Annotated in this window: 36 protein-coding genes; 29 read left to right on the top strand and 7 right to left on the bottom strand. The window is 72.7% G+C overall.

Annotation, left to right across the window (positions count from 1 at the left end):
• The 3 genes from ABEB07_RS13765 to ABEB07_RS13755 all read left to right on the top strand — a co-directional run.
• Positions 1-1,200, top strand: a 1,200-nt coding sequence (locus ABEB07_RS13765) for a site-2 protease family protein (protein ID WP_345668576.1), incomplete at its 5' end; no start/stop codon positions are given.
• Between the two features lie 68 nt (positions 1,201-1,268).
• Positions 1,269-2,171: a tRNA (adenine-N1)-methyltransferase gene (locus ABEB07_RS13760; RefSeq protein WP_009187743.1), complete on the top strand. Its 903-nt coding sequence runs from the start codon at positions 1,269-1,271 to the stop codon at positions 2,169-2,171.
• A gap of 208 nt (positions 2,172-2,379) precedes the next feature.
• Positions 2,380-2,961: a hypothetical protein gene (locus ABEB07_RS13755; protein ID WP_345668575.1), complete on the top strand. Its 582-nt coding sequence runs from the start codon at positions 2,380-2,382 to the stop codon at positions 2,959-2,961.
• 75 nt (positions 2,962-3,036) lie between these two features.
• On the opposite strand, the gene ABEB07_RS13750 is transcribed toward ABEB07_RS13755, so the two are convergent.
• The gene (locus ABEB07_RS13750) at positions 3,037-3,342 is read right to left on the bottom strand and encodes a ferredoxin (protein ID WP_164587782.1); all 306 of its coding nucleotides are present in this window, start codon (positions 3,340-3,342) and stop codon (positions 3,037-3,039) included.
• Between the two features lie 243 nt (positions 3,343-3,585).
• Here ABEB07_RS13750 and arc point away from each other — a divergent pair, with 243 nt between their 5' ends.
• From arc to prcA, 5 genes are all read left to right on the top strand, one after another.
• Positions 3,586-5,352, top strand: a complete 1,767-nt coding sequence (gene arc, locus ABEB07_RS13745; RefSeq protein WP_164587772.1) for a proteasome ATPase — start codon at positions 3,586-3,588, stop codon at positions 5,350-5,352.
• 233 nt (positions 5,353-5,585) lie between these two features.
• Complete coding sequence (gene dop, locus ABEB07_RS13740) at positions 5,586-7,097, top strand: depupylase/deamidase Dop (protein ID WP_345668574.1); 1,512 nt, start codon at positions 5,586-5,588, stop codon at positions 7,095-7,097.
• Between the two features lie 186 nt (positions 7,098-7,283).
• A complete protein-coding gene (locus ABEB07_RS13735) occupies positions 7,284-7,502 on the top strand; it encodes a ubiquitin-like protein Pup (RefSeq protein WP_164587773.1) in 219 nt (72 codons plus the stop codon).
• 153 nt (positions 7,503-7,655) lie between these two features.
• A complete protein-coding gene (gene prcB / locus ABEB07_RS13730) occupies positions 7,656-8,501 on the top strand; it encodes a proteasome subunit beta (RefSeq protein WP_176148332.1) in 846 nt (281 codons plus the stop codon).
• Positions 8,502-8,562: 61 nt separating this feature from the next.
• Entirely contained in the window at positions 8,563-9,315 is a 753-nt protein-coding gene (gene prcA / locus ABEB07_RS13725) for a proteasome subunit alpha (protein WP_176148331.1), read from the top strand.
• A gap of 71 nt (positions 9,316-9,386) precedes the next feature.
• Here the strand turns inward: prcA and ABEB07_RS13720 are convergent, their stop codons facing one another.
• Positions 9,387-10,403: a LacI family DNA-binding transcriptional regulator gene (locus ABEB07_RS13720; protein ID WP_345668573.1), complete on the bottom strand. Its 1,017-nt coding sequence runs from the start codon at positions 10,401-10,403 to the stop codon at positions 9,387-9,389.
• Between the two features lie 182 nt (positions 10,404-10,585).
• Here ABEB07_RS13720 and ABEB07_RS13715 point away from each other — a divergent pair, with 182 nt between their 5' ends.
• The 16 genes from ABEB07_RS13715 to ABEB07_RS13640 all read left to right on the top strand — a co-directional run bounded on the left by ABEB07_RS13715 (position 10,586) and on the right by ABEB07_RS13640 (position 27,342).
• Entirely contained in the window at positions 10,586-11,854 is a 1,269-nt protein-coding gene (locus ABEB07_RS13715) for an MFS transporter (RefSeq protein ID WP_176148329.1), read from the top strand.
• 9 nt (positions 11,855-11,863) lie between these two features.
• The gene (gene pafA / locus ABEB07_RS13710; RefSeq protein WP_164587778.1) at positions 11,864-13,225 is read left to right on the top strand and encodes a Pup--protein ligase; all 1,362 of its coding nucleotides are present in this window, start codon (positions 11,864-11,866) and stop codon (positions 13,223-13,225) included.
• Between the two features lie 294 nt (positions 13,226-13,519).
• Entirely contained in the window at positions 13,520-14,539 is a 1,020-nt protein-coding gene (locus ABEB07_RS13705) for an FKBP-type peptidyl-prolyl cis-trans isomerase (protein ID WP_345668572.1), read from the top strand.
• A 97-nt stretch (positions 14,540-14,636) separates the two neighbouring features.
• Positions 14,637-15,008, top strand: coding sequence for an FKBP-type peptidyl-prolyl cis-trans isomerase (locus ABEB07_RS13700; RefSeq protein WP_176148327.1), 372 nt, complete (start codon positions 14,637-14,639; stop codon positions 15,006-15,008).
• A gap of 136 nt (positions 15,009-15,144) precedes the next feature.
• A complete protein-coding gene (locus tag ABEB07_RS13695) occupies positions 15,145-16,122 on the top strand; it encodes a helix-turn-helix transcriptional regulator (RefSeq protein WP_345668571.1) in 978 nt (325 codons plus the stop codon).
• Between the two features lie 18 nt (positions 16,123-16,140).
• Entirely contained in the window at positions 16,141-17,223 is a 1,083-nt protein-coding gene (locus tag ABEB07_RS13690; protein WP_345668569.1) for a helix-turn-helix transcriptional regulator, read from the top strand.
• Positions 17,220-17,513 (top strand): hypothetical protein, encoded by a 294-nt coding sequence (locus tag ABEB07_RS13685; protein WP_345668568.1) that lies wholly within the window; start codon positions 17,220-17,222, stop codon positions 17,511-17,513. Before ABEB07_RS13690 ends, ABEB07_RS13685 begins: the two co-directional genes overlap by 4 nt.
• Positions 17,514-17,522: 9 nt before the next feature.
• Positions 17,523-17,717, top strand: coding sequence for a hypothetical protein (locus ABEB07_RS13680; protein ID WP_176148325.1), 195 nt, complete (start codon positions 17,523-17,525; stop codon positions 17,715-17,717).
• Between the two features lie 305 nt (positions 17,718-18,022).
• Positions 18,023-18,307 carry a Sec-independent protein translocase subunit TatA gene (gene tatA, locus ABEB07_RS13675; RefSeq protein WP_164583660.1) on the top strand — a complete coding sequence of 95 codons (285 nt, stop codon included), beginning with the start codon at positions 18,023-18,025 and terminating at the stop codon, positions 18,305-18,307.
• Positions 18,308-18,354: 47 nt separating this feature from the next.
• Positions 18,355-19,320 carry a twin-arginine translocase subunit TatC gene (gene tatC, locus ABEB07_RS13670; RefSeq protein ID WP_345668567.1) on the top strand — a complete coding sequence of 322 codons (966 nt, stop codon included), beginning with the start codon at positions 18,355-18,357 and terminating at the stop codon, positions 19,318-19,320.
• Between the two features lie 128 nt (positions 19,321-19,448).
• Positions 19,449-22,301, top strand: coding sequence for a DEAD/DEAH box helicase (locus ABEB07_RS13665; RefSeq protein WP_345668566.1), 2,853 nt, complete (start codon positions 19,449-19,451; stop codon positions 22,299-22,301).
• Between the two features lie 372 nt (positions 22,302-22,673).
• Positions 22,674-24,293: a sensor histidine kinase gene (locus tag ABEB07_RS13660; RefSeq protein ID WP_345668565.1), complete on the top strand. Its 1,620-nt coding sequence runs from the start codon at positions 22,674-22,676 to the stop codon at positions 24,291-24,293.
• Positions 24,290-24,697, top strand: a complete 408-nt coding sequence (locus tag ABEB07_RS13655; RefSeq protein WP_009187722.1) for a roadblock/LC7 domain-containing protein — start codon at positions 24,290-24,292, stop codon at positions 24,695-24,697. Before ABEB07_RS13660 ends, ABEB07_RS13655 begins: the two co-directional genes overlap by 4 nt.
• The gene (locus ABEB07_RS13650) at positions 24,694-25,104 is read left to right on the top strand and encodes a DUF742 domain-containing protein (protein WP_176148321.1); all 411 of its coding nucleotides are present in this window, start codon (positions 24,694-24,696) and stop codon (positions 25,102-25,104) included. The genes ABEB07_RS13655 and ABEB07_RS13650 overlap by 4 nt, the downstream gene beginning before the upstream one ends.
• Complete coding sequence (locus tag ABEB07_RS13645) at positions 25,085-25,705, top strand: GTP-binding protein (protein WP_345668564.1); 621 nt, start codon at positions 25,085-25,087, stop codon at positions 25,703-25,705. Before ABEB07_RS13650 ends, ABEB07_RS13645 begins: the two co-directional genes overlap by 20 nt.
• Positions 25,706-25,764: 59 nt before the next feature.
• The gene (locus ABEB07_RS13640) at positions 25,765-27,342 is read left to right on the top strand and encodes a cytochrome P450 (RefSeq protein WP_345668563.1); all 1,578 of its coding nucleotides are present in this window, start codon (positions 25,765-25,767) and stop codon (positions 27,340-27,342) included.
• A 36-nt stretch (positions 27,343-27,378) separates the two neighbouring features.
• On the opposite strand, the gene ABEB07_RS13635 is transcribed toward ABEB07_RS13640, so the two are convergent.
• From ABEB07_RS13635 to ABEB07_RS13625, 3 genes are all read right to left on the bottom strand, one after another.
• Complete coding sequence (locus tag ABEB07_RS13635) at positions 27,379-28,332, bottom strand: RluA family pseudouridine synthase (RefSeq protein WP_345668562.1); 954 nt, start codon at positions 28,330-28,332, stop codon at positions 27,379-27,381.
• A 123-nt stretch (positions 28,333-28,455) separates the two neighbouring features.
• Entirely contained in the window at positions 28,456-29,301 is an 846-nt protein-coding gene (locus ABEB07_RS13630; RefSeq protein WP_176148317.1) for a siderophore-interacting protein, read from the bottom strand.
• Positions 29,302-29,406: 105 nt separating this feature from the next.
• Positions 29,407-30,327 carry a 5'-3' exonuclease gene (locus ABEB07_RS13625; RefSeq protein WP_425589002.1) on the bottom strand — a complete coding sequence of 307 codons (921 nt, stop codon included), beginning with the start codon at positions 30,325-30,327 and terminating at the stop codon, positions 29,407-29,409.
• 175 nt (positions 30,328-30,502) lie between these two features.
• Between ABEB07_RS13625 and ABEB07_RS13620 the strand changes: the two genes are divergently transcribed.
• The 4 genes from ABEB07_RS13620 to ABEB07_RS13605 all read left to right on the top strand — a co-directional run bounded on the left by ABEB07_RS13620 (position 30,503) and on the right by ABEB07_RS13605 (position 35,921).
• Entirely contained in the window at positions 30,503-31,594 is a 1,092-nt protein-coding gene (locus tag ABEB07_RS13620; protein ID WP_345668561.1) for a quaternary amine ABC transporter ATP-binding protein, read from the top strand.
• Positions 31,587-34,202 carry an ABC transporter permease/substrate binding protein gene (locus ABEB07_RS13615; protein WP_345668560.1) on the top strand — a complete coding sequence of 872 codons (2,616 nt, stop codon included), beginning with the start codon at positions 31,587-31,589 and terminating at the stop codon, positions 34,200-34,202. The genes ABEB07_RS13620 and ABEB07_RS13615 overlap by 8 nt, the downstream gene beginning before the upstream one ends.
• A gap of 433 nt (positions 34,203-34,635) precedes the next feature.
• Positions 34,636-35,202: a helix-turn-helix domain-containing protein gene (locus tag ABEB07_RS13610; protein WP_164583566.1), complete on the top strand. Its 567-nt coding sequence runs from the start codon at positions 34,636-34,638 to the stop codon at positions 35,200-35,202.
• Complete coding sequence (locus tag ABEB07_RS13605) at positions 35,202-35,921, top strand: helical backbone metal receptor (protein WP_345668559.1); 720 nt, start codon at positions 35,202-35,204, stop codon at positions 35,919-35,921. The genes ABEB07_RS13610 and ABEB07_RS13605 overlap by 1 nt, the downstream gene beginning before the upstream one ends.
• On the opposite strand, the gene ABEB07_RS13600 is transcribed toward ABEB07_RS13605, so the two are convergent.
• Positions 35,833-37,035: a TDT family transporter gene (locus tag ABEB07_RS13600; protein ID WP_345668558.1), complete on the bottom strand. Its 1,203-nt coding sequence runs from the start codon at positions 37,033-37,035 to the stop codon at positions 35,833-35,835. The genes ABEB07_RS13605 and ABEB07_RS13600 overlap by 89 nt on opposite strands.
• A gap of 108 nt (positions 37,036-37,143) precedes the next feature.
• Here ABEB07_RS13600 and ABEB07_RS13595 point away from each other — a divergent pair, with 108 nt between their 5' ends.
• Positions 37,144-38,097: a LysR family transcriptional regulator gene (locus tag ABEB07_RS13595; protein WP_176148312.1), complete on the top strand. Its 954-nt coding sequence runs from the start codon at positions 37,144-37,146 to the stop codon at positions 38,095-38,097.
• 104 nt (positions 38,098-38,201) lie between these two features.
• On the opposite strand, the gene ABEB07_RS13590 is transcribed toward ABEB07_RS13595, so the two are convergent.
• Positions 38,202-39,404 carry an amino acid deaminase/aldolase gene (locus ABEB07_RS13590; RefSeq protein WP_345668557.1) on the bottom strand — a complete coding sequence of 401 codons (1,203 nt, stop codon included), beginning with the start codon at positions 39,402-39,404 and terminating at the stop codon, positions 38,202-38,204.
• Between the last annotated feature and the right edge of the window lie 1,384 nt (positions 39,405-40,788).

Genomic DNA, 40,788 nt, shown 5'->3' with positions numbered 1-40,788 from the left:
CGCCCCGGCCCCGGCCGCCGCCCCCGCCCGCCCCGCCGCCCGCAGGGACCCGGCGGCGGCATCCTCATGGGCCGCCCCTTCGGCGTGCCCGTCTACGTCGCGCCCAGCTGGTTCCTCGTCGCCGCCCTGATCACCTGGGTGTTCGGCGGCCAGCTCGACCGGGTGCTGCCCCAGCTGGGCGCCGCCCGCTACCTGGTCTCCCTGTTCTTCGCGGTCGCCTTCTACGGCTCCGTCCTCGTCCACGAACTCGCCCACACCATCGCCGCCCTCCGCTTCAAGCTCCCCGTCCGCCGCATCCAGCTCCAGTTCTTCGGCGGCGTCTCGGAGATCGAGAAGGAGGCCGAGACCCCCGGCCGCGAGTTCGTCCTCGCCTTCGTCGGACCGCTGCTCTCCCTGGTCCTCGGCGGCGTCTTCTACCTCGCGCTGCAACCGGTCGAGCGCGGCACCGTCCCCGGCGTCCTGCTGGCCGCCCTGATGATCTCCAACCTCATCGTCGCCGTCTTCAACCTGCTGCCCGGCCTGCCCCTGGACGGCGGCCGGATGCTGCGCGCCGTCGTCTGGAAGATCACCGGCCGGCCGATGAGCGGCACCGTCGCCGCCGCCTGGGTCGGCCGCGCCCTGGCCGTGTCCGTCCTCATCGGGCTGCCCCTGGTCAGCCAGTCCGGCGCCCTCGGGGCGACCGCCGAGGACAGCGTCGGCATGGACACGGTCACCGACGCCCTGCTCGCCGCCATCATCGCCGCGATCATCTGGACCGGCGCCGGCAACAGCCTGCGCATGGCCCGGCTGCGCGAACACCTCCCCGAGCTGCGCGCCCGCACCCTCACCCGCCGCGCGGTGCCGGTCGAGACCGGCACCTCCCTGGCCGAGGGGCTGCGCCGCGCCAACGCCGCCGGCGCCCGCGCCCTGGTCGTCGTCGACGGCCACGGCGAACCCCTCGCCCTCGTCCGCGAGTCCGCGATCGTGGGCGTGCCCGAGCACCGCCGCCCCTGGGTGTCGGCCGGCGAACTCGCCCAGGACCTCACCGAGGGCATGCGCGTCTCGGCGGAGCTGGCCGGCGAGCAGCTGCTGGACGTGCTGCGCGCCACCCCGGCGACCGAGTACCTGGTCGTTGAGGAGACCGGCGAGATCTACGGGGTGCTCTCCGCCGCCGACGTCGAGCGCGCCTTCGTCAAGGCCATGGCCCGTCCGTCGGCCTGATCCGGACGGGAGGCCCCGGGGATCCGGCCGTGGTCGGCGGCCCTCCCGGGGGCCGGTAGGCTGGTCACATGTCCGAACCGACCGGTGCCGCCCGCCGTCGCGGGCCCTTCAAGGTCGGGGACCAGGTACAGCTGACCGACCCCAAGGGCCGCCACTACACGTTCACGCTCGAGGCCGGGAAGAACTTCCACACCCACAAGGGTTCCTTCCCGCACGACGAACTGATCGGCGCTCCCGAGGGAAGCGTTGTCCGCACCACCGGCAACGTCGCCTACCTCGCGCTGCGTCCCCTGCTCCCCGACTACGTCCTGTCCATGCCCCGCGGGGCAGCCGTCGTCTATCCCAAGGACGCGGGGCAGATCCTCGCCTTCGCCGACATCTTCCCCGGCGCCCGCGTCGTGGAGGCCGGCGTCGGCTCCGGCTCGCTCAGCAGCTTCCTGCTGCGCGCCATCGGCGACCAGGGCATGCTGCACAGCTACGAGCGCCGCGCCGACTTCGCCGAGATCGCCCAGGCCAACGTCGAGCGCTACTTCGGCGGCCCGCACCCCGCCTGGCAGCTCACCGTGGGCGACCTCCAGGACAACCTGTCCGACACCGAGGTCGACCGGGTCATCCTCGACATGCTCGCCCCCTGGGAGTGCCTGGAGGCCGTCTCCAAGGCGCTCGTCCCCGGCGGCATCCTGTGCTGCTACGTCGCCACCACCACCCAGCTCGCCCGGACCGTGGAGTCCATCCGCGAGATCGGCTGCTTCAACGAGCCGACCGCCTGGGAGACGATGATCCGCAACTGGCACATCGAGGGCCTGGCCGTCCGCCCCGACCACCGAATGATCGGGCACACCGGCTTCCTGCTCACCGCCCGTCGCCTCGCCGACGGCGTCGAGCCGCCCATGCGCCGCCGCCGCCCCGCCAAGGGCGCCTACGGCGAGGACTACGAGGGCCCCAACGCCGACGGCGGCGCCGGCCGCTGAGGCCACCCGCCGCGACCAACGAACGGGCGCCGTGGCGCAGTTCCCGGCACAGACCGGAACTGCGCCACGGCGCCCTCGCGTTGACCCGGCGCCCGGGCGCCGCGGTCGAAAACGGATCCGGGTACCCACCCCACCGTTCCCCCGCACTGTGACGTGTGGCACGATGCTGGCCACCCCACCGGCACAGCCCTCACGGGAGACACTCCTAGTGCAGCACTCCGCCGTCCCGGAACTGGCGCACACGCACGCCCGGCCCATCCACTGGGTCGCCACCGCGACCGCCGTAGCCGGCGTGATCGCCCTCTCCTCGGCCCTCCAGCCCGGCTCCGCCACCGCCGCCCAGTCCGCGTCCGGCGGGGCGAGAAGCGCCCCCGCGGCCGCCGTCGCCCCGCCGGACACCACCGGTGTGGCGTTCCCGGTCGAGTGCGGCCCCGTCAAGGCGGTGGTGGCGAAGAAGGCGACCGGGGACCTGGACGGCGACGGCCGGCCCGAGACCGTGGCCGTCGTGCACTGCGACGCCTCCATGGGTACCCCGCCCGACGGCGTGTACGTGCTCACCCAGGCCCGCGGCGCGACGGCGCCGCGGGTGGTGGCCACACTCGTCGAGCCCAAGGACCGGTACACCGTCACCGACTTCGCGGTGCGCGCGGGACAGGTCACCGCGACCCTGCTCGGCTACTCCTCGCCCGACGTGCCCAATTGCTGCCCCGACCTCAAGGAGGGGGCGAAGTGGCAGTGGAAGAACGGCGCGTTCGTCCGTTCCGCGCCCGACCAGGCCCGCAGTATCTGAGCCCGCGGCGTCCGGGCCCGGCGCCCGCCGGGCGTGTGAGATATCAGACAGCGGTGACGGATGACACCGGTGCGATCACTCCGCGTCAGGTCCGTACACCTCGACGCTGTCCGAAACGCGCCGCACGTGGATGCACTCGCCGGGGCATTCCCGCGCCGAGTCCACCACGTCCGTGAGGAGCGGCAGCGGCACGGGCGTTGTCGCGCCCTTGGCCTGGAGCAGCTCGTCGTCCGTGCCCTTCACGTAGGCCAGGCCGTCGATGTCCAGCTCGAACACCTCGGGCGCGTACTGCGCGCAGATGCCGTCACCGGTGCACAGGTCCTGGTCGATCCAGACCTCCAGTGCCTCGCCGCCGTCCGCCGTCTGCTGCTGCACGCTCACATCTCCTGACCTGTCACGTCGAACCGCGCGGGAATCCGGCCAGCTCTGACGGGTGTTGAACGACTCGACCCTACCTCTGACGGCTTTCCAATCGCGTTCGGTGGGTATTCCCCTGGCGTGAGGGAGAGCGCAAGGGTGAAGATCGGACACACCCCGACAGTCTTTGTGATCTAGGGGTTTCAATCGACACCCACCCAGGTAGGGTCTGGAAGCGTCCAGCTCCCCTTGGAGGAGGTGAGGACCGTGGCAGCCCACGACGACGACATGAACCGCGGCATCCGCCCGGGACGAGGGTCCGACGACCCGGCCGGGCAGATCGCCTACCTTGAGCAGGAGATCGCCGTCCTGCGACGCAAGCTCGCCGACTCTCCGCGGCACACGAGGATTCTCGAAGAGCGGATCGTCGAACTGCAGACCAATCTGGCCGGCGTGTCCGCGCAGAACGAGCGGCTGGCGAACACGCTCCGCGAGGCCCGCGACCAGATCGTGGCCCTCAAGGAGGAGGTCGACCGGCTCGCGCAGCCGCCGGCCGGCTTCGGTGTCTTCCTCCAGGCCAACGAGGACGGCACCGCCGACATCTTCACCGGCGGCCGGAAGCTGAGGGTGAACGTCAGCCCCGGCGTCGAGCTCGACGAGCTGCGGCGCGGCCAGGAACTGATGCTCAACGAAGCGCTCAACGTGGTCGAGGCCATGGAGTACGAGAGCGTCGGCGACATCGTCACCCTCAAGGAGATCCTGGAGGACGGCGAGCGCGCCCTGGTGGTCGGGCACACCGACGAGGAACGGGTGGTGCGGCTCGCCGAGCCGCTGCTGGACGTCACCATCCGCGCCGGCGACGCCCTGCTCCTGGAGCCCAGGTCCGGCTACGTCTACGAGGTCGTGCCCAAGAGCGAGGTCGAGGAACTCGTCCTCGAAGAGGTGCCCGACATCGGCTACGAGCAGATCGGCGGCCTCGGCAACCAGATCGAGATGATCCGGGACGCCGTCGAGCTGCCGTACCTGTACCCGGACCTGTTCAAGGAGCACGAACTGCGCCCGCCCAAGGGCGTCCTGCTCTACGGGCCGCCCGGATGCGGCAAGACGCTCATCGCCAAGGCCGTCGCGAACTCGCTGGCCAAGAAGGTCGCCGAGGTGACCGGCCAGGCCGCCGGCAAGAGCTTCTTCCTCAACATCAAGGGCCCCGAGCTGCTGAACAAGTACGTCGGTGAGACGGAGCGGCAGATCCGCCTCGTCTTCCAGCGGGCCCGGGAGAAGGCCAGCGAGGGCACCCCCGTCATCGTCTTCTTCGACGAGATGGAGTCCCTCTTCCGCACCCGCGGCTCGGGTGTCAGCTCGGACGTGGAGAACACCATCGTCCCGCAGCTGCTCGCCGAGATCGACGGTGTGGAGGGCCTGGAGAACGTGGTCGTGATCGGCGCCTCCAACCGCGAGGACATGATCGACCCCGCCATCCTGCGGCCCGGCCGGCTCGACGTGAAGATCAAGATCGAGCGTCCGGACGCCGAGGCGGCCAAGGACATCTTCGCGAAGTACCTCACCGAGCGCCTTCCGCTGCACGCGGACGACCTCTCGGAACACGGCGGCGAGAAGGACGCCACGGTCCAGGCCATGATCCAGACCGCGGTCGAGCAGATGTACGCCGAATCCGAGGAGAACCGCTTCCTGGAGGTCACCTACGCCAACGGCGACAAGGAAGTCCTCTTCTTCAAGGACTTCAATTCCGGCGCCATGATCGAGAACATCGTGGGCCGGGCCAAGAAAATGGCGATCAAGGACTTCCTGGAGAAGAACCAGAAGGGCCTGCGCGTCTCCCACCTCCTCCAGGCATGCGTGGACGAGTTCAAGGAGAACGAGGACCTGCCGAACACCACCAACCCGGACGACTGGGCCCGGATCTCCGGAAAGAAGGGCGAGCGGATCGTCTACATCCGCACCCTCATCACCGGAAAGCAGGGCGCGGACACCGGACGCTCCATCGACACGGTGGCGAACACCGGTCAGTACCTGTAAAAGCGGGGTGGCTGCGGGTTCCCTCGGCGGGTACCCGCAGCCGACCTGTTTTCCGGGCCACGCATGGAGCAGGCAATGACGCGAATGATCTCCCCACCAGCGCAAAGGCGTTCTAGGCTCGTTCGTACCGCCGGGTCGCGCAGTGCGGGGACGGGCACCGCACCGGCACCCGAGCATCAGCGGTACTTGAGCGCCGTCCTCGACCGAGGGCGCCGCCGGGCAAGGAGGGCCGCATGACCGTACGGCGCGTGATGGGCATCGAGACGGAGTACGGGATCTCCGTCCCCGGTCACCCGAACGCCAATGCCATGCTCACCTCGTCCCAGATCGTCAACGCCTACGCCGCGGCGATGCACCGGGCCCGGCGGGCCCGCTGGGACTTCGAGGAGGAGAACCCGCTGCGGGACGCCCGCGGCTTCGACCTCGCCCGCGAGGCCGCCGACTCCAGCCAGCTCACCGACGAGGACATCGGCCTCGCCAACGTCATCCTGACCAACGGCGCCCGGCTCTACGTCGACCACGCCCACCCGGAGTACAGCGCCCCCGAGGTCACCAACCCGCGCGACGCCGTCCTGTGGGACAAGGCGGGCGAGCGGATCATGGCCGAGGCCGCCGAGCGGGCCGCCCAGCTGCCCGGCGCACAGCCCATCCACCTGTACAAGAACAACACCGACAACAAGGGCGCCTCCTACGGCACGCACGAGAACTACCTGATGAAGCGGGAGACCGCCTTCTCGGACATCGTGCGCCACCTGACGCCCTTCTTCGTCTCGCGCCAGGTCGTCACCGGCGCCGGCCGGGTCGGCATCGGCCAGGACGGCCACGAGCACGGCTTCCAGCTCAGCCAGCGCGCGGACTACTTCGAGGTCGAGGTGGGTCTGGAGACCACCCTCAAGCGCCCGATCATCAACACCCGCGACGAGCCGCACGCGGACGCCGAGAAGTACCGCCGGCTGCACGTGATCATCGGCGACGCCAACCTGTCGGAGATCTCCACCTACCTCAAGCTGGGCACGACCGCGCTGGTCCTGTCCATGATCGAGGACGGCTTCATCGCCGTCGACCTGGCCGTGGACCAGCCCGTGCGCACCTTGCACCAGGTCTCGCACGACCCGTCGCTCAAGCGCCTGATCACGCTGCGCAGCGGCCGGACGCTGACCGCGGTGCAGCTTCAGATGGAGTACTTCGAGCTGTCCCGCAAGTACGTCGAGGAGCGCTTCGGAGCCGACGCGGACGAGCAGACCAAGGACGTCCTGACCCGCTGGGAGGACACCCTCAACCGGCTGGAGAACGACCCGATGAGCCTGTCCGGCGAGCTGGACTGGGTCGCCAAGCGGGAGCTGATGGAGGGCTACCGGCGCCGTGACGGCCTGGACTGGGACGCCGCGAAGCTCCACCTGCTCGACCTCCAGTACGCCGACGTGCGGGCCGAGAAGGGCCTGTACAACCGGCTGGCGGCTCGCGGCCGCATGAAGCGCCTGCTGGACGAGAGCGAGGTCGACCGGGCCCGCCGGAAGCCGCCGGAGGACACCCGGGCGTACTTCCGCGGCCGGTGCCTGGAGCAGTACGCCGACGACGTGGCGGCGGCCTCCTGGGACTCGGTCATCTTCGACCTGCCGGGCCGCGACTCCCTCCAGCGCGTCCCAACCCTGGAACCGCTTCGCGGAACGCGTAATCACGTCAAGGAGCTGCTGGACCGCTGCCGTACGGCGGAAGACCTGGTCAGGGTCCTGTCCGGCAACTGAGTGGGTACCCGGACCGGGCCGGCCGGCCGGGGTGGAAACCCCGGCGCCCGGGAATCACAGAGATGGCCCCCGTACGTTGCGGAAACTGCGGGGCCGATGTCGGACCCGGCTTGTAGGGTCTGATCATCACCGATCGGCCGTAATGCCGACCATGTCGGGCGAACCGAACTGAGCGGGGTGAGGGTAATGGCGACCAAGGACACCGGCGGCGGGCAGCAGAAGGCCACGCGCTCGACCGAGGAGGTCGAGGAGCAGGCGCAGGACGCCCAGGCGAGCGAGGACCTCAAGGAACGCCACGAGAAGCTGAGCGACGACGTCGACGACGTCCTGGACGAGATCGACGACGTGCTCGAGTCCAACGCGGAGGACTTCGTCCGCAGCTTCGTTCAGAAGGGCGGCGAGTAGCACCCGGCACACGTCCCGGCGCCGGCCCCCGACGAGAGGGCCGGCGCCGGGACGGATGACCGGCCCCGGTACGGGTATGGTCCGTGCACGGATTTGATGATCGGCTCGGCCGTTCCCGGCGGGGCCGCAGCCATTTTGTGTGGAAGGAATCGCGTGGAACCCAACCCTCGTAGCACCGGGCGTCTGCCGGCTGCCTTCCTGACGCCCGGGTCCTCGTCGTTCATGGACTTCCTCGCCGAGCACCAGCCGGAGATGCTGCCCGGCAAGCGGCGGCTGCCGCACACCCAGGGGGTCGTCGAGGCGCCGCACGGCACCACGATCGTGGCCGTGACCTTCCCGGGCGGCGTCGTGCTGGCCGGCGACCGGCGGGCGACCATGGGGAACGTCATCGCGCAGCGGGACATCGAGAAGGTGTTCCCGGCCGACGAGTACTCGGCGGTCGGCATCGCCGGCACGGCCGGGCTCGCCGTGGAGATGGTGAAGCTGTTCCAGCTGGAGCTGGAGCACTTCGAGAAGGTCGAGGGCACCCAGCTGTCGCTGGAGGGCAAGGCGAACCGGCTGTCGACCATGATCCGCTCCAACCTGGGCATGGCCATGCAGGGCCTGGCCGTGGTCCCGCTCTTCGCGGGCTACGACGTGGACCGCGACAAGGGCCGCGTCTTCTCCTACGACGTCACCGGCGGCCGCAGCGAGGAGCACGGCTACGCGGCGACCGGCTCCGGCTCGATCTTCGCGCGCGGCGCCATGAAGAAGCTGTACCGCGAGGACCTGTCCGAGGCCGAGGCGACCACCCTGGTGGTCCAGGCCCTGTACGACGCGGCAGACGACGACTCGGCGACCGGCGGTCCCGATGTCGCCCGCCGGATCTATCCGATCGTCACCGTGATCACCGACGACGGCTTCCGCAGGCTGACCGAGGACGAGTCCTCCGAGATCGCCCGCGCGGTGCTGCAACGGCGCCTGGAGCAGCCCGACGGCCCGCGGGCCGCGCTGCTGTAGGCGGCGGCGGATTCTTGTCCAGGGTGACCCCGTGACCACAACAGAAAGGGACGGATAACCGGTGTCGACGCCGTTCTATGTCTCACCCCAGCAGGCCATGGCCGACCGGGCCGAGTACGCCCGCAAGGGCATCGCCCGCGGCCGCAGCCTGGTCGTGCTGCAGTACGCCGACGGCATCGTGTTCGTCGGCGAGAATCCGTCCCGCGCGCTGCACAAGTTCAGCGAGATCTACGACCGGATCGGCTTCGCGGCGGCCGGCAAGTACAACGAGTACGAGAACCTGCGCATCGGCGGTGTGCGCTACGCCGACCTGCGCGGTTACACCTACGACCGGGACGACGTCACCGCCCGGGGCCTGGCGAACGTCTACGCCCAGACGCTGGGCACGATCTTCTCCAGCGCGGCCGAGAAGCCGTACGAGGTGGAGCTGGTGGTCGCCGAGGTGGGGGAGACCCCGGAGGGCGACCAGATCTACCGGCTGCCGCACGACGGCTCGATCGTGGACGAGCACGGCTCGGTCGCGGTCGGCGGCAACGCCGAGCAGATCAGCGGCTACCTCGACCAGCGCCACCAGGACGGGATGACGCTGGCCGAGGCGCTGAAGCTGGCGGTGCAGGCCCTGTCCCGCGACACCAACGGCAGCGAGCGGGAGATCCCCGCCGAGCGCCTGGAGGTGGCGGTGCTGGACCGTACGCGGCCGCAGCAGCGCAAGTTCAAGCGCATCGTGGGGCGCCAGCTGGCCCGGCTGCTGGAGGGCGGCACGGCGGACACCTCCCAGGACTCCGACGACAACGGCGACGCCGAGGAGAACTAGCGACCTCGCGTCCCGCCTCCGCGCCACCCCAGGAAGCCCCGGCCCGCGCCACGGCCGGGGCTCCCGGCGTCTCAGGAGGCGCGAGGCGGGGCCGTGGAGCCCCGGACCACCAGTTCCACCGGGACGTCGTCGCCGTCCGGCGTACGGCCCTCCAGGACCGCCAGCAGGGCCCGTATGCCGCGCTCGCCGAACAGCTCGGCGTCCAGCCGGACGGTGGTCAGCTCGGGGTCGACGGCGGTGGCCAGGCCCAGATCGTCGAAGCCGGTGACGGAGACGTCCTCCGGGACCCGCAGACCGAGCCGGCGCAGCGCCTTGTACGCGCCGACGGCCAGCTTGTCGTCGTCGCAGACCACGGCGGTGGGGCGGGGCCCCGGGGCGCTCAGGGCGGCCTGGGTGGCGTCCCGGGCGTCCTCGACCGCGATGGCGGCGCGGGCGGTGCGCACCGAGGCGCCCGGCACCGCGCCCACCCGCGCGGCCAGCTCCCGCGCCCGCACCTCGAAGGTCCACGACGGCACGTCCGCGGCCAGGTGCAGGAAGCCGCGGTGGCCGAGGCCGAGCAGATGGGCGGCGACCTGCCGCACGCCGTCGGCGATGTCCAGGTTCACCGTCGCCGCGCCCAGGCTGCCCTCGGGGTCGCTGTCCAGCATGACCAGCGGGAGCCGGTCGCCGCGGATCGCGGTGAGGGCGTCGGCGGCCATGGAGGAGGCGATCACGCCGTCCAGGGCGGCCTGGGCCGAGGCGAAGGGGTTGCGGGCCGGGCCGATGCCCTCGGGGGAGGGGTAGAGGACCACGCCGAAGCCGTGCTCGGCGGCGACGCGGGCGGCGCCGGTGTAGACGCCGGCGAAGAACTCGGTGGTCAGCGCCGGGACGACGAGGAGGACGGTCCGGGTGTGGCCGAGCCGCAGATTGCGGGCGGCCAGATTGGGCCGGTAGCCGAGCTCGTCGGCGGCCCGGCGGACCCGTTCGGCGGTGGCCTGCGACACCCGGCCGCGCCACTTGTCGCCGAGCACCAGTGAGACGGCGGCCTGGGACACCCCGGCGGCCTGCGCCACGTCACGGCTGGTGGGCCGCGTACTTCCTCGTGCCACCGGGAGAGCGCTCCTTGTCGTTCCTGTGTTCGGGCCCGGCCGGATGCGGACGGGCCCCGTCGCGCGCCGCCGGACGGTCCGTCCGCCTGCCGGTCGCGGTCCGCTCGTCTGGACTGCGAACAGCGCACATGGTACGTATGGCGGCGGACGTTATACGTAAAACTTGACCCTGGAGGCAGGCGATGGCCGCGGGATTCGCGGGATACCTGGAGATCCTCAGGACGCGGCACGCCGCCCGGCTGCTGACCGGCACCCTGGTGGGCCGGCTGCCGAACGCCACGGCGGCCATCGCGATCGTGCTGTTCGTCCGCGCCGAGGGCGGCACCTACAGCCTCGCCGGGGCGCTGGCCGCCGTCTACGGCGTCGCCAACGCCGTCGGGCAGCCCGTGCTCGGCCGCCTGGTGGACCTGTACGGACAGCCCCGGGTGCAGCTGCCGGCGGCGCTCGCGGCGGCCCTGGCGATGACCGCCTTCGCCCTGACCGGCGCCGGGCAGGGCGCGCTCGCCTACCCGGCCGTCGCGGCCGCCGGACTGTTCACCCCGCCCCTGGAGGGCGGTCTGCGCGCCCTGTGGCCCTCCGTGCTGCGCAAGGAGGGCCAGGTGCACACGGCCTACGCCATGGACGCGGTGGCGCAGGAGGTCATGTTCACCGTGGGGCCGCTGCTGGTCACCCTGTGCGTGTCGCTGTGGTCGGCGCGGGCGGCCCTGATCGTGCTGAACGTGCTCGGCGTGCTCGGGGCGCTCTGCGTGGTCCTCTCGCCGCCCTCGCGGGCGTGGCGCTCGGCGCCGCGCGAGGCGCACTGGCTCGGCGCGCTGCGCTCGCCGGGCCTGCTGGCCCTGCTCGCCGCGTTCCTCTTCGTCGGCGTCGCGCTCGGCTCCATCACGGTGGCGGCCGTCCCGTACGCCGACGGCCACGGCGGCGACGCGGTGTACGGCTGGCTGATGGCGGCGCTCGGCCTGGGCGCGCTGGCCGGCGGCGCCGTCTACGGGGCGCGCCAGTGGGCGGGCGTGCCCGAGCGGCGACTGCGCGCGCTGGTCGCCCTGCTGGCGGTGTGTTACCTGCCGCTCCTGCTGATGCCGGGCGCGGTGGCCATGGTGGCGCTCACGGCGCTCGCCGGGGTGTTCCTGGCGCCCTGCATCGCCTGCGCGTTCGTCATCGTGGACCGGCACGCGCCGGCCGGGACGGTGACGGAGGCGTTCTCCTGGCTGGTGACCACGTTCACGGTGGGCGCGTCGGTGGGAACGGGGGCCGCGGGGCCGGTGGTCCAGGCCGGCGGAGCGCTGTGGGGGTTCGCGGTGCCGGGGGTCGCCGGAGCCCTGTCGCTGCTGGTGCTGCTGGCCACCGGGCGGGTCCTCGCAGCTCCCGCCGGACGGGCGGTCGTTGCGGCTTCATCGGAAAATGATCCAAATCGTGCTGCCGAACCCCGTTTCAGCTCGGGGGATCGGGCGTAATGTTCAGTCATGGACCGCCGCATTTTCGGGCTGGAGAACGAGTACGGCGTCACGTGCACGTTCAGGGGACAGCGCCGCCTGTCGCCTGACGAGGTGGCGCGGTACCTCTTCCGCCGTGTCGTGTCATGGGGCCGCAGCAGCAATGTCTTTCTGCGAAACGGCGCCCGGCTCTATCTCGACGTGGGGTCACATCCGGAATACGCCACACCCGAATGTGACAATGTGATCGAACTGGTCACCCACGACAAGGCCGGCGAGCGCATTCTCGAAGGACTCCTGGTAGACGCGGAACGACGCCTGCACGAGGAGGGAATCGCGGGCGACGTCTACCTCTTCAAGAACAACACCGACTCGGCGGGAAACTCCTACGGCTGCCACGAGAACTATCTGGTGGCCCGGCACGGGGAGTTCTCCCGGCTCGCGGACATCCTCATCCCGTTCCTGGTCACCCGGCAGCTGCTGTGCGGCGCGGGCAAGGTCCTGCAGACGCCGCGCGGCGCCGTCTACTGCGTGAGCCAGCGGGCGGAGCACATCTGGGAGGGCGTCTCCTCGGCTACCACCCGGTCGCGGCCGATCATCAACACCCGCGACGAACCGCACGCCGACGCCGAGCGCTACCGGCGGCTGCACGTCATCGTCGGCGACTCGAACATGTCCGAGACGACGATGCTGCTGAAGGTCGGCGCCACCGACCTGGTGCTGCGGATGATCGAGGCGGGCACGGTGATGCGCGACCTCACCCTGGAGAACCCGATCCGGGCCATCCGCGAGGTCAGCCACGACATCACCGGCCGCCGCAAGGTGCGCCTGGCCAGCGGCCGGGAGGCCTCGGCACTGGAGGTGCAGCGCGAGTACTACGAGAAGGCCGTGGACTTCTGCGAGCGCCGCGGCATCCGCACCGGCACCGTGGAGCGGGTGCTGGAGCTGTGGGGCCGCACGCTGGACGCGATCGAGGCCGAGGACCTCGACCGGATCGGCACCGAGATCGACTGGGTGATGAAGTACCAGCTCATCGAGCGGTACCGGGCCAAGCACAACATGACGATGTCGCATCCGCGGGTCGCCCAGATAGACCTCGCCTACCACGACATCCACCGCCGCCGCGGCCTGTACTACCTGCTGGAGAAGAAGGGCCAAGCCACCCGGATCTGCAACGACTTGAAGATCTTCGAGGGCAAGTCGGTCCCGCCGCAGACCACTCGGGCGCGACTGCGCGGCGACTTCATCCGGCGGGCCCAGGAACAGCGCCGGGACTTCACCGTCGACTGGGTGCACCTGAAGCTCAACGACCAGGCGCAGCGGACCGTGTTGTGCAAGGACCCGTTCCGTTCGGTGGACGACCGGGTGGAGAAGCTCATCGCCGGAATGTGACCGCGGCCCGAGCGGTACGCGGTGCGAACGGGACACCGCACAACCTGCGGGAACACCGCACGGGCGCCGTACGCCCCCCGCGTACGGCGCCCTTCGCGCGCCCGCATCGCCCGCCGGCCCGCTTCACCCGGTCGCGGAGCCGGCGTACGGAGCGGCGTACGCGGTCGTCGGGTGCGGCGGTCCTCCCGCCTCCGGCCGAAACCGGTGCGGGCCGCAGCCGGTTTCGGCGGCTGATCGTCAGTAAGGTAGCGCGCACGCCAACCCACAGGACCGACCGATTACGAGGCCCCCACCGTGCGCCGACGCTCTCTACTGATTTCCGTACCCGCGGGACTGGTCACGCTGGCCGCCTGCGGCAGCGACAAGTCCGACTCGGGCAAGACCAGCGACAGCGCCTCCCCGGCCCCCTCGTCGTCGCCGTCGGCCACGGCCACCTCCGCCCCGCCCCCGCCGAAGATCGTCTCCGGACCACTGCCGGCCATCACCTCGGGCGCCAAGTTCGGCGAGAAGCCGACCGTCGCCAAGGGCAGCGGCCGGCCCTCCAAGGACCTCGCCGTCAAGACGGTGATCGCGGGCGGCGGCCGCACCCTGGCGGAGAACGACTACGTCCAGGCGCACTACCTGGGCCAGATCTGGGACAGCGCCAAGGTCTTCGACAACTCCTACGACCGCAAGGCGCCGCTGCTCATCCAGCTCGCCCAGGGCACGATCATCGACGGCTGGCGCTACGCGCTCACCGGGAAGAAGGTCGGCAGCCGGGTGCAGTTCGCGGTGCCGCCCACCTGGGGATACGGCACGCAGGGCAACTCCCAGGCGGGCATCAAGGGCACCGACACCCTGGTCTTCGTCGTCGACGTGCAGGACGCCTTCAACGCCAAGAGCTCGGCCAAGGGCCGGACGGTGCAGAAGAAGGACGCCGCCCTGCCGACCGTGGGCACCGCCACCGACGGCAGCGCCCCCGAGATCACCCTCCCGAAGACCGCCGCCCCCAAGAAGCTGGTCTCCGAGTACGTCATCGAGGGCGACGGCCCGGCGGTCAAGGCGGACAGCACCGTGCTGGTCCAGTACAAGGGCGTGCTGTGGGACGGCGGCAAGGAGTTCGACTCGACCTACGGCCGCAAGGCCCTGACCTCCTTCTCGCTCCAGCAGGTCGTCAAGGGCTGGGCGCAGGGGCTGACCGGCAAGAAGGTCGGCAGCCGGGTCCTGATCGTGATCCCGCCGGCCGACGGCTACGGCGACAACCCGCCGCCGGACAGCGGCATCAAGAAGGACTCCACGCTGGTCTTCTCGGTGGACATCCTGGCGGCGATGTAGCGCGCCACGCTGCGCGACCCGGCGGCGCGGGCACCGGGTGGGCGGGGATGAAAGACTGTCCGCGTCACGTGTCGTACACGAGCAGGAGCGTTAAGACGTGAGCATCGACAAGCCCGAGATCGACTTCCCGGGCGGCGAGCCCCCGGCGGACCTCGAGATCAAGGACATCTGGGAGGGCGACGGGCCCGAGGCGAAGGCCGGCCAGAACGTCACCGTCCATTACGTGGGCGTCGCCTTCAGCACCGGCGAGGAGTTCGACGCCAGCTGGAACCGGGGCACTCCGTTCCGCTTCCCGCTGGGCGGCGGACGCGTCATCAAGGGCTGGGACCAGGGCGTGCAGGGCATGAAGGTCGGCGGCCGCCGCCAGCTGACCATCCCGGCGCACCTCGCCTACGGCGACCAGAGCCCCACCCCGGCGATCAAGCCCGGTGAGACCCTGATCTTCGTGGTCGACCTGCTCGGGGTCTGATCCCGGAGCGGAGTCGGACCGGATCCGATCACCTGGGGCCCACGCCTGTCCGGCGTGGGCCCTCGGCTTTCGCCGGCACGGCGCGGGGCGGTACGGTCGGGCGTCGTAGGGACCATGAGGAAGGCGAAGGGCACCGATGGCCATTGCCAAGGCCGAGCGGCTGATGAACCTGGCGCTGTGCCTGCTCGGTACGCGCCGGCCGCTCAGCAAGCGCGAGCTGCGCGACTCCGTCGAGGCCTACGTGGAGGCCGCCGGACCGGGCAGGGGAGCGGGCGCCGGCGACGACTCCTTCAACCGCATGTTCGAGCGGGACAAGGACGATCTGCGGGAGCTCGGCCTGGTCATCGAGACCGTGGAGAGCCTGGACGGCGAGATCGGCTACCTGGCCCGCCGGGACAGCAACCGGCTGCCGCCCATCACCCTGGACGCCGAGGAGGCCGCCGCCCTGGGCCTGGCCGCCAAGGTCTGGCAGCAGGCCCGGCTGGCCGGCGCCGCCAGCGGCGCCCTGCAGAAGCTGCGCGCGGCCGGGCTGCCGGCGGACGTCGACCCGTTCGAGGCGCACGGCGCCCTGGAGCCGCGCATCCCGGTGCACGAGGCCGCCTTCGAGCCGCTGATGCTGGCCTGCCGCGACCGCCGCCCGGTCGCCTTCGACTACCGCAAGTCCAACGCCGCCCGCCCCGAGACCCGGCACGTCGAGCCGTGGGCGCTGGAGTGCTGGCGCGGCCACTGGTACCTGGCCGGCTTCGACCGCGACCGCGGTGCCGAGCGGGTGTTCCGGCTGTCCCGGATCACCGGCAAGGTCCGCTCGCGCGGCGCCGCCTTCACCGCGCCGGTGCCCGACGTCGTCACCGTCCGGGAGACCGTGGCGGGCTGGGCCGGCGAGATCGCCGACCGCAGCGCGCGGATCAGGCTGCGCTCCGGCGCCGGCTACCCGCTGCGCGCCAAGGCCACCGCCGTACGGGAACTGGGCGGGGGCTGGGACGAGTTGGAGATCCCGTACGGGCACGGGCTGGACGCCTGGCTGGTGGAGTTCGGACCGGACGTGGTGGTCCTGGAGCCCGCCGAGCTGCGGGCCGACGTGGTGGACCGGCTGCGTGCCGTGGCCAAGGGCTGAGGGGGAGCGAGCAACACTGTGGCAGGCAAACCGGTCAGGCCCGCGAACGCCATCGACCAGACCCGGCGGATGCTCTCCCTGGTGACGTACCTCAGGGAGCGGCCCGGCGCGCGGATCGAGGACGTGGCGCGCGCCTTCGGCATCACCGAGGACGAGCTGGTCTCCGACCTCGACGTGCTGCCCATGTGCGGCACCAGCTTCCGCGGCGGCGACCTGCTGGACATCGACACCGACGGCGAGCGCATCTGGTGGCACAACCCGGCGGCGCTCGGCGCGGACGCCGCCGAGCCGCTGCGGCTGGCCGCCGACGAGGCGACCGCCCTGCTGGTGGCCGCCCGCGCGGTGGCCACCCTGCCGGGACTGCGGGAGAGCGACCGGCAGGCGCTGCTGCGGGCCACGGCCAAGGTCGAGACCGCGGCCGGCGAGGCGGCGGGCGCCAGCTCCCGCCTGTCGGTGACCTTCGAGTCCGAGGGCGGTGTCTTCGCCGACGTCGACCGGGCCATCTCCGAGCGCCGCCGGCTGTGGATCCGCTACTACTCGCCCGCCCGCGACGAGGTCACCGAACGCGAGATCGACCCCATCCGTCTGGTCAGCGTGGGACACACGTATGTCGAGGCCTGGTGCCGCCGCTCGGAGGCGCGCCGCACCTTCCGGCTGGACCGGGTCGCCGAGATCAGGATCCTGGACGAGCCGTCGGCGCCGCCCGAGGTGGAGCTGCGCGACCTGTCCGAGGCGCTGGTGCAGCCCGCGGCCGAGGACCCGGAGGTCGTCGTGGAGGTCGGCCCCGGCGGCCGCTGGGTCGCCGAGTACTACCCGCACGACAGCGCCGACGAGCTTCCCGACGGCGGGCTGCGCATCACCTTGCGCACCCCCGACCCGGCCTCCCTCAGACGCCTGGCGCTGCGGCTGGGCCGCGACGGCCGGATCGTCGCGCCGCGCGAGCTGGCCGACAGCGCCCGGCAGGCGGCCCACGAGGCGCTGGCGGCCTACGACGGCGTCGACGCCGAGGAGACGGGGACCGCGGCGGCCGCCCCGGCCCCGGTGGCGCCGGGCGCCGCGGCCGGCCGGGCGGCGCACGACAGGCAGGAGCGGGCACTGTGAGCGAGTCGGCGACGACCGGGGTGGCCGGGATGTCGGTCGCGGCCGCGTTCGCCGGGATGCGCGGCGTCGCCCCGGTGGTGTTCCGCGCCGGCTGCCCAGACTGCCGGGGCAGCTTCGAGCTGGGCGCGAGCGCGCTGCGGCTGGCCATCGGCGCCAGCAGCCGCACCACCTTCTACTCGTTCACCTGCCCCGACTGCGGGGCCGCCGTCCGCAAGCCGGCCGGGGAGCGGATCGTGGAGCTGCTCACCGGCGGTGGGGTCAGCACACTGCGCCTGCACCCGACGGTCTAGGCTCGGGGCATGTTCTGGCCGATGCTCGCGGTAGCCGCGGGGTTCCTGGGTCTCGCCGTGCTCGGTGTGTTCGCCGTCCGCGTCTTCGTGGAGGCGCGCCGCCTCGGCCGGCAGGTCTCGGAGTCGGCGAGCCGGATCAGCCGGGCCGCCGAGGAGCTGGAACGGGCGTCGCTGAGCGCCGCCCGGGCCGCGGACGCGCTGTGAACGCGGCCACTGCCGCGGACCCGTGCCCTCCGGTCGCCGCGGACCCGATCCCTGCGGGCATCGCGCGCCCGGCCCGACGCCGCGCGCGGCGGACGGCTTCGCACCTGTCACGCCGTCGGCCCGGGCAGGTACGCTGCTCGGGCGGACCGGAGAACGAGGCCCGGACCGCGGACGGGAGTACGCCCGGGGATTGCCTCGTGTTCACCCCTGAGCGTTACGATCGCTGCCAGAACGACCGCGCGGACGCATGTCCGGCGGATCGGACAGCATCCCACCCAGCCGCCTCGGTGAGAAGGTAAAGACTTATGTTCGGAAGGCTCGGAGCCCCCGAGATCATTCTCATCCTCGTCGTCATCATCCTGCTGTTCGGCGCGAAGAAGCTTCCGGACATGGCGCGCTCGCTCGGCAAGTCCGCCCGCATCCTCAAGAGCGAGGCCAAGGCGATGAAGGAGGAGGGCCGCACCTCCGCCGCCCCGCCGCCGCCCGCCGGCGACGAGCAGCCCCCCGCGCAGCGCACCATCAAGGCCGCCCCCGGCGACGTGACGAGCGCGCGCCCGGTCAGCGAGCCGTCGGACACCACCCAGCGCTGACGCACGGCCGGACCCCTCCGGCCTGCCGCACGAGATGAGGACGTGGGTTGCTCAAGCCTGCCCGCAAGAAGGAGAGGGATCCCGAGGGGCGGATGCCTCTCGCGGATCACCTTCGTGAGCTCCGCAACCGGCTCGCGAAGGCGTTGCTGGCCATCGTCTTGGTCACGATCGTCGCCGCCTTCTTCTACTACGACATCATCAACTTCCTGACCGAGCCGATCCTGCGCTCGGTCGGCTGCGGAAGGACGTTCCAGGAGCTGGCGAACGCGCCGGCCCCCGCCGACCCCGGCGACTCGGCCAAGTGCGCGCAGATCACGATCAACGGTCTGCTGGCGCCCTTCACCATGGCCCTCCAGGTCTCCCTGATGGCCGGTGTCGTCTTCGCCTCGCCGGTCTGGCTGTACCAGCTGTGGGCGTTCGTCGCCCCGGGCCTGCACAAGCACGAGAAGAAGTACGCCTACGCGTTCGTCGGCACCGGCGTCCCGCTCTTCCTCGGCGGCGCGTTCTTCGCCTACAAGGTGCTGCCCACCACGGCGAAGGTGCTCCTCCAGTTCACGCCCGCCAACGTGAACAACCTGCTGCCGCTGGACGACCTGCTCCAGCTGGTGACGCGCATGGTGGTCGTCTTCGGCCTCTCCTTCGAGCTGCCGCTGCTGCTGATCATGCTCAACCTGACCGGCATCCTGACCGGCCGGCGCATGCTCGGCTGGTGGCGCGGCATGATCCTCGGCATCACCGTCTTCGCGGCCGTCGCCACGCCCAGCACCGACCCGGTCTCGATGCTGGCGCTCGCCGGGCCGATCTGGGTGCTGTACTTCGGCGCCGTCGTCTTCTCGCTGCTCAACGACGGCCGCAAGCGCCGCCGGGACGCGGCGGGACCGGCCGACGACGAGGCGTCCGAGCTGGACCTCACCCCCGAGGACATCGGCGAGATCGAGTCCGTCGGCGCCACCCGCGCCCTGCCCGAGCAAAGCAGCGGCGACCGCGTCAACGGCTACGACGACGTGACCTGAGCCACGGTCCGCGCCGCCCGCGCCACGTCCCGCGGACGGCCGCCCCCCGTCGGCCCCCGGAGGCCGGCCGCTCGCCACCCCGAGCGGCCGGCCTCCGGCGTGTCCGGCCGAGCGGGACGATCGCGATATTGATCGTCCTGTTGTCAGTGCGGCCCGGTACGCTCGAAAGCACGATGACAGAGGATCTCTCACCGGCCGAGCGGTACGCGGCAGCGCGCAGGCGAGCTGTCGAGCAGGCCACCGCGCTCGCGGGCTTCCGCGAGATGTACGACTTCGGCCTCGACCCCTTCCAGATCGAGGCCTGCCAGGCCCTGGAGGAGGGCAAGGGCGTGCTGGTCGCCGCGCCCACCGGCTCCGGCAAGACGATCGTGGGCGAGTTCGCCGTCCACCTCGCCCTCCAGCAGGGCCGCAAGTGCTTCTACACGACGCCCATCAAGGCGCTGTCCAACCAGAAGTACTCCGACCTGTGCCGCCGCTACGGCAGCGGCAAGGTGGGCCTGCTCACCGGCGACAACAGCGTCAACTCCGACGCCCCCGTGGTCGTGATGACCACCGAGGTGCTGCGGAACATGCTCTACGCCGGCTCCCAGACCCTGCTCGGCCTCGGCTACGTGGTGATGGACGAGGTGCACTACCTCTCCGACCGCTTCCGCGGCGCGGTCTGGGAGGAAGTGATCATCCACCTGCCCGAGTCGGTGACCCTGGTGTCGCTGTCGGCGACGGTGTCCAACGCCGAGGAGTTCGGCGACTGGCTGGACACCGTCCGCGGCGACACCCAGGTGATCGTCGCCGAGCACCGGCCGGTGCCGCTGTTCCAGCACGTGCTGGCCGGACGCCGGATGTACGACCTGTTCGAGGAGGGCGAGGGCCACCGGCGGGCCGTCAACCCCGACCTCACCCGGCTGGCCCGCATGGAGGCCAGCCGCCCGTCCTACCAGGACCGCAGGCGCGGCCGGGCCATGCGCGAGGCGGACCGCGAGCGCGAACGCCGCCAGCGCTCCCGGATCTGGACGCCGAGCCGCCCCGAGGTCATCGAGCGGCTGGACGCCGAGGGCCTGCTGCCCGCGATCACCTTCATCTTCAGCCGCGCCGCCTGCGAGGCCGCCGTCCAGCAGTGCCTGTACGCGGGCCTCAGGCTCAACGACGAGGAGGCGCGCGAGCAGGTGCGCGCCCTGGTCGAGGAGCGCACGGCCGCCATCCCGCGCGAGGACCTGCACGTCCTCGGCTACTACGAATGGCTGGAGGGCCTGGAGCGCGGCATCGCCGCCCACCACGCGGGCATGCTGCCGACCTTCAAGGAGGTCGTCGAGGAGCTGTTCGTGCGCGGCCTGGTCAAGGCGGTCTTCGCCACCGAGACCCTGGCCCTCGGCATCAACATGCCCGCCCGCTCGGTGGTGCTGGAGAAGCTCGTCAAGTGGAACGGCGAGCAGCACGCCGACATCACCCCCGGCGAGTACACGCAGCTCACCGGCCGGGCCGGACGCCGCGGCATCGACGTGGAGGGCCACGCGGTGGTCCTGTGGCAGCGCGGCATGAACCCCGACCACCTGGCGGGACTGGCCGGCACCCGCACCTATCCGCTGCGCTCCAGCTTCAAGCCGTCGTACAACATGGCGGTCAACCTGGTCGAGCAGTTCGGCCGGCACCGCTCCCGCGAGCTGCTGGAGACCTCCTTCGCCCAGTTCCAGGCCGACAAGTCGGTGGTCGGGATCTCCCGGCAGGTGCAGCGCAACGAGGAGGGGCTGGAGGGCTACAAGGAGTCGATGACCTGCCACCTCGGCGACTTCGACGCGTACATGGGGCTGCGCCGGGAGCTGAAGGACCGCGAGACGGAGCTGGCCCGGCAGGGCGCCTCGCAGCGACGCGCCGAGGCCGCCGTCGCGCTGGAGAAGCTCAAGCCCGGCGACGTCATCCACGTGCCCACCGGCAAGTACGCGGGCCTGGCCCTGGTCCTCGACCCCGGGCTGCCGGCCGGCCGCTCCAACGGCCACCGCGGCCTGGAGTACCAGGACGGCCCGCGCCCGCTGGTCCTGACCGCGGAGCGGCAGGTCAAGCGGCTCGCGGCGATCGACTTCCCGGTGCCGGTGGAGGCGCTGGAGCGGATGCGGATCCCCAAGTCGTTCAACCCGCGCTCCCCGCAGTCCCGGCGCGACCTGGCCTCCGCGCTGCGCACCAAGGCCGGGCACATCCCGCCGGAGCGAGCCCGCAAGCGGCGTTCCCAGGCGGCCGACGACCGGGAGATCGCCCGGCTGCGCACCGCGCTGCGCGCCCACCCGTGCCACGGGTGCGACGACCGCGAGGACCACGCCCGCTGGGCCGAGCGCTACCACCGGCTGCGACGCGACACCCAGCAGCTGGAGCACCGCATCGAGGGCCGGACGAACACCATCGCCCGCACCTTCGACCGGATCGTCGCGCTGCTCACCGAACTGGACTATCTGCGCGGCGACGAGGTGACCGAGCACGGCAGGCGCCTGGCCCGGCTCTACGGCGAACTCGACCTGCTGGCCAGCGAGTGCCTGCGCGAGCGCGTCTGGGAGGGGCTGGGTCCGGCCGAACTGGCCGCGTGCGTGTCGGCGTTGGTCTACGAGGCCCGGGTCTCCGACGACGCCGCGACGCCCAAGGTGCCCTCTGGCAAGGCCAAGGCGGCGCTCGGCGAGACGGTGCGGATCTGGGGCCGGCTCGACGCGCTGGAGGAGGACTTCCGGATCAGCCAGACCGAGGGCGTCGGCCAGCGCGAACCCGACCTCGGCTTCGCCTGGGCCGCCTACGAATGGGCGTCCGGCAAGGGGCTCGACGAGGTGCTGCGCGAGGCGGAGATGCCGGCCGGCGACTTCGTGCGCTGGTGCAAGCAGGTCATCGACGTGCTGGGCCAGATCTCGGCGGCGGCGCCCACGGAGAACTCGACCGTGGCGAAGAACGCCCGCAAGGCGGTCGACGGACTGCTGCGCGGAGTGGTCGCCTACTCGTCGGTGGGCTGACACCCGGCGGACCCGGGAAGCGGGGCGTGTCCTCACGGCTGGAGCCGTGAGGACACGCCCCGCTTCCGTTCTTCACCCGCTTCGGCGAGTTGGAATCGCACGCCCGTGCGCGATCACGCTCCGCGTTCGAACGGGATCGCAGCGTGTAAAACCCCAGAGAGTACTCCTGCGCCGTGCCCCGTTTCAGGTGCTTGCCGAATATGACACGGCGATGATCCGGTCGGACTAGGCTCGCCCGCAGCGCACCGAGTTGAGGTTTATTCGGGCGCTTGTTCGCAAACATCCCAAGGATGCCGAAGATTCCGACTGTCCCATGACCTACCCCACTGGAAGCTGCCCCGAACCCCAGCCGATTCGTCTCAGAGGGCTTACATGGTGAGTGTTCAACCGCCCCCCGGTGGCCGCGAACTTCCCTATACACGCGTGCTGTCGCTGCCGACCCTGCTGATGGCGGCGGCCTGTGCCGCCGCCATCGCACTGGTGCCGGAACCCGCCCGGCTCGCCGTCGGCTGCTGCGGCGCCGTCGCCACCCTGCTCGTGCTCGCCACCGCGGTCGAGGCCGTCCGCCGCGGCCGCGTCATCCGGGAGCAGCGGGCCCAGAACGCCCGGCGGACCGCGTACCTGGAACGCCGCCTGGCCGGACACGACGAGGAGATCACCTACCTCGCCGACGAGATCCTGCCCGCCACGGTCGCCCACCTGCGCACCGGTCACACCCCCCGCGAGGTCTTCCGCGACCTCATCGACGGCGACCCCGAGTGGTGCCGGCTCCCGGACTCGCAGCGCGCCGTGGTGCGCATGATCCTCAAGATCGTCGACCACGAGGAGAACATGCGTGACTCTACGCAGCGCTCCTTCGTCAGCATCGCCCGCCGCGTCCAGGCCATCGTGCACCAGCAGGCGTCGGAACTGCGCGAGATGGAGGAGGACCACGGCCGCAGCCCCGAGGTCTTCGACGACCTGCTGCGCATCGACCACGGCACCGCGCTGATCGGCCGCCTCGCCGACTCCGTCTCCGTCCTCGGCGGCGGCCGCCCCGGCCGCCAGTGGCCCAACCCGGTCACCCTCTACAGCGTGTTGCGCGGCGCCATGTCCCGGATCCTGGAGTACCGGCGCATCGAGCTGCACTCCATCGCCAAGGTCAACATCAAGGGAACCGACGTCGAACCGGTCATCCACGCCGCGGCCGAACTCCTCGACAACGCCACCCGCTACTCCCCGCCGCACACCAAGGTGCACGTCACCGCCATCGAGGTGCAGAGCGGCGTCGCCATCGAGATCGAGGACGGCGGCGTCAACCTCAACGAGGAGTCCCGCGGCCGGATCGAACGGATGCTGGAGGAGGCCAAGGCCGGCGTCGATCTCCAGGACATCGGCGGCGAACCCCGCCTCGGCCTCGCGGTCGTCGGCCGGCTGTGCACCGCGTACAACATGCAGGTCTCGCTGCGCCCCTCCGCCTACGGCGGGGTCCGCGCCGTCCTGGTGGTGCCCAGCGACATGATGACCACCGACCCCGCGCCCGGCCTCGCCCACGGCATCGGCGCCACCTCCATCCCGCTGCCCGGCGCGGACGCCCTGGAGGGCCCCAAGCGCGCCCCCAAGAAGCGCCGCCCCACCAGCCCGCGCATCCCCGCCTCGGTGTCGATGGAGGACGACGTCCCGGTCGTCACCGAGTGGACCGAGAACGGCCTGCCGCAGCGCCGCAGCAAGGTCACCGTTCCGATCGGCCAGCTCATCGCCGACCAGATCGCCGCCGACCGCGCCGAGAAGGAGGCCCGGGCGCAGGGCCGGTCCGTGTGGACCCGGCCCGCACCCGAGCCCGCCGAGGACGAGCCCGAACCCGGCCTGTGGGTCGAGGCCTTCTGGGACGGTCTGAAGAAGGACAACCCGGGGCCCGACCCGACCGCGTTCACCCAGAACCCGACCGCTTACATGCACCTGATCGAGAAGCCGGCCCGCGCCGAGGCCGACGACGAGGGGGACCGCAAGTGATCCAGCAGCGAGCCAACTTCGACTGGATGCTCAAGGAGCTCGACGACGGCGTGCCGGGCATCGAGATGATCGTGGTGCTCTCCGCCGACGGCCTGCGCATCGCCCGCTACGGCGGCGACCCCGACGCCGCCGACCGGGTCGCCGCCGCCTGCGCCGGACTGCAGAGCCTCGCGACCGCGGTGGCCGGCGAGATCCCGGGCAGCGACGGGCGGATGAAGCTGGTCGTCATCGAGATCAACGGCGGCTACTTCTACCTGATGTCCGCCGGCGCCAACGCCTACCTCGCCGTCCTCGCCGACATCCGCACCGAACCCGGCATGATGAGCGCCCGCATGCGCGACCTCGTGGTCCGCATCGGCGCCCACCTGACCAGTCCGCCCCGCCGCAACGGGCAGACCGTATGACGCCTCCGCGGCGCCAGAGGCGCAGCCCCGCACCCCCGCCGGAACCGCCGCCGCCCGCAGGAGCCGAGGGCGGCCGGCAGAAGAACCCCGAGCGGCTGTACGTCGTCGCCGGCGCGGACGAGGACGGCGCCCGCGCCGCCGTCGACCTGGTGACGCTGATCGTGGCGCACGCCGAGCCGCCCCCGTCCGCCAGCCCCGAACAGGCGGCACTGCTGCGGCTGTGCTCCGCCCCGCTGTCCGCGGCCGAGCTGTCGGCCTATCTCAGCCTGCCGTTCAGCGCGATCACGGTCCTGATCACCGAGCTGCTGGCGGCCGAACTGGTGCAGGCGCGCGCCCCCATCGTCCGCCGGGCGGTGCCCGACCGATCCCTCCTCGAAGCGGTGATGCATGGACTTCAACGGCTCTGACCCCCTGCCCGGCCCCCGGACCGAGGACCAGCTGCCGCACACGGCCCAGGCCGCGGCGAAGATCGTCATCGTCGGCGGCTTCGGGGTCGGCAAGACCACGATGGTCGGTTCGGTCAGCGAGATCAGGCCGCTGACCACCGAGGAGACCATGACCCAGGCCGGCATCGGCATCGACGACAACTACGGCTCCGAGACCAAGACCGCCACCACCGTGGCGATGGACTTCGGCCGCATCAGCATCACCGAACAGCTGGTGCTCTACCTCTTCGGCACCCCCGGCCAGCAGCGCTTCTGGTTCCTGTGGAACGGCCTGTTCGAAGGCGCGCTCGGCGCGGTCGTCCTGGTCGACACGCGCCGCCTGGAGGTCAGCTTCGACGTCATGGGCCGCCTGGAGGAGCGCGGCGTGCCCTTCGTCGTGGCCGTCAACTCCTTCCCGGACGCGCCCCGTTACCCGATCGCGGAACTGCGCCAGGCGCTCGACCTGGCCGAGAACATCCCGATGGTCGACTGCGACGTACGGCGCCGCGCCTCCAGCCGGGACGTCCTGCTGACCCTGGTCCGCTTCCTGCACTCGCTCGCCCTGACCGGCTCGCCCAGCTGAGCCCCCCCGTCTGCCGTCCCCCCTTTCGCCCCGAACCTTTCGCCCCGAAAGCGACCGCCGTGACGCCTGAACCCCACCCCCTGACCGGTCCGGACGACCTCACCCCCGCGCCGCCCCCGGGCTGCCCCGCGCACGCCGTCGCACCGACGGGCCTGTACCGGCTCCACGAGGTGCGGGACCTGCGCGCGCTGTACCGCCGGCTCCGCGAGGAGCACGGCCCGGTGGCGCCCGTGCTGCTCCACGACGACGTACCGATCTGGGTGGTCCTCGGCCACGCGGAGAACCTGCACATGGTGCGCACGCCCTCGCAGTTCACCCGCGACAGCCGGATCTGGACCCCGCTCGTGGACGGCCGGGTCAAGCCCGACCACCCGCTCATGCCGCACTTCGCCTGGCAGCCGGTCTGCTCCTACGCCGAGGGCGAGGAGCACCTGCGGCTGCGCGGCGCGGTCACCAGCGCCGTGGCGACCATCGATCCGCGCAGGCTGCGCCGGCACATCGGCCGCGCCACCCAGCGGCTGGTCAACCGGTTCTGCGAACGCGGCCGGGCCGAACTCGTCGACCAGTTCGCCGAGCACCTGCCGATGGCGGTGATGTGCGAGATCCTCGGCATGCCCGAGGAGTACAACGACCGGATCGTGCAGGCCGCCCGGGACATGCTCAAGGGCACCGAGACCGCGATCGCCAGCAACGAGTACGTCATGGACTGTCTGCGCCGGCTCACCGCGCGCCGCCGGGCCGAGCCGGCGGACGACTTCACCAGCCACCTCATCGCCGACCCGGCCCGGCTGAGCGACGACGAGGTCGGCGCCCACCTGCGGGTCGTGCTCATCGCCTCCTACGAGGCCACCGCCAACCTGCTGGCCAACACCATCCGCCGGGTGCTCACCGACCCCGGCTTCCGCGCCCAGCTCAACGGCGGCCAGATGACGGTGCCGCAGGCGGTGGAGCAGTCCCTGTGGGACGAGCCGCCGTTCAGCACCATCCTCGGCTACTTCGCCAAGGAGGACACCGAACTCGGCGGCCGGCGCATCCGGCGCGGCGACGGGCTGCTGCTCGGCATCGCCCCGGCCAACGTCGATCCGCGGGTGCGCCCCGACCTGCCGGCCGACATGCAGGGCAACCGCTCCCACCTGGCCTTCAGCGGCGGCCCGCACGAGTGCCCCGGCCAGGACATCGGCCGGGCCATCGCCGACGTCGGCGTAGACAAGCTGCTGATGCGGCTGCCGGACCTCCAGCTCGACTGCCCCGAGGAGGAGTTGCGCTGGACGGAGTCGATGGCCTCGCAGCACCTGGTGGAGCTGCCGGTGCGGTTCAGCCCGCGGCCGCAGCAGGACGTGACGTCGCAGCCGAGCCACACCCCGATGCCGCTCCCGCAGCAGCGCGCCGCCTGGGACATCAGCACGGTTCGCGCCTTCGCCGCGCCCTCGGGCCCGGAGCACACCCCGGCGGCCGGCACGCCGCGCCCGCGCCCTCCGGCCGCCTCCGCACCCTGGCCGCGCACCATGCCCGTGCCGAGCACCCTGCTGGAGCCGCCGCCGGTGCGGGAGGCTCCCGCCGGGGCGGGCGCGGCGGGTGCGCGGGACCGTCCGGCGGGCGTCTGGCAGCGGTTCCTGCGCTGGTGGCGCGGTGAGTGACGGCCGCCGCCGGGCCGGCCGGGCGGCGGACCGCGGTCACCGCCCGGCCGACCACGCCGTCGGGTCGGACCAGGCCCGCAGCTCACGGCCGCTGCGGAAGCGGTGCTCCGCGCCCGTGATCGGGTCGGTGAACTCCAGCACCCGTGCCAGCAGTTGCAGCGGGCGGCGGAAGTCGCCGGCCGGTCCCCCGGCGGTCACCACCGGGTAGAGCGGGTCGCCGAGGATCGGCACGCCGAGCGCGTTCATGTGCACCCGCAGCTGATGCGTCTGCCCCGTGCGCGGGGTGAGCCGGTAGCGGGCCGGGCCTCCCGGCCGGTGCTCGGCCCGCTCCACGTCCGTGACCGCGTTCGGCTCGCCCGCCACCTCCTGGGCGGTGAGCACCCCGCGCTCCTTCACGATCCGGCTGCGCACCGTGCGGGGCAGCGCGAGGCCCGGGTCGTACGGCGCGACGGCCTCGTACTCCTTGTGGACCCGCCGGTCGCGGAAGAGCGTCTGGTACGCGCCGCGCTCCTCGGGCCGCACCGTGAACAGCACCAGTCCGGCGGTGAGCCGGTCCAGGCGGTGCGCCGCGCCGAGCGCGGGCAGGTCCAGATCGCGGCGGAGCCGGGCCAGCGCGGTCTCGGCCACATGGCTGCCGCGCGGGGTGGTGGCCAGGAAGTGCGGCTTGTCCACGACGACGATGTGCTCGTCGCGGTGGACCACCACCAGCGGGAACGGCACCGGCGTCTCCAGGGGCAGCTCGCGGTGGAACCAGACGAACATCCCGGGCCGGTACGGCGCGTCGGGCGGCACCGCCCGGCCGTCGGCCGCGACGATCCGCCCCGCCGCGAACATCTCCTCGACCGCCCCGGGCGCGGCCCCCGACAGCCGTTCCACCAGATGCTCGCGCACGGTGGCCCACGGTCCCTCGGCGGGCAGCCGCACCCGCACCGGGTCCACCCCGCGGCGCTGGGGCAGGGGAGCGGGCGGAACAGGGGTACGGCGTCTCATCCGGTGCAGCCTACGAGGCGCCGCGCGGGCGGGGAAACCGCTGGTGGCGCGGACAGCGCGGACAGCGGGAAGGGGCGGCGCCGGTCTCGGCGCCGCCCCTTCCCCTCAGGTCTCACGCAGGTCTCACGCGGCCGGCGCCGCGCCCTCCTGCTCGGCCTCGATCCGGGCGTTCCACTCCCGCTTGGAGGCCTGCCAGCCGTCCTCGTTGTGGCCCAGGCGCCAGTAGCCGGAGATCGACAGGTTTTCGCGCGCGATGGCCCGCTCGACCCGCAGCAGCCGGCGCAGCTCCTTCACGAACCCGGCCTCGCCGTGCACGAACGCCTGGAGCCGGCCCTCGGGCCACCGCAGTGCCCGTACCGCCTCGACCAGGGCCTCGCCGACCGGGCGGTCGCCGCGGTGCAGCCAGACCACCGGCACGTCGGAGTCGATCTTCTGCTCCTCCTCGGGGCCGGAGACCTCCACGAAGACGTGCGCGGTGACGCCCTCGGGCATCGCCTCCAGGGAGCGGGCGATGGCCGGCAGGGCGCTCTCGTCGCCGGCGAGCAGGTGCCAGTCGGCGCTCGGGTCGGGGGCGTAGGCGCCGCCGGGGCCCATGAAGCGCACCGTCTCGCCCGGTCCGGCCAGCGCCGCCCAGGGGCCGGCCAGGCCCTCGTCGCCGTGCACCACGAAGTCCAGGGTCAGTTCGCGCGACTGCGGGTCCCAGGCGCGCACGGTGTAGGTGCGGGTGACCGGCCACTGCTCGCGGGGGAACTCCGCGCGGATCCGCTCCAGGTCGAAGGGCTCGGGGTAGGTCACCCCCTCGGCCGGGAACAGCAGCTTCACGTAGTGGTCGGTGTACGCGTCGGCCGAGAACTCGGCCAGTCCCTCGCCCCCGAGCACCACGCGCTGCATGTGCGGGGTCAGCCGCTCGGTACGGACGACCTGCGCGGTGTGCGCCGTCCGCGGCTTGCGCGCCGGACGTTCTGCCATGACGGCCTCCCAGTCTCCCTGCTTAGGCTTACCTAAGTTAGCACCTTCCGGTGGCCGACAGCGCCGCGGTTGAACACCTCTCGGCCCGGTGTCGGGCGGCGGTCCTCACGCCTCCAGTGTGGTCAGCAGCCTTTGCAGGGAGCCGCCCAGACCCCAGCGGGCCGCCAGTTCCCGCAGCGCCTCCGCGTCGCGCGGGGCGCGCGGCAGCGCCGTCGCGACCTCGGGCAGCGGCACGTCGGCGGCCACCCTGACCACCTTCGGCGCGACCGCCAGGTACGGCCGCGCCTCGTCGAGCCGCCCCCGCTGCGACGGCGTCAGCTTCGCCCGCGGATCGTCCACGGCCGCCAGGATCCCGGCCAGGTCGCCGAACTCGGCGAGCAGCTTGGCCGCCGTCTTCTCGCCGACGCCGGGCACGCCCGGCAGGCCGTCGCTGGGGTCGCCGCGCAGCAGCGCCAGATCCGCGTACCCCTTGCCGTCGACGCCATACTTCTCGCGCAGCACCGCCTCGTCGGTGCTCTGCAGGGTGCCCACTCCCTTGACGGGGTAGAGCACGCGCACCCCGCGCGCGTCGTCCACCAGCTGGTACAGGTCGCGGTCGCCGGTGACGATGTCCACCGGGCCGTCCGCCCGCGCGGTGAAGGTGCCGATCACGTCGTCCGCCTCGTACCCCGCGACGCCCACGCGGGCGATGCCGACCGCGTCCAGGACCGCCTCGATCACCGGGACCTGCGGGGAGAGGGTGTCGGGCACCTCTTCCTCGTCCGGGCCGCCCGGGTGCTCCTCGGCGACGCGGTGCGCCTTGTAGGAGGGGATCAGCTCCACCCGCCAGTGCGGCCGCCAGTCCGCGTCCATGCAGGCCACCAGGTGGTCGGGCCGGTGGTCCTTGACCAGGCGGTCGATGAAGTCGAGCAGTCCGCGCACGGCGTTCACCGGGGTGCCGTCCGGGGCGCGGACCGACTCCGGGACGCCGAAGTAGGCGCGGAAGTACAGCGAGGCGGTGTCGAGGAGCATCAGTCGTCCGGTCACGCCCCGATCATGCCGTACGCCGCTGACAGCGACCGGAAGCGGTGTGAGCCAGGACACTTCTGTGTTTGACCCCGGGGGGCCTGGGCAGGCGCGCGCCCGAGCCAGAAGTAGTTGCGTTATTCAACTGTTACCGGAACTCCGGCTCCGTCCCTGTCCCCTACGACGTGAGGTGCGCGTGACATCAAGGCTTGAGGCCCAACACCTGTACAAGGTGTTCGGCAGACGACCCGACGAGGCGGTCGAGCAGCTCCAGCAGGGCGCCGACCGCAAGGAACTGCGCGCCGACGGCGCCACCGCCGCCGTGATCGACGCCTCCTTCACGGTGGCCCCCGGCCAGATATTCGTGGTGATGGGCCTGTCCGGCTCCGGCAAGTCCACCCTGCTGCGCATGCTGAACGGCCTGCTGGAACCCACCGCGGGCCAGGTGTGCTTCGACGGCCAGGACCTCACCGCGCTCACCGACCGCGAGCTGCGCGAGGTCCGCTCCCGGAAGATCAGCATGGTCTTCCAGCACTTCGCGCTCTTCCCGCACCGCAGCGTCCGCGAGAACGCCGCCTACGGACTGGAAGTGCAGGGCGTGCCCCGCGCCGAGCGCGAACGCCGCGCCGACGAGGCGCTCGCCCTGTGCGGCCTGGCCGGCTGGGAGGACTCCTGGCCCGACGAGCTGTCCGGCGGCATGCAGCAGCGCGTCGGCCTCGCCCGCGCCCTCGCCACCGACGCCGACCTGCTGCTGATGGACGAGTCCTTCAGCGCCCTGGACCCGCTGATCCGCCGCGACATGCAGGACCAGCTGCTCCAGCTCCAGAAGACCCTGAAGAAGACCATCGTGTTCATCACCCACGACCTCAACGAGGCCATGCGCCTGGGCGACCGCATCGCGGTCATGCGCGACGGCCGGATCGTGCAGACCGGCACCGCCGAGGACATCCTGCTGCGCCCCGCCGACGACTACGTCGCCTCCTTCATCCAGGACGTCGACCGCTCCCGCGTGCTGACCGCCGAGTCGGTCATGGACCGCCAGGTGCGCGGCGACGAGGCCGACTGCGGCTGCGAGACGGCCACGCCCAACACCCCGTTCACCGAGCTGTGCGCGATCAGCGCCCGCGTCTCGCACCCGGTCGCCGTGCTGGACGAGCACCGCACCGTGGTCGGCGTCGTCCCGCGCCGGCAGCTGGTCGGCTTCCTCGGCGACGAGAGCGCCGACGCCCCCGAGCCCTGCGACACCCCGCAGGCCAAGGGCGGCGAGAAGGCGGTGGCCCGTGCCTAGGATCCCGCTCGGCGACTGGGTCAACTCCGCGGTCGACTGGCTGCTCGGCCACATGTCCTGGCTCTTCGACTTCTTCAAGACCGTCTTCACCGGCGCCTACGACGGCATCAACGCCGTCCTCCAGGCGCCCGAGCCGCTGCTGCTCGCCGGCATCTTCGCCGTCCTCGCCTTCTGGCTGCGCGGCACGCTGGCCGGCGTCCTCACCTTCGCGGGCTTCGCGTTCATCGACTCCCTGGAGCTGTGGCCGGACGCGATGGTGACCCTGTCGCTGGTCCTGGTCGCCACCCTGATCGCCCTGGTGATCTCGGTGCCGGTCGGCATCTGGGCGGCGCGCTCGGACCGGGTCAGCGCCGTGGTGCGCCCGGTCCTGGACTTCATGCAGACGCTGCCCGCGATGATCTACCTCATCCCGGCCATCCTGTTCTTCGGCACCGGCGCCTCCGCCGGCATCGTCGCCACCCTGATCTTCGCCCTCGCGCCCGGCGTGCGCATGACCGAGCTGGGCATCCGCCAGGTCGACAAGGAGCTGGTCGAGGCCGCCGAGGCGTTCGGCACCGCGCCCCGCGACACGCTGCTGCGCGTCCAGCTGCCGCTGGCCCTGCCCACGGTGATGGCCGGCGTCAACCAGGTGATCATGCTGGGCCTGTCCATGGCCGCGATCGCCGGCATGGTCGGCACCGGCGGCCTCGGCGGCGACGTCAACGAGGCCATCGGCCAGCTCAACGTGGGCCTCGGCTCCGAGGCCGGCGTCGCCATCGTGATCCTCGCGATCTACCTCGACCGGATGACCGGCGCGCTCGGCACCCAGGTCTCGCCGCTCGGCCGGCGCGCCGCCGCCCGGGCCCGCGCCGCCGGCGGCCTGAAGATCTGGTCCTACCGGCCGCGGCCGCAGCTCGCCGTGGTCGGCGTGGTCGTCCTCGCCCTCGTCGCCGGCGGCATGGGCGTCTTCGGCGGCGCCTCCGGCGCCACCGCCGCCGCCGACGGCACGAACGTCGGCAAGGGCAAGAAGATCACCCTGGGCTACATCCCCTGGGACGAGGGCGTCGCCTCCACCTTCCTGTGGAAGGAGATCCTCGAACAGCGCGGCTACCAGGTGGAGGCCCGGCAGTTCGACGCCGGACCGCTCTACACCTCGCTCGCCCAGGGCAGCGTCGACTTCGAGACCGACTCCTGGCTGCCCACCACCCACGCCCAGTACTGGAAGAAGTACGGCAAGCAGCTCGACGACCTCGGCTCCTGGTACGACCAGACCTCCCTGGAGCTGACCGTCCCGTCGTACATGAAGGACGTCGACAGCCTGGACGACCTCAAGGGCAAGGCGGCCGAGTTCGGCGGGAAGATCACCGGCATCGAGTCCAGCGCCGGCGAGATGGCCCTGCTCAAGAGCAAGGTCCTCAAGGAGTACGGCCTGGACAAGGAGTACAAGGTCGTCGACAGCTCCACGCCCGCGATGCTCGCCGAGCTCAAGCGCGCCTACAGCAAGAAGGAACCCATCGTCGTCACGCTCTGGTCCCCGCACTGGGCGTACAGCGACTACGGCCTGAAGAAGCTGAAGGACCCCAAGGGCGCCTGGGGCACCGGCGACGGCGTGCACACCCTGGCCCGCAAGGGCTTCGCCGCCGACAACCCGGTCGTCGGGAAGTGGCTCAAGGACTTCAAGCTCGGCGAGAAGCAGCTCACCGGCCTGGAAGCCCAGATCAACAAGGCGGGCAAGGGCCGCCAGCAGGACGCCGTGCGCACCTGGCTCAAGTCCAACCCCGGCCTGGTCGACAAGCTCGCCCCGGTGCCCGGCGGCTCCGGCGCCAAGCCGGCCGAGGCGGGGCGCACGCTGAACGTCGCCTGGTTCCCCTGGGACGAGGACGTCGCCGTCACCCGCCTGTGGAAGCACGTCCTGGAGAGCCGCGGCTACAAGCTGAACCTCAAGCAGATGGACGTCGGCCCCGTCTACACCGGCCTCGCCGGCGGCGACATCGACCTCAACTTCGACGCCTGGCTGCCCTACGCCCAGAAGAACTACTGGGACAAGAACAAGGACAAGCTGAGGGACCTCGGCACCTGGTACCGGCCGACCTCCCTGGAGATCGCCGTACCGTCCTACGTCAAGGACGTGAAGTCCCTCGAAGACCTCAAGGGCAAGTCCTCCGAGTTCGGCGGGAAGATCATCGGCATCGAGCCGGGCACCGGCGAGATGGACCTGCTCAAGAACAAGGTCCTGCCCGGCTACGGCCTGGACGAGGAGTACAAGGTCGTCGACGGCTCCACGCCCGCGATGCTCGCCGAGCTCAAGCGCGCCTACGCCAAGAAGCAGCCGGTGGCCGTCGTCCTGTGGTCGCCGCACTGGGCCTACAGCCGCTACGGCCTCACCAAGCTGGCCGACGACAAGAAGCTCTTCGGCGTCGGCAACACCATCCGCACCATCTCCGGCCTGAAGTTCCCCGAGCAGTACCCGCGGCTCACCCGGTGGATCAAGAACTTCCGGATGAGCGAGGCCGAACTCGGCAGCCTGGAGAGCGAGATCAACCGGCGCGGCCAGGGCCACGAGGACCAGGCGGTCGACGCCTGGCTCACCCAGCACCCCGACGTGGAACAGCGGATGACCGCCGGCTGACCACGCACGCCGCACACCGCCCGAGGGGCGGGCTCTCCCGGCACCGGGAGGCCCGCCCCTCGGGCGCGCACCGGGCGCGGACGCGAATCGGCCAACCACGGAGAGCGACCCTCACACCCCGGCCGCCCCGCCGCCCGGCGGGCGCCGCCGGGACCGCGGGCCGATCGGGTGACGCGGGGTCGCCCGGGGCCGCCGCACGCCCGGCCCGCACACCCGCCCCGCCCCCGCCGCCCGGCCCCCGGCGCACCTCGCGCCGCCCCGATCCACTGGCGCGAACCATGAGGTCCGCACTACGGAATCCTTACGTCGATGCGAAGCCCGCGTGAAACGGTTTGCCGAACATGCGTAGGGTGCAGAGAAGCCATCAGGAGACGTGCGCCCGCGACCGGGCCCCCGGACGGCGGACCGACGAGCGAAGGAGGGAGCCGCAGCGATGGGCGACAACAAAGAGCAGCCCCTTCGCGTGGGCGCCGCGGTACGGCGGCGACGGCGCGCGCTGGACCTCACCCTCGCCGTCGTGGCCCAGCGCAGCGGCCTGTCGGTGCCCTTCCTGAGCCAGGTCGAGAACGACCGGGCCCGCCCCAGCCGCGGCTCGCTGGAGAAGGTCGCCGACGCGCTGCGCACCACCGCCGTCGAACTGCTGGCGGCGGCCGACCCGGCGTGCAGCGTCGACGTCGTACGCGGCGAGGCCACCGAGCTGGACCCCGAACCCCGGGTGCGCTCCCTGGTGCGCGGCCACCACCAGCTGCACGCCTCCGAGTTCACCGGCGACCACGACGCCGGCCGCGAGTTCCAGCACCGCAACGACGAGCTGATGTACGTCGCCGACGGCGCGGTGGAGATCGAGGCGGAGGGCCGCGCCCACCGGCTGGCGCGCGGCGACACCATGTACCTCACCGGCGGGGTCCGCCACCGCTGGCGGGCGACCGTCCCGGACACCCGGGTGATCGTCGTCGCGGTCGCCGAGCACATCGAGGCGGTGCAGGACCGGACGCGCTGATGCGGGTCGTCTCCCTGGTGCCCTCGCTCACCGAGGCGATCGCCGCCACCCTGCCCGGCGTCCTGGCCGGCGCCACCGACTGGTGCGCCCGCCCCGCGGACCTCGACGTCGTCCGGATCGGCGGCACCAAGAACCCGCGGACCGACCGCATCGCCGCCCTCGCCCCCGATCTGGTGGTCGCCAACGAGGAGGAGAACCGCCCCGCCGACCTCGACGCCCTGCGCGCGGCCGGGATCGGGGTCCTGGTCACCGAGATCCGCGACGTGCCCCGGGCATTCCCGGAACTGGACCGGGTGCTGGCCGCGTGCGGGGCCCGGAGCCGGCCGCGCTGGCTGGACGAGGCGGCCGCCGCCTGGGCGGCGCCGCCCGCGCCCGGCCCCCGCCTCAGCGCCGTGGTGCCGATCTGGCGGCGGCCGTGGATGGTGCTCGGCCGCGACACCTTCGCCGGCGACGTCCTGGCCCGCCTCGGCGTCGACCACCGCTACGCCGGCCACCCCGAGCGCTACCCGCGCGTCCCCCTGACCGAGCTGCGCGAGACCGCCCCCGACCTCGTCGTCCTGCCCGACGAGCCCTACCGCTTCACCGCCGACGACGGCCCCGAGGCGTTCCCCGGCCTGCCCTGCGCGCTGGTCAGCGGACGGCACCTGACGTGGTACGGACCCTCGCTGGCCGACGCTCCGCAGGTGCTGGGCGAGGCGCTGCGAGCAACGCTCCGCTGACCAGCCCGCGCGCGGTGCGCACGGCCGCCGCGGCCCAGGCGGCGACCAGGACGGCGTACAGCACGACGGCCAGGCCCGCGTAGACGGCGAGGTGGGTGTGCCGGGCGAGGGCGGAGGCCCCCGTCACACACGTGCCGACCGGGAACGTGAAGGACCACCACGTCATCGCGAACCCCATGCCCCGCCGCCCGGCCCGCACCAGCTGCGCCGCCGCGAACGCGAACCAGAGCACCGCGAAGCCCAGCACCGGCACCCCGTAGAGCAGGGCGAACACGGTGAAGCCGGTGTCGTAGGGCGCCGGTACGACACCGGGGGCGGCGTCGGCGAAGGCCCCCGCGGCGGTGGTGGACTGACCCAGCGGGCCCAGCACCAGGAACAGCGTCGGGGTGAGCGCGAGGGGCAGCGGCCCGGCGATCAGCAGCCGGCCCAGCACCAGTGGCAGCAGGGCCAGCGTCGCCAGCAGGCTCAGCCCGAACATCGCCACGCACCCCAGCAGCAGCGTCTGCCGCGCCTGCCCGGCCGGCAGATGCGCGACGAGGGCCGGCCCGAGAGCCGCGGACACCATCGGCGCCACCACCGGCAGCAGCCACACCGGCGTCGCCTGGTGCGGCTCGATGCGATGGTGCACGGCCATCAGGTACGGCACCGCCACCGCCGCCACCAGGCCCACGGCCGTGCCCGCCGTGAACAGCACCGCGTCCAGGGCCAGCGCGGGTGCGGCGCCGATCCAGTCCCGGCCCACCGACAGCGCGCCGCCGCCGACCGCCAGCAGCGCCATGGCCAGACAGCCGTAGAACGGGGCCGCCGCCGGGTCCAGGAGGTGGGCGCGGGCCCGGTCGCGGTGGTGAACCCAGTGCAGCGCGCGCGCCACCAGCAGCACCGCCAGCACGGCGAGCGCGAGCGCCCACACGGCCGTGCACCCGGTACGCAGCCCCGGCACCCGCACCGGCAGCGCGCCGCCCGCCGAGGCGACGGCGGCGGTGCCCATGACGGAGCCGTACCAGTTGGGGCCGAGATGGCGCACGGCGGGGAAGCGCGGCCGGGACGCGGCCGGCCGGGAAGGGTCCGACGGGGAAGGGTCCGGCCGGGAAGGGGAATGTGCTGCGGTGACCATGGGTTCAGGCTGTCGCGGAGGCACGGCCCCCACCAGGGGGTTTGTCTCTATCAGGGCATAAGCTGAATTTATGGGCGGGCGTACGGGCGGGCTGAGAGGAGGCCGGAGGTGACAGCGGGCGGCGGCACGGAGGACACGCGGCACACGGAGCGGCGGGTCCCGGCGACGCTGGCGCACCGCGTGCCGGACCTGGGCGCGCTGGAACTGCTGCTGGCCGTGGCACGGCTGGGCAGCCTCGGCGGCGCGGCCCGCGAGCTGGGCATCACCCAGCCGGCCGCCAGCAGCCGCGTCCGCTCCATGGAACGGCAGCTGGGCCTGGCCCTGGTGGACCGCTCACCGCGCGGCTCACGGCTCACCGACGCGGGCGCGCTGGTGACGGACTGGGCCCGGCGGGTGGTGGAGGCGGCGGAGGCCTTCGACGCGGGGGCGCAGGCGCTGCGCGACCGCCGGGACTCGCGGCTGCGGGTCGCCGCCAGCATGACCATCGCGGAGTACCTGCTGCCGGGCTGGCTGATCGCGCTCAGGGCACGGCGGCCGGACACGGCGGTGTCGCTGCTGGCCGGTAACTCGGCGGTGGTCGCCGAGCGGCTGCTCGCGGGCGAGGCGGACCTCGGCTTCGTCGAGGGCGTGTCGGTGCCGCCCGGCCTCGACTCCGTGGTGATCGCCCACGACCGGCTGATCGTGGTCGCCGCCCCCGCCCACCCCTGGGCCCGCCGCCGGCGCCCGATCGAGGCGGCGGAGCTGGCCGCCACCCCGCTGATCCTGCGGGAGAAGGGCTCCGGCACCCGCCAGGTCCTGGACGCCGCCCTGGGCGGCCTGGCCCGCCCGCTGATCGAACTGTCCTCCACGACCGCCGTGAAGGCCGCCGCGGTGAGCGGGGCCGGCCCCGCGGTGCTCAGCGAACTCGCCGTGGGCGACGAGCTGACCCTGCGCCGCCTGGTCACCGTCCCGGTCGAGGACGTCGCCCTGCGCCGCGACCTGCGCGCGGTCTGGCCGGCCGGCCACCGCCCGGCGGGCCCGGCCCGCGAACTGCTGACGCTGACCCGCTCGGGGAACGGCTGACGCGGGGCGCCGGCCCGCTCGGCACGCGGCGGGCGCGGGGCGCGGCGCCCGTGACCGGGGACCCGCCGGCCCGTGTGCCGCTCGCCCCGGTGCGACGCGAGCGCCTACAGGAACGTGTGACCCTCGCCCCGGTACGTCGGCACGGACGCCGTCACCCGGTCGCCCTCGACCAGGTGCAGGGTGTCGAACCGCTCGCACAGCTCGCCCGCCTTCGCGTGCCGGAACCACACCCGGTCGCCGATCAGCAGATCGTCGGCCGGCGAGCCGAGCAGCGGCGTCTGCACCTCGCCGGCCCCCTCCTGCGGGTCGTAGCGCAACCCCTCCGGCAGATACGGCACCGGCAGCCGGTCCGGGCCCGCCGCGCCGGAGGCCGGGTAGCCGCCGCCGAGGACCGTGACCGCGCCGACGCCGGGCCGGCGCACCACGGGCTGTGCGAACAGCGCCGCCGGACGGCCCCGGAACGACGTGTAGTTGTCGAACAGACGCGGCACGTACAGCCCGGAACCCGCGGCGATCTCGGTGACCGCGTCCTCCACGGCGGTGTGCTGCACACTGCCCGTGCCGCCGCCGTTGACGAACTCCAGGCCCGGCGCGACCGCCCGGACCGCCCGCACCACGGCCGCCCGCCGCTCCACCAGCTCCCGCCGGGCGGCCGCCTGCATCAGCCGGATCGCCCGCGAGCGCACCGGCCGCCCGTCCAACGCGTCGCCGACGCCCGCGATATGCCCCTCGTACGCCATGATCCCGACCAGCTCGAACCCCGGCCGCCGGGTCACCGTACGGGCCAACTCGGCGACCTGGGCGGGGGAGTGCAGCGGGGAGCGGCGCGCGCCGACGCGCACCCGGCCGCCGAGCAGCCGCAGCGAGGTGTCCAGCTCCAGGCACACCCGGACGTCCTCGCGCCCGCCCTGGCGCGCGGCGTCGATCAGGTCGAGCTGGGCCGGGTCGTCCACCATCACCGTGACGGCGGCGGCCAGTTTCGGGTCGGCGGCCAGTTCGGCGAAGCCGGCGCGGTCGGCGGAGGGGTAGGCCAGCAGCACATCCTCGAACCCGGAACGGGCCAGCCACAGCGACTCCGCCAGCGTGAACGACATGATGCCCGCGAACCCGTCCTTGGCCAGGGCCCGTTCGAGCAGGGCGCGACAGCGCACGGACTTGCTCGCCACCCGGATCGGCTTGCCGCCGGCCCGGCGGACGAGGTCGTCGGCGTTGGCGTCGAAGGCATCCAGGTCGACGATCGCGACGGGGGCGTCGAGATGTGCGGTGGCCCGGTCGTACCGGGTCCGGTCGGCGGCACGCGCAGTCATGTGCGAAGCCTGCCAGACAGGATTACCGCAGGGTAGGGGGACGTTCCGGGCAGATGCCCCGGGCCCGCCGTACGGGTTCCCGCCCAACCGGATTCAGCCCGTAGAGTGACGCGCACGTCCGGCGGAACGACACGCCGGTCGCGGCCGCGGAGTTGAGCCGGGATGGCGCTTCGTCCGTACGGGTATGCGTGCCCGGTGACGACGAGTCGGCGCCGGGCGGGGAGACGAGGACTGCCGCCGCGCGCCGGGACGCGGTGCGGGCACGAGGAAACGGGGGGTGCATGAGCACGGAAGCGCGCCACGCACCCGTACCGCCGCGCCCGTCCGACCCCCCGCCCCCACCCCCGGCCTCCGCCCGCTTCCCGGACACCCCACCGCCGGCTGGAACAAACGGAACTCTTGCCGGAGCGACCGCCGGGAGTAACGGAACCACCGCCGGGACGACCGCCGGGGGCAACGGAACCACCGTCGGGGGCAATGGAACCACCGCCGGACGCACCGGCGCCCCCGCCGGAGCGGCCCCTGACGGCGCCTCGGACCGCTCACCGGCCCCGCCCGGCCGCCCCGGCCTCCGCGTCCCGGCCGCGCCCGGCCCGGCGGCGACGGGCCCGGCCCGCTCCGCGCCGCCCGCCCCCGCCGCGAAACGTTCCGCCGCCCCCTCGGCCGGACCCGCCGGTCCCTCGGCCCGTTCCGCCGCCCCGTCGGCCCGCCCCGGCACTCCTCCGGCCAGCCCCGGCACTCCTCCGGTCGGGCCTCCCGCTTCCTCGGTCCCGCCGGGTGCCCCCTTGATTCGGCCTAGTGGCCCGTCGGCCGGACCTGTAGCCCCTCCGATCCGGCCTGCCGCTTCCTCGGTTCCGCCGGGTGCCCCCTTGATTCGGCCCAGTGGTCCGTCGGCCGGCCCTGTAGCCGCTCCGATCCAGCCTGCCGCTCCTTCGGTTCCGCCGGGTGCCCCCTCGATCCGGCCCAGTGGCCCGTCGACCGGACCCGTACCCCCTCCGACCCGGCCTGCGGCCCCGTCGGTCCGGCCTGCCGCTCCCTCGGACCCGCCCGCCGTCCCGTCGGGCCGGCCCGCCACTCCCTCGGCTCCGCCCACTGCCCCCACGGCCCCGCCCGCCGGCCCGTCGAGGGCGGCCGGCCGGGGTGACGCCGGGCGGTCCGTGGAGGCCGACCCGGAGGTGACCCGGCGGTTGCGGCCGCTCCCGCCGCACCGTTCGTCCGCGTCCGCAACACCGCGTCCCGGTGGCGGGCGGCCGGTGGCGGGCGACGTGGACACGACGCGGTTGCGGCCCGTCGCCCCGCGTCGGTCGCCCGCGCCCGCGCCGCCGCCCCGGCCCAGCGCGGGACGCGCCACCGCGGCCACCGGCCCCGGCCCCGGCCCCGCGGC

The organism is Streptomyces similanensis, from assembly GCF_039543625.1.
In the GTDB taxonomy this organism is placed as follows: domain Bacteria; phylum Actinomycetota; class Actinomycetes; order Streptomycetales; family Streptomycetaceae; genus Streptomyces; species Streptomyces similanensis.
The sequence above is the reverse complement of the archived record's forward strand: the minus strand, read 5'-3'. Positions and strand labels throughout refer to the sequence as shown.

Bases quoted from the DNA above. Each gene is read 5' to 3' on its own strand.
- ABEB07_RS13605 (WP_345668559.1), top strand. From the start codon at position 35,202: ATGCGGGTCGTCTCCCTGGTGCCCTCGCTCACCGAGGCGATCGCCGCC.
- ABEB07_RS13590 (WP_345668557.1), bottom strand. From the start codon at position 39,404: ATGACTGCGCGTGCCGCCGACCGGACCCGGTACGACCGGGCCACCGCA.
- pafA (WP_164587778.1), top strand. From the start codon at position 11,864: ATGGACCGCCGCATTTTCGGGCTGGAGAACGAGTACGGCGTCACGTGC.
- ABEB07_RS13610 (WP_164583566.1), top strand. From the start codon at position 34,636: ATGGGCGACAACAAAGAGCAGCCCCTTCGCGTGGGCGCCGCGGTACGG.
- ABEB07_RS13715 (WP_176148329.1), top strand. From the start codon at position 10,586: ATGGCCGCGGGATTCGCGGGATACCTGGAGATCCTCAGGACGCGGCAC.
- tatA (WP_164583660.1), top strand. From the start codon at position 18,023: ATGTTCGGAAGGCTCGGAGCCCCCGAGATCATTCTCATCCTCGTCGTC.
- ABEB07_RS13760 (WP_009187743.1), top strand. From the start codon at position 1,269: ATGTCCGAACCGACCGGTGCCGCCCGCCGTCGCGGGCCCTTCAAGGTC.
- dop (WP_345668574.1), top strand. From the start codon at position 5,586: ATGACCGTACGGCGCGTGATGGGCATCGAGACGGAGTACGGGATCTCC.
- ABEB07_RS13680 (WP_176148325.1), top strand. From the start codon at position 17,523: ATGTTCTGGCCGATGCTCGCGGTAGCCGCGGGGTTCCTGGGTCTCGCC.
- ABEB07_RS13650 (WP_176148321.1), top strand. From the start codon at position 24,694: ATGACGCCTCCGCGGCGCCAGAGGCGCAGCCCCGCACCCCCGCCGGAA.
- ABEB07_RS13630 (WP_176148317.1), bottom strand. From the start codon at position 29,301: ATGGCAGAACGTCCGGCGCGCAAGCCGCGGACGGCGCACACCGCGCAG.
- ABEB07_RS13735 (WP_164587773.1), top strand. From the start codon at position 7,284: ATGGCGACCAAGGACACCGGCGGCGGGCAGCAGAAGGCCACGCGCTCG.
- ABEB07_RS13645 (WP_345668564.1), top strand. From the start codon at position 25,085: ATGGACTTCAACGGCTCTGACCCCCTGCCCGGCCCCCGGACCGAGGAC.
- ABEB07_RS13635 (WP_345668562.1), bottom strand. From the start codon at position 28,332: ATGAGACGCCGTACCCCTGTTCCGCCCGCTCCCCTGCCCCAGCGCCGC.
- ABEB07_RS13695 (WP_345668571.1), top strand. From the start codon at position 15,145: ATGGCCATTGCCAAGGCCGAGCGGCTGATGAACCTGGCGCTGTGCCTG.
- ABEB07_RS13600 (WP_345668558.1), bottom strand. From the start codon at position 37,035: ATGGTCACCGCAGCACATTCCCCTTCCCGGCCGGACCCTTCCCCGTCG.
- ABEB07_RS13660 (WP_345668565.1), top strand. From the start codon at position 22,674: ATGGTGAGTGTTCAACCGCCCCCCGGTGGCCGCGAACTTCCCTATACA.